The sequence below is a fragment of the Photorhabdus hainanensis genome (assembly GCF_018448965.1).
GTDB classification, from domain to species: Bacteria; Pseudomonadota; Gammaproteobacteria; order Enterobacterales; family Enterobacteriaceae; genus Photorhabdus; species Photorhabdus akhurstii.
Genome location: NZ_RCWD01000016.1, coordinates 1 through 57,671 on the forward strand (window position 1 = coordinate 1; position 57,671 = coordinate 57,671).

The following is a 57,671-nucleotide window of genomic DNA, read 5'->3' on the forward strand; positions in this document are numbered from 1 at the left end:
TTATATGACAAAGCAAAAAACAGGCCAATGTGATTATTTTGTAACAGCATTGTATAAAAAATAGATTAATATTAATCATTTAATAACCAGCATTAATAATTTCAAATTAATTTTATGGTTTTATTTTTAAAGTGTGATGCAAATCACATTTATGATGATTGATTTCAGCATTGAATGACTTGAACTGTGACAGTTATTTTTAATTTGTGATAAGTAATGACCTTTTCTGATTAGATTGGATGATGACTTTTAGCTCAGTTGGCAAAACAGGCGCTACGCTATTGCGGATTGGGAGATAACTATCAGACAGCAGGTATTGGTGGTGATTACACAGCTAATTTCTCTATTACCGGACTTGATGTCTAGTTGAGCTGCCCATATCGATTTTGGTTAAATAAACTCTATCAGGTAAAAATAAATCCCGTGCTACTGCTCCGTAATTAACTCACAGATTGGAAAAAATCATGAATCCTAATGAGACAAAGATCTCCAGTGAGGATGTATCCATGCCAATCTTACTTTTTATCGGCTGCTCGCTCTGCCAGAAGATCATTTAACCTAAAACCTCCATAATTATATTGGGATAAACAACATGATTTGTTAGCGTCATTCTCCGTAATTGGAGAGTTGAACGTATCGGCGATTGGGAAGGTAATACGATGCTTGGAGTTTGCAGAGCATGAACTAAATTAGAGTCGCAAATTTACTTTTCTCACCCTTATTCACCTTGGGAAAGGGGGACTAATGAAAACATCAATGAGTTAATCACCAAAGGGAACCAGTTTTAATGAAATATCTGAGCAGAAATTAAATTTTGTGGTAAACCGATTAAGTAATCGCCCCGAAAAACTCGGGGGTGGGAAGACACATAATGAATTATTTAGAGGAACACGGATGTGTTTACTTCCAGAGTAACAATGTTGCACTTACTATGTAAATATATTACATACTATTAATAAGGTTATTCAAACTTATCCACCTTAATAAAAACCCACTTTTTATTTTAAGGAAAATAACTTCCTCACCAAAGCGATTATAAATTAATTCTAAAATCACATTCAGCAATAATCAGTATAGATAGCCCAGTTACTCTCTAACAGAACAATGGACTAAGAAATAATAATAATATGAAATACCCAGTTATAGTTATACTGAGGAGGCAATTAACCAAAGAGGAGAATGATAATGAACATATCCCTTGAGTACTTTCAATCTGCAAAATTTGACGGTAATTTATATCTCAAATGTCACGGTGAAATTAGTAACAATACAGAAATAAAATACACCGTAACCAATTCAAATACAAAAGAGATATATGAATGTTATAGTGAAGATAATCAAATCGCCTGCTTGACTTCACTAAAACCCGCAAATTATACGATAGAAACCATCCTTGTTCAGGATGGTAAAACAGTTGCTAATCTTACACCAGAAAATATAGAAATAAAAGAATCAGATTTATTGTTTGATATCAATAAGAAAATCGATGAGATAGATAAAAACAAAACTGATAATATTGACATTAACCATATCCTCCCGAAACAAACACCTGCTAAAGGTAACACCGTCTCTTTAAAAGGAAATAATGATATCCCAAATAAGAATTTGAAATATAATCTTGAAATTCTGTTTTCCCCTGATGGATTAAAAAAATTTGAAATAGAAAAAGATAACTTATTACCTATTTTTAATTCATATAAAAGCGCAATAGAGATAAAACCTGTTTTTAATCAAGAAGATTTAGATAGGAAAACCTGGAAAACACCAGAATTCAGTAAATTAACTCATCTTTACAAGATAGATGCTGATATTAGTCATGCTGATTTAGTCAAGTTAGCCAATGAACTAGAGGAACTGGACTATGTCGAATTTTGCTCTCTTACGCCGATTTTGAAAGAGCTACCGCCACCGCCTTTACTTCTGTCTGAAGAGGAAACCATAATTCCTGAATTTGATACTACTCATATCGTTACACCTGATTTTTCACATCTACAGGGATATTTAGACGACCACAACGGTATGAATATTAGAAAGGCTTGGGATGAAGGTTATAAAGGCAAAGGCGTCACTGTACATCATCTTGATTTCGGCGTTTATAGAAACCATGAAGATTTAGTTGGTAATATTACGGTTATCAACAGCCGCCCAGAAACACAAGATTGTAATCATGGCACAGCAGCCACCGGCTGTATTTCTGCAAAAGATAATGAATTCGGTGTGACGGGTATTGCTCACGAATGTCAATTCCGTTTTTATGACGTCGATGATTTTGATAGAATAATATATAGCTTTTTACCAGGAGATATTATTAGTTTAAATATTCAAACTGTAGCCAATAATAGATATTATCCTTTTACCTACCTCAAATCTAATTGGCAAAGAATAAAGAGTTGTGCTGATGCAGGAGCTATCATTATTTTCGCTTCTGGTAATAGTGGTATTAATTTAGCCTATGACTTCACTTTCCCTAATTACGGTGATCCTGGTGGTATTATGATCGGTGCCTGTACATCAATTAATGGACACCGATTAGGCTTTTCCAATCATAATCTTCACACCAGTTTAAACTCCTGGGGTGAGAATGTCACAACTACTGGATATACAAACTTACAGTACCTACCAGGAAATAATAGAAATTATACTCGCGGTTATAATGGTACATCCAGTGCTACACCTTTAGTCGCAGGGGCATTAGCACTTATTCAGTCCTATGCCAAATCAAAATATCATAAATATCTTAACTGCACTCAAATAGCAACACTGGTTAGAAGTAGCGGTTTTACAATAGGAGAACTACAAGGAATCGGCTCGCGACCAAATGTCGCAAATGCTTTCAAATTAGTTGATCGTTTGCTTTCTTAATTAAGGTAAATGATTTCAGATTAAAGTAGTGGTGTTTTATCAGGGCCACCCGTTATTCTACGGGGGGCCTTATATTAATTAAGTCATTAATGCAGTTTCAATCGAGGGCGAATTACACGGTTTATACCGCCAACAAGCATCATCAAGCTAGTTTTGATATATCCATGTAAGGCTACCTGATGCATACGATATAAAGAGATATAGACAGCGCGAGCTACACGCCCTTCTATCATCATTGAACCACGCATCAAATTGCCCATCAAACTACCCACCGTACTGAATTTAGACAATGACACCAATGAGCCATGATCTTTGTAGGTATACTCTTTTAACGGTTTATCATGCAACAAGGCAATAATATTACTGTAACAGCAGCTAGCCATTTGATGAGCCGCCTGCGCCCTTGGTGGAACAAAACCGCCTTCCTTCTTCGAGCATGACGCACAATCACCAATGGCAAAAATATGATCATCAAGTGTCGTTTGCAGCGTTGGCTTCACCACTAGCTGGTTAATCCGGTTGGTTTCAAGACCCGCAATATCTTTCATAAAATCAGGTGCTTTGATACCGGCAGCCCATACCATGAGATCAGCTTTAATTAGCTCACCCTCTTTAGTATTCAACCCGCGTTCATCAGCACTGGTCACCATAGTTTTGGTTAATACATGAACGCCAAGTTTTGTGAGTTCCTGATGTGCCGCAGCAGAAATACGCGCCGGCAATGCAGGCAAAATCCGCTCCCCTGCTTCGACTAACGTCACGTTCAACGCTTCTGAATTCAACCCTTCAAAACCATAACTGTTAAGCTGTTTTACCGCATTGTGCAATTCCGCTGATAGCTCAACACCTGTCGCACCACCGCCAACGATAGCAATATTAACCTTATCTTGCTGCCCACAGTTTGCAGAATACTTAAGAAACAGATTCAACATTTCATTATGGAAACGGTGAGCCTGTTGTGGATTATCCAGGAAGATACAATGCTCTTTCACACCCTGTGTATTAAAATCATTGGATGTACTGCCCAAGGCCATAACCAGAATGTCGTAGCTCAATTCACGTTCAGGCACCAGCACTTCGTTATATTCATCCCTGATCTCAGCCAAAGTAATTTTTTTGCTATCACGGTGAATATCAGTCAACGTCCCTAATTGGAAACTGAAATAGTGATTACGGGCATGGGCCAGATAACTCAACGCATCAACCCCATCGTCAAGGGAGCCTGTTGCCACTTCATGTAATAACGGCTTCCATAAATGACTTTGGTTACGATCCACCAGCACAATTTCTGCTTTCTTCTTGCGACCCAACTTATGCCCCAGACTGGTTGCCAGTTCCAAACCACCGGCACCTCCACCAATGATAACAATTCTCTTCTTTGGTGTTGTCATGACTACTCCACTAAAATGTAAACCAAATGTTATTTAAGGGCAGTAAAATAATACCTTTAAATAACATTTAGCTTTATACAAATAACTGATGTGATAATTACAGAATATCATGACTGGTTAGTAGGTCATACCAAAATTGAACAACATCAAATTCTTTTGAATAAATAAACATCAATCACAAAACTTGTCAATTTATTTTCAGTTGGTTGGATTCAGCTCTTATTTTTCTCATGTTTTTATTGACGCAGGAAAGAAAATATGAATTAAGAAAGAGATCTTAAAAAAACCTGATATCAAAGAAATTTCAGGAATGCGACAATGCTATTTATACAAAAAAGCGGGATATTTTCCCGCACAATTAACGCTAAAGGTCATCTATTTGGCAATAAAACAAACATAAAAGATGACTTTACAATTACCGCACACAACCCTGCCATTGCTCATGTAAAGCCGTTAGTGCTTTATTAGCCTGCTGCCAACGTTTTGAATTCTTTAACTCATTCAAACTGTATTGATTACCTCGATGATACAATTCTGATAATTTCTCCACTTTGGTCAAAGGCAGATTATCAAGCACGCTAACCGCTCCATCACGGTTATTACATATCAAAATCATGTCACAACCTGCATTGAGGGCAGTCTGTCCGCGTTCAACGTAACTTCCCATCATCGCCGCCCCCGCCATAGAGAGATCATCGGAAAATATCACGCCATCAAAGCCCAATTGCTGACGAAGCACTGATTTTAACCAGTATGACGACCCGCTGGCTGGATGCTCATCTACCTGAGAATAGATCACATGAGCCGGCATAATCGCATCCAATAAATTGCGCTGAATAAAATCACGAAAAATAGACATATCATGATGACAAATAACTTCCAACGGGCGATCATCACAGGGAGTTTCTTTATGAGAATCAGCATCAACAGCACCATGCCCCGGAAAATGTTTACCCGTCGATTTCATACCAGCAGAATGCATGCCTTTAATAAAGTGCTCCGCCATCATCTTGGCCTGTTCGGGATCTTCATGGAATGAACGTTCACCAATAGCCACACATCGGTGACCTAAATCCAAAACCGGAGCAAAGCTGATATCAATATCCATAGCAATCATTTCAGACGCCATCAACCAACCCGCCTCTTCCGCCAATTGAATTCCATTGAGATTGTCACTCAATCCAGCAAAAGATTGAGCTGCCGGTAAACAAGTGAAACCTTCACGGAAACGCTGAACTCTGCCGCCTTCTTGATCAACAGCAATCACAAGACGATAACGGGAAGCCTTACGAATCTGACGTACTAATTCTCGTAATTGCTCAGGATCATGAAAATTACGGGTAAACAGAATTAATCCGCCCACTAATGGATGTTGCAAAATTTCCTTCTCTTCATTATCCAATTCATAACCAACAACATCTAACATGACCGGACCCATAACATTCCTCACTTGTATTCATGTACTGCAATTAATGCAGTGCGATATATTTAAAACGTTAGACCAAAAGAGAGACGTAACGGTTGTGCTAATTCTAAAAATTGTGGATCACCACTCTGTTTCCAACGCACTTCAAACCACATCAAAAACATATAATCAACCCAAAGTCGCCAACGTTTAATCTGGCGCTCTAATAGTGTGCGATTCAAGTATCCTGATGGCTGACAACAATAGTAGTTCAAAAAATCTTGCTGTTGCGATTCATTCCAGTGATTAGTGAGAAACAGTGTCGCTAGCGCAAACCCAATATCGGTATCAGTTGCATATTCCCAATCAATGAGTTTCAGCCCCTGAAAAGTATTAAGCAAATTACCGTAATGCACATCCATATGAGCGGGTGATAATTTGAGTATTGAAGGCATTGGAGATGACATAAAGTGTTTATGCAACCGCAACCAGCGGGGAGTAAGACGCGTTTTATCAATTTGCAACCAGTGGCTTTCTAGTTGATGCCGTAGTTGAAGCCGGTAGCCAAACAGCGGCTGGTGATGCAAAATCGCCAATAATGCCGCCAATTTTTGCAAAAAATCAGGCTGAGAAAACTCATTTTGCCCAATCACATGGCCGGGCAACCACGTCAACAACAGCCAATGAGGAACCATTGCTATGACTTGCGGAGCAATTTTTACCTGGCTGAGATGGCGCAAAATGGCGCTTTCACGCTGACGATTAACGCCAAGCTGTTTCCCTTGTTGCCACTGCTTACGGCCGACAACATGATATTTACCATTGGTGGCGTAATAGCTCCCATTTGTCAGACCGCTTAACGGTCTTATTTTCCAATCGCCTACTTCGGTATGCGGCCATTGCCTGCACAATGCCCGCAACAAACAATCATGATTATTTAACGTCACCGTGCCCTGACCAAAGAATCTCACCCGTCTGTACCAGCATCAGTTGCATGACGATATCGCGCTTATCACTGTTACCTGAAACTATAGAATAAAGGACATAATCGGCATTCAAATAACGCGCCAGACCAATCGCTTTGCTACGCAATCCCAAACTATCTTCCTCAGATAAGCCTAGAGATTGACGGGCACTTTGCACTTGATTTTGTGGTACTAACTCAAAAACCTGTTTGCTACTGACAGCTTGACGCAAAGCATCGGTTGCCTGCATGGTTTGTAATGCACCGTTGGTATTATTTTTTACTGTATCAACTAACAGTAGCTTCCCGTTTTCCAACCCATGAGCCTTAACTAATTGCTCAACTAATGGTTGCACAGTACTTTCCCAGTCAATCGCGAGCATTTTCGGGAGTTCTGGCACTTTTTCCGATGGCGTCGGTTTTTCCGATGGAGTCACTGGTACGACCGGAGTCGGAGGTTCGGGCTGCTCCGGTGGCAAGGATGGACATCCCGCCAAAAATATAACCGATAGTGCTACAAAAAGAATTCTTCTCATTAACCTATTCCAATTACAGAGTTCTAAAAAACAGATAAATTTCCGATGTGACATCAGCAATATGTTATCAGTTCAACTCCAATGATAAATTTGCAGCATTTATTAAAAAATCGAGATATTCGAGGCATCTTGGAATAAACATCCCCGAATATCTGCCTAATATCCATGAATTTCAATACTTCACATTGACTTCATCAACAATGGCCCTAAGTGGCGGCCGCCAACCAAATGCATATGAATATGATAAACCTCCTGTCCCGCATGGCGGTTACAGTTCATAATCAAACGATATCCATCTTCAGCAATGCCTTCTTGTTCAGCAATTTTTGCCGCAACCGTCATCATGCGCCCTAACGCTGCTTCATGCTCCGGTTTAACATCGTTCACTGTTGGGATCAGGACATTTGGAATAATCAGAATATGGGTCGGCGCCTGTGGAGAAATATCGCGGAATGCAGTGACCAGATCGTCCTGATAAACAATATCAGAAGGTATTTCACGGCGAATAATTTTACTGAAAATAGTTTCTTCTGCCATCATATTTTCCTTTTATTCAAAAAAACAACCGATATATGAGCGCTTACAAGCCAAAGATTCAAGTTGATAAATCAAATTTTGTCTACATCAACATGAAATAAATCGCAAAAATTCTGTGTAGTCACCTCTGCTATTGCCTCAACACTCACACCTTTGAGTACAGCCATATATTCCGCAACATCACGTACATAGGCTGGCTGGTTCTCTTTGCCACGATGAGGCACGGGTGCAAGGTAAGGCGAATCAGTTTCAATCAGAATACGATCTAATGGTACATATCTCGCCGCTTCACGGATCTGCTCTGCATTACGGAAAGTCACAATACCAGAGAATGAAATATAGAAACCTAAATCCAGTAATTCTCTAGCCGTATCTTTATCTTCCGTAAAACAGTGCAAAACACCGCCACATTCTCGTGCCTGTTCTTCACGCAATACCTTTAAAGTATCATCACGAGCACTACGGGTATGAACGATAACCGGCTTGTTGAGTTTGCGCCCGATACGAATATGTTCACGAAATGAGGTTCGCTGTAATTCAGCATTATCCTGTTGATAATAGTAATCCAACCCCGTTTCACCTAGTGCGACAACTTCATTCCCGGCCGCTAAACGCGCCAATTCATCAAAGTCATAACCTTCATCCAGATTAAGTGGATGAATACCACAGGAAAATACGATATTTTCCCGTTTACCAATTAGCGTTTTCATTTGCTGGAAACCGGGTAGCGTCGTCGCTACTGCCAGCATAAATTTAACCTCCCGATCTGCCGCTTTTGCAACAACATCATCTACATTTCTATGTAGGTTTTCATAATCGAGACAATCGAGATGACAATGCGAATCAACTAACAACATATTTAAACTCGTATACAAAAAAATTTCAGGGTTATGAAGTAAACTGTTTTTCCCAATTAAGCAACTGTTCTACCAACAACAATTCCCAATTTACGCCCACTACTGAAAGCAATTGATGACGACAAGACATCCAATCACCAACGCTTTGCAGCAAAACAGCCATAGTATGCATGGAACTCAATTGATAAATCAGCGTTTGTTGATCCTGATTGATGCAATAACGCTGTACCTGCTGTCGCCACTTTACCGCATCAAGTAACAAGCTAATAAGCCAATGAAGACGTTGTGGCGCATTTTCATGATTAAGCTGAGGTAAAAGTGACAAAGCATCACGTTTATCCAAAGCCTGTTTAACAGCCTGACAAAACTGTTCCCGTATCTGCCATTGTTCCGGTTGCAATAATTGCTCTGCTGCTACAGGAGCCCCCTGAGACAGTTTCAATGCTGTTATTGCATCGGCAGAAGAAATTAAAGGCAACTGTTTTTGCAACCAATAAAGACTACTTTCTGTTTCAGGCGCCGGCAAAAAATAGTAAAAACAGCGGCTGCGTAAAGTTGCCAAAAGGCTGGCTGGTTGCCGACATTCCAGAAGAAAATAGGTATGTTCCGGCGGCTCCTCCAACGTTTTCAATAATGCATTAGCCGCAGCATCTGTCAAACATTCGGTCAAAGGTAACCAGACAATTTTTACCCCACCTTGCTGAGAACGGCTATAAAGCTTTTCCGTAATCTGCCGTACCGCTTCCACACCAACGCTGGTTTTACCCTTCTCCGGTGACATAATGTACCAATCAGGATGAGTCTCTGCCATCATCAGATGACAGCTATGACACTTCCCACAACTTTTCATCCCCTGTCTATCCTGACACATCAACCATCGGCTTAATCCATAGATCAACACATCGGCCCCAGTACCTGCATTAGCATGAACCAATAAAGCGTGATGGCCTCGACCTTGCTGGTGAGATTCCACCAACTGACGATATGCCTGATTAAGCCACGGATACCAATTCATTAGCCATTTTCCTGCTGCTTTAGCCATTGCCCAAGTACCTGATAAATATCTGCTTGTACTTGCTCTATCGGTTGAGCCGCATCAACGGTCGCAATATTCTTATCCTGTGCCGCCAACTCCAGGTAACGACTGCGTGTACGATCAAAAAAATCCATCGACTCTTTTTCAATTCTGTCTAACTCTCCACGTTCACGAGCGCGCAGTAAACCAATCTGAGGAGGAAGATCGAGATAAATAGTCAGGTCAGGACGGAAATCACCAAGCACAGTATCACGTAGCGAACTCATCAAGTTTTTATCAATACCACGCCCTCCCCCTTGATATGCCTGGGAAGAGAGGTCGTGACGATCACCCACAACCCATGTACCGCGAGCCAAAGCAGGTTTAATCACATTTTCGACTAATTGAACTCTGGCTGCATATAACATTAACACCTCTGCTTTATCCGTCAGAGATTCACCTTCAACACCTTGTTTAATTAACCCACGTAATTTTTCTGCCAGTGGTGTTCCACCCGGCTCACGGGTAAAAATTAAATTCTGAATACCGTGCTGCTGCAATATTTCAACGACTGTTTTCATCGCTGACGTTTTTCCCGCGCCTTCCAGCCCTTCAATAACAATAAATTTGCTGTTCATTTGTCCTGTTTTAACCTCTGACGGTAAATATTTACCGCCTTGTTATGCGCAGCTAGATTGGTCGTAAAAGTATGGCCACCTTTACCATTCGCCACAAAATAGAGAAATTCGGTTTTTGCCGGGTGGGCAGCCGCTTTTATGGAAGCAAGACCAGGCATCGCAATCGGTGTGGGTGGCAGGCCATCAATCATATAAGTATTGTAGGGCGTCAATGTCGTTAAATCTTTACGAAAAATAGTGCCTGTGTATTTTTCACCTAAACCATAAATCACGGTCGGATCAGTTTGAAGCCGCATGTTCAACCGTAAACGATTAATAAATACAGAAGCGACTTTTGTCCGCTCAGCCTCAACACCGGTCTCTTTTTCAATAATCGACGCCATAATCAACATTTCATAAACATTCTTATAGGGTAGATTTTTGTCGCGCCCTTCCCATTCCTCTTCAAGCGTCATTTTCATCTGTCGATATGCTCGTTTCAGCAATGCTACATCGCTTGTACCTGCCGTATAGTGATAGGTATCAGGATAGAGCCACCCTTCCAAAGTATCGGTATCTTTTATATCGAGTATTTCCGCCAATTCATGAGCATTCTTATCATCCAATTCATGTTTAAGATACTCAGATTGCTGTAGTATTTTCCACCAGTCAGATAAACGGCTACCTTCAACGAAACGGACCGTGAATTGCGCTTCTTTACCACTAGAGAATAGCTGCAACATTTCTCGCAACGTCATTTCACGTGCTAGTTGGTAAGTCCCCGCTTTAAACTCGGCAAGTTTTGGTTCCAGCCTTAATAACCAAGGGAAAATATGACTATCTTCAATCAAATTATCCCGAACGAGTAACGCCTCCAAACCATGACGACCAATACCGGCAGGTAAGGTAAATATTCGATCCTGTTTAATTGTGAGTGTTTGATCCGCAAATTTTTCAACTTTTTTATAGCCAGCATAGAGTAATATTGCTGCCGTAATGACAATCAAAACCAATAGAGCAAAAAGACGTTTTTTCCGTTTCATCAATTAATTTAATCACTTAAACACATTATGCATTACAACTTTAGGCATTCAGGAAGCAAATATTCATATAGCTCCCTTGACTGATATTTCCACGTGGGCTGATTTTCATGAACTTGAATTTCTTTGACAGGTATCACTGGCATTAAAGAATTACAGACTATCACCTCATCTGCATCAGCCAATGTTTCGGGATAACAATTTACACAGGAAAAATCATAATCACTTTCCGATAATAACGCGATTATTCTTTTCCTCATCACCCCTTCAATACCACAGCCTCGTAAATCAGGAGTATACACATCTTTTCCTTTACGCCAGAAAATGTTTGCAGTACAGCATTCAACCAATAAACCATCCGTATCAAGTACCAGAGCTTCGTCAGCATTTGATTTTTCGATAAATGATTTAATCAATACCTGTTCTAATCGGTTAAGGTGTTTAATTCCAGCAAGATAAGGATTTATTCCCATCGGTATCGGACTGAGCACCAGAGAGAACCCTTTCTGACGCTGTTTCAAATACTTCTCGGGATAAGGACTAAGAGACAAAATCTGATTGGATTGCGTAAAACCCTCAGCACTATAACCACGCCCTCCGGTTCCACGGGAAATAATAACTTTAAGTACACCTTGTTCAGTTGTGGAAGCAATCTGTTTTATATGGTTTTCAAGCTGTTGCCAATCGGGTTGTGGAAGATATAGCCTTTCAACGCCTTTTTGTAATCTTTGGATATGCAATGGCAATAAAGCGACCTGCCCCTGTTCTATTTTTGCTGTTGTGAAACAACCATCACCGAATTGAACTGAACGATCATTCACTGGTAAATAGTCGCTCCGCTTCCCATTAATCCAATACATATAGCTTTATTCTTAATTACTCAAAAAAGGCATTTCAATCAATTTATCAACAGACGGTATGATAGTATATCGCTGACACGAGTGCAAAAATGCCCATGATTCTTGCCACAAAAAAAGCTCCAATAATGATTAACTATTGGAGCTATCTATTTTGTCGCCTCTCAATATTTACAAATTCATACCGAGGGGCCTTCAACAGCAATTTTCTGTAATATCAGACTTTACCTGTTAATCAGGTTTAATCTTACGGAAAATCAGTGAGCCGTTAGTACCACCGAAACCGAAAGAGTTACACAATGCATATTCCATTCCCTCTACCTTACGGGACTCATTTGGCACGAAATCCAGACGGCAGTTCTCATCCTGGTTTTCCAGGTTGATAGTTGGCGGAACAACCTGATCACGCAATGCCAGGATAGTGAAAATAGATTCAACCGCTCCCGCAGCACCCAACAAATGACCCGTCATTGATTTGGTTGAGCTCACTAAAACATCAGTGCCTTCACCAAAAACTGACTCAACCGCATGAGCTTCCGCTAAATCGCCAGCCGGTGTTGAAGTACCATGAGCATTAATATATCCCACTTGCTTGGTAGTGATACCGGCATCTTTCAGCGCATTTTCCATCGCCAGCGCAGCACCTGCGCCATTCTCTGGTGGTGACGTCATATGATAAGCATCACTGCTCATGCCAAAGCCAACGATTTCTGCGTAAATTTTCGCACCACGTCTCTTCGCATGCTCATACTCTTCCAGCACCAAAATACCTGCGCCATCCCCCAGAACAAAGCCATCGCGGTCTTTATCCCACGGACGACTTGCACTTTGTGGATTATCGTTACGGGTAGATAGAGCACGGGCAGCGCCAAAACCACCAACCCCTAGAGGAGTACTGGCTTTTTCCGCACCACCTGCCAGCATAATGTCAGCATCATTATAAGCAATAATACGGGCAGCATGACCAATGTTATGTACACCTGATGTACATGCTGTGGCGATAGAAATGCTTGGACCACGCAAGCCGTAAATAATACTCAAATGACCTGCTACCATGTTTACAATCGTAGAAGGTACAAAGAATGGGCTGATCTTACGAGGACCGCTCGCCACCAACGCCCCGTGATTTTCTTCAATCAGACCCAAACCACCAATACCAGAACCAATAGCAGCACCAAAACGACTAGCATTGGCTTCTGTTACTTCAATTCCGGAATCTTCAATGGCTTGCACACCTGCTGCAATACCATATTGAATGAAGTCATCCATTTTTCGTGCGTCCTTGCGCGAAATATTGAAATCTTCATGATTAAAATCTTTAACCAGACCTGCAAACTTAGTTGCATGGTGACTGGTGTCAAAATGGTCAATAAGGCTGATACCACTCTGTCCGGCACAAACAGCTTTCCAAGAAGATTCTGCTGTATTACCGACAGGAGATAACATGCCTAGTCCGGTCACAACTACTCGACGCTTAGACACGCTTATCCTCCAGGGAGGGAAATTATTTAGGGCAGAAACATAGGCGGTCGAATGACCGCCTAGGTGTGTTCACTTATTCGCTTTGGTTCTGGACGTAGTCAATAGCTGCCTGAACTGTAGTGATCTTTTCTGCTTCTTCATCTGGAATTTCGATATCGAACTCTTCTTCCAGAGCCATTACCAGTTCAACTGTGTCAAGAGAATCAGCGCCCAAGTCATCTACAAAAGAAGCTGAATTAACGACTTCTTCCTCTTTAACACCAAGTTGTTCAACGATGATTTTTTTAACGCGTTCTTCAATAGTGCTCATGCTATTAAATTTCCTATCAAAATTCGCTTTCGCGATGGTTTTCGTAGTTTATAAAATACAGGAAAAGATGCAACCCAATCCCGGCTGGTCGAACCACAAACGTGCACTATTTTGCGTTATTTGACACAAAAAATGCAACTGGTTCGCTCATTTTTTAGTTCATGTACATGCCGCCATTGACATGTAATGTTTCGCCTGTGATGTAAGCCGCTTCATCAGAAGCAAAGAAAGCCACAGCACTAGCAATTTCTTTCACATCCCCAAGCCGCTTAGCGGGGATATCTTTCGAAAAGTTCGCCAACTGTTCCTCTGGCAACGCTTTTAGCATATCAGTTTCAATAAGCCCTGGCGCAACAACGTTAACAGTAATACCACGAGAAATCACTTCACGAGCCAGTGTCTTACTGAAACCAACAAGACCTGCTTTCGCCGCTGCATAGCTTGCCTGCCCAGTGTTCCCCATCGATCCCACAACAGATCCAATAGAGATGATACGACCATAGCGTTTTTTTATCATGAAGCGCATTGCCGCTTTTGTCATACGGAAAACGGATGAAAGATTAGTGTCAATAACATGCTGCCACTCATCATCCTTTATGCGCATCACCAGGTTATCAGCCGTGATACCCGCATTATTCACTAAAATGTCAAGCCCACCCCACTCTGTTCGGATGGTAGACATAAGTTGTTCAATCGATTCCGGATCAGTGACATCCAGTACAAAACCTTTACCTTTTTCACCAAGGTAAGTACTGATGACTTCAGCACCTTTTTCGCTTGTTGCTGTACCAATGATATAGGCCCCACGCTCTGCTAATAGTTCAGCAGTTGCATGGCCGATCCCACGGCTAGCTCCTGTTACTAATGCAATCTTTCCGTCTAATCTCATATTGTTCCTCAATTATTTTCCAATGCAGTTACTAGTGAAGCTGTGTCATTAACTGCTGCTGCACTTAAGGTATTGACAATTCGTTTAGTTAAACCTGTCAAAACTCTACCTGGCCCTACTTCTAATAGCCGCCCGACACCCTGTCCAGCAATAAATTCAACTGTTTCTGTCCAACGGACAGGGTTATAGAGTTGTCGTACCAGTGCATCACGGATAGCTTCAGCAGATTGTTCTATTTCCACATCAACATTATTTACCACCGGGAACTGAGGATGGCTAAATTCAATCCCTTCCAAAACAACTGCCAGCTTATCTGCGGCGGGTTTCATCAGTGCACAATGCGACGGTACACTGACTGCCAAAGGCAGCGCACGTTTCGCACCTGCGGCTTTACATGCATCACCAGCACGCTCTACCGCCTCTTTCTCACCGGCAATAACAACCTGACCAGGTGAGTTAAAGTTAACAGGAGAAACAATTTGCCCCTGAGCTGCTTCTTTACAGGCGCGATCAATGGATTCATTATCTAAACCAATAATAACATACATCGCACCAACGCCTTCAGGTACAGCTTCTTGCATCAATTCGCCACGCAGTTCAACAAGTCTAATTGCTTGTTTGAAATCAATGACACCTGCGCAAACCAGTGCAGAATATTCACCAAGGCTATGTCCAGCCATCAGTGATGGTGCTTTTCCACCTTTTTCCTGCCAGACCCGCCAAATAGCAACCGATGCTGCCAACAACGCGGGTTGAGTTTGCCATGTTTTGTTCAGTTCTTCTTCTGGCCCCTGTTGAACCAGCGCCCAGAGATCATATCCCAGTACATCAGATGCTTCAGCAAAAGTTTGCTCGACAACCGGGAACGCTGTAGCCAAATCGGCCAACATGCCAAGGTCTTGAGAACCCTGACCAGGAAATACCATTGCAAATTCAGACATAGACATGTTCATCTTCCTGTCAAATTAAAAACGTATCAGTGCTGAACCCCAAGTAAGGCCACCACCAAAAGCCTCAATTAAGATTAACTGACCACGCTTAATCCGGCCATCACGCACTGCTTCATCAAATGCTGTGGGTACCGATGCCGCAGAAGTATTACCGTAACGATCTAGTGTTACCACTACTTTATCCATTGTCATGTTTAATTTTTTAGCTGTCGCTGCGATAATACGCAAATTAGCTTGATGAGGCACCAGCCAATCCAACTCACTATACGGTAAGTTATTTGCTTCTAAAGTCTCATCAACTATGTTAGCCAATTCACGAACTGCAATCTTAAATACTTCATTACCGATCATACTGGCATACGCTGGTTCTTTTAGATTCTGACGCTCCTGATAAGGCAATACCAACAATTCACCATAGCTGCCGTTTGCATGAAGGTGAGTTGAAAGAATTCCTGGCTCATTAGAAGCCCCTACCACCATAGCACCTGCGCCATCGCCAAACAGGACAAGTGTTCCGCGATCTTCTGGATCAAGTGTTCTGGTAATAGAATCAGAACCAATAACCAATGCATGTTTCGCCACACCGGTTCTAATAAACTTATCAGCAATACTCAGTGCATAAACAAAACCAGAACAAGCGGCGGAAATATCAAAAGCCGCTGAATTTTGGGTACCCAACATGTGCTGAATTTGGCATGCGGAACTAGGGAAAGCATGGGTGGCTGAAGCTGTTGCAACAATGATTAAATCAATCTGATCTTTGTCAATGCCCGACATTTCAATTGCTTTCTTGGCGGCCCGAAACCCCATAACCGCAACGGTTTCATCATCAGTAGCGATACGACGTTCGCGGACACCTGTACGGGTAACAATCCACTCATCAGACGTATCTACCATTTTTTCTAAATCAGCATTAGTACGCACTTGCGCAGGCAGATAACTACCTGTACCTAAAATTTTTGTATACATGTATGTTCAGTCACTCTTGGGTAATGCTGTTTCCAGGCGTGCAGCAATTCTATCAGGAACCTGCCTTTCAACGGCCTGAACAGCCTGTTCGATTGCGGCTTTAAACGCATGCTCATTAGCCGCCCCATGGCTTTTGATTACAATTCCATATAATCCTAACAGACATGCGCCATTATACTGGTCAGGGTTCAGGTGACCGAAGCGTTTTGTCATCCGTTTTTGCAACCACTTCTTGACTATTTTCAACAACCAGGAAAACTTTTTCTTTTGTCCATCCGATGATTTAAGCAGGGATAAGATAACTCTGATCGCCCCCTCCATCGTTTTTAACGTCACGTTACCTGCGAAGCCGTCACATACCAGTACATCACTCTTACCTGTCAGCAATTCATCACCTTCCAGATAACCAATGTAATTTATTGTCGGAATGCTCTTTAAAATAGTGGCGGCTTCGCGGATATTATCCAGCCCTTTACTCTCTTCTGTACCAATGTTAAGCAATGCTACCGCGGGATTAACCACGCCTACGACTTCTTCGGCCATTACTGAACCCATAATGGCGAATTGTACCAACATGCGGCTATCGCAATTAACATTGGCCCCTAAATCCAATACGACCGTTTCCCGCTGCTTCAAGTTTGGCAACACGGTCATCAAAGCAGGTCTTTCAATGCCTTCTATAGATTTTAGCATCAATTTAGATAACCCCATCAATACTCCGGTATTTCCTGCGCTGATACACGCCTGCGCTTCACCTGATTTCACTAAATCCAAGGCAATACGCATTGACGTTCCTCGGCTATTGCGAATCGCTTGTGATGGTTTCGCATCATTAGCCACAACCCGTTCAGCAGGAACCACTTGTAAACGACTGAGCAACTCAGCATCGCTATTTACAAGCATCGGAGAAATGATATCGGGGATCCCGACCAGCAATAATTTAAGTCTAGGGTTAGACGCCAGTGCCTGCAATGCAGCAGGCACCGTAACGCGAGGACCAAAGTCCCCGCTCATGGCATCTAACGCTAAAGTCAGATTAGTCAAGGTATTAACTTGCTAATGACTGGCGGAGATTATTTGTTGATGACTTTGCGGCCACGGTAGTAGCCATCAGCAGTCACATGGTGACGCAGGTGAGTTTCACCAGAAGTTTTATCTACAGACAGTAATGGTGCAGTCAGTGCATCATGAGAACGACGCATACCACGTTTAGAACGAGTTGGTTTATTCTGTTGTACGGCCATTGACCTTACTCCTTAAGTACTTTTCTTTAAGCTGGCTAATACGGCAAATGGGTTTGGTTTTTCAGCCTCTAGAGGTAATTCACCAAACACCATGTCCGCCTCGGACACTTCACAGTGTTCAGAATCATGTACCGGAACCACCGGCAGAGAAAGAATTATTTCATCTTCAATCATTGCCAGCAAATCTATTTCGCCAAATTCGTTAACGTCAATTGGCTCATACTCTTCCGGTAATGCTTCAGCCTGTTCATCATTGACGACCGGGCTAAAACAATATGTTATGTGAACGTGATGGCTGAAATTACCGCCACAACGCTGACATTCAAGCGTAACATCCACATCGGAATGCCCACGCACAACCGCCAGACGTTGGTTATCTATCTGAAACGATAAAACGCTGTCTACATCATTGTCCACGCTAACCACAGATTCCGCGATACGCAAAACTTGCTCAGGTGAATAACTACCTGCGTAGTCTAATCGTTTCTGAGCTGCGCGAAGCGCATCAATGGTTAGGGGTAATTTTACCTTTTGCATAAGGCGCGCATATTATCTTTGTAATGAGATATAGTCAAAGAAAAAGGCCACACATCTGCACCTTTCCGCCAAATATTCGCTTATTAAGCTGTGTCTAGTTTAAAATGCCTGCAATTATTTCGCCATGTCTTTTGGAAAAATTATGACACAAATCATTTTAGCTTCCACCTCTGCTTACCGCCGCATGTTACTGGAAAAACTTCGTTTACCCTTTATATGCGCGGCTCCTGATACTGATGAAACACCTCGAATGAATGAAAATGCAGAACAACTCGTTATGCGTTTGGCACAAGCCAAAGCACAGGCATTACAAGCTAAATATTCTCAGCATTTGATTATTGGTTCCGATCAGGTTTGCGTTATTAATGGCGAAATTACCGGCAAACCTCACAGTTTTGAAAATGCATTTAAACAATTACGGCAAGCCAGTGGTCATTGCGTCACTTTTTATACCGGCATTTCTCTCTTTAACAGCAAAACAGGAATAGCGGATACCCGTTGCGAATTATTCAATGTTTATTTTAGAGAACTCACTGATGATGAAATCTGGGCTTATTTAACCGCGGAAAACCCCCTTAATTGTGCCGGAAGCTTTAAAAGCGAAGGGTTAGGAATTACTTTATTTGAACGACTTGAAGGGAAAGATCCGAATACGCTAATCGGTTTACCATTAATTACATTGACTGAATTATTAATCCGCCAGGGGGTAAACCCTCTGACGGAGATAGGTTAATTATTGTGATACTGACGTAGCGTTTTTATACAATAGCGCAACTGCTCATCCATCGGCGCTTCAAGACGTAATGTCTCCCCCGTCGAAGGATGAGTAAATTTTAGCGCGCTGGCATGCAAAAATAGGCGGTTAAGACCCGTATCTGACAGTTGCGAATCAAAAACTTTATCGCCATAACGATCATCAAAAGCGATCGGATGCCCAGCATATTGTGTATGAACACGGATTTGATGAGTCCGACCTGTTACAGGGCTGGCTTTCACTAACGTTGCATTGGTAAAACGCTCTTCTACTTTAAAACGTGTTTCAGAAGGCTTACCTTCACTGTTTACCTTAACAATTCGCTCACCACTTTGCAGGATGTTTTTTAGCAATGGAGCCTGAACAACTTTACAATGTGATTGCCATTGTCCTCGAACTAAAGCCAGATAATCTTTCTGCATCTGTTTAAGCCGTAATTGCTCGTGCAAGGCCCGTAAAGTTGAGCGTTTTTTAGCAATTAACAGAATTCCAGAGGTATCACGATCCAAACGATGCACCAATTCGAGGAATTTGGCTTCCGGACGTAAAACCCGTAGCCCCTCAATAACGCCAAAACTTAAGCCACTACCGCCATGAACCGCCGTACCGGAAGGTTTATTGAGCACCAGAATATGGTCATCTTCGTATAAGATACAATCGCCTAATGCAGCGACTTTATCCAGTTTAGCTGAAACCGGCGCCTCTTGCCGTTCTGCAACCCGAACCGGCGGAATTCTGACAACATCCCCCGCAGACAATTTATACTCAGGTTTTACCCTGCCTTTGTTTACCCGAACTTCTCCTTTACGCACAATCCGGTAAATCATGCTCTTAGGAACCCCTTTCAAACGCGCTAATAAAAAGTTATCAACACGCTGTCCGGCCTCATCGTCATCAATAGTGACAAATTGTACAATTTGATTATTCGTTTTCATGATAGCAATTTTAATTATCACTCAAGCAGAGTGCTACTCATTTTTAAATATGTGTAAAAATCACGCATACTTTCTGGCTGTTACCTTCCCTACTTTAAGATAAAGATTAAATATTAACTATTTCTTCCTATTTCATCAGAAAAACCGCTTAAAGACATAAAGTCACCTTGCTATCACCCCAACAGCAATGGAATAATACGTAGTCACCATCAGTTTTTTAATCCTGAATGGCGAAGTTAAACGTTTGTTCTTTATTTGATTGCACAAAAACGCAGCAATGGCGTAAGACGTACTGGGAAATCAAATAATTAGCGGGCTACGGGTAGCAGATTACTGGAACTGGATCAAATCCGCTTCATTTATATTTGCAGATTATTCCTAGAAAAAGGTACTGTTTTCTAAGTGAAAATTCAGACCTGCCGAAAATATGCGTCTCTATACAAACGACAACCGGGAGGTTGGCGGATTTGTAAAAGACACGAGACCATCGGTTACCAGTCGCTCATCTATATTTGCCCGTGGCTCTATAACTAATGTAAAAAATAATGAGTAAGTTACAATGAAAAGAATGCTAATCAACGCAACTCAGCAAGAAGAGTTGCGTGTTGCTCTGGTTGACGGGCAACGTCTTTATGATTTGGATATCGAAAGCCCAGGACACGAGCAAAAAAAAGCAAATATCTACAAAGGTAAAATCACCCGAATTGAACCTAGTTTGGAAGCCGCTTTTGTTGACTATGGTGCTGAACGGCATGGTTTCCTTCCTATTAAAGAAATAGCCCGCGAATACTTCCCCAATAACTACCATCCTCATGGTCGCCCTAATATCAAAGATGTTCTCAGGGAAGGCCAAGAAGTTATCGTTCAAGTCGATAAAGAAGAACGTGGTAATAAAGGGGCTGCTTTAACTACTTTTATCAGCCTGGCGGGCAGTTATCTGGTATTAATGCCTAATAACCCTCGCGCCGGCGGTATTTCCCGCCGTATCGAAGGAGATGACCGAACAGAACTGAAAGAGGCGTTGGCATCGCTAGAAGTGCCGGAAGGAATGGGACTGATCGTCCGCACCGCGGGCGTCGGTAAATCCGCAGAAGCACTACAATGGGATTTGTCATTCCGCCTTAAACACTGGGAGGCGATCAAAAAAGCCGCCGAAAACCGCTCTGCGCCATTCTTAATCCATCAAGAAAGCAATGTTATCGTCCGTGCTTTCCGCGACTACTTGCGCCCAGACATCGGTGAGATTTTAATCGACAATCCCAAGATTCTCGAGCTGGCACGGCAGCATATCACTGCACTTGGCCGCCCTGATTTCACCAGTAAAATCAAGCTATATAGTGGTGAAGTTCCCCTGTTCAGCCATTATCAAATTGAATCGCAGATTGAATCTGCATTTCAGCGTGAAGTTCGCCTGCCGTCAGGCGGTGCTGTGGTTATCGATACCACAGAAGCATTAACCGCGATCGATATTAACTCTTCTCGCGCAACACGCGGAGGGGATATCGAAGAGACCGCTTTTAATACCAATCTTGAAGCAGCGGATGAAATTGCCCGTCAGTTACGCCTGCGTGACCTTGGTGGTTTGATTGTTATCGATTTTATCGATATGACACCCGTACGCCATCAACGTGAAGTGGAAAACCGCCTACGTGATGCTGTTCGTCAGGATCGTGCTCGTATTCAAATTGGTCGTATTTCCCGCTTCGGTCTACTGGAAATGTCCCGTCAGCGCCTGAGTCCATCGCTAGGTGAATCCAGCCACCACGTTTGCCCGCGCTGTAGCGGCACAGGGACTATTCGTGATAACGAATCCCTGTCGCTATCCATTTTACGTCTGATTGAAGAAGAGGCACTGAAAGAGAACACGCATCAAGTACATGCTATTGTTCCGGTACAAATCGCCTCATATCTACTAAATGAAAAACGCCAGGCAGTCAGCGCAATTGAGCGCCGTCAAGGAGACGTTGGCGTGGTGATCGTGCCTAACGATCAAATGCAGACTCCCCACTTCTCTGTCTTACGCGTGCGTAAGGGTGAGGAAATTTCTACACTGAGTTATCTGCTTCCTCAATTTCATGAAGCTGGAACGACAAATCCTCAAGATGATGTCCAACCTGAACGTAAGCGTCCTGAACAGCCCGCTATTTCTGCCTTTGCTTTACCAGCCGATACACCAGCACAGCAGCCATCACATAAAGCAAAAGAGAAAAAGCCTAATCGCCCTGCTCAGACTATAACGGAACAACCTGGTCTCTTTAGCCGCTTCTTAACTGCTTTGAAAAAAATGTTCAGCACAGAAGAAGAAAAACCGGCCCAGAAAAAAGAGAATAAATTATCCGGTCATGATAGCCGTCGCTCTTCTGAACGACGTAACCAACGCCGTCAAAATTCACGTAAAGATCGTGATGATAATAATCTGCGTGATGAGCAACGTAATAACCGTGATCGCGACGAGCAACGGAAAAATCGTAATACTCAACAGAAAAATGGCGCTCAAGATAACAACATGACGATAGATACGGCTGCTCGTGAAGCTCAACAGCAGCAACGTCGCGAGCAACGTGCCGAACGTCAACGCCGTCGTCAGGAAGAAAAACGTCAGCAGCAACTTGAAATCCAGAAGCCAGAAGTCGTTGAAAATGAGGTTGAAGAGCGTCTGCCAGTCGCACCACGTCGCCAACGTCGTCAGCTTGAACAAAAAATCCGCATCATAGATGAAGTGAAAGAAGTTACAACTGCCGCTTCACTGCCGGTTCCTGTTGTTACAGAAGAGCAATTACCAGCACCGGTTGAAATACCTGTAGAAACAGTTCAGCCACAACAACTGGCTGAAAATAAAGAGCAACAAGATAATGTTATGCCACGCCGCTCTCGTCGCTCACCTCGTCATTTGCGCGTTAGTGGTCAGCGCCGCCGCCGTTACCGTGATGAAAGAAATCTACTTCAATCACCGGCGCCATTATCTATGGCTGTTGCATCACCAGAAATGGCTTCCGGTAAAGTTTGGGTTCGCTATCCGGTGGTTCCGATTTCCATAGAAATTCCTGAGGAAATTGCCATGATCGAACAGCAAGAACAGCAAAATGAGGTATTGCCAACAATAGCAGCAGAGACAGATTCTGCAATCACCGTTATTGCAGAATCTGAGCAAACCATCACTGAATCGCCTAAGGTAACGGAGACGCTGGAAGTTCGCCAGGACGGAATCAGACCTGAAACAGGCATTACGGAACAAAATGACATTGTTCTACAACAAACCGAATTAATGCAGGAAGAGCCGTCAGTTATTGAACTTGTTGCAATAACGCCGATTGCCCTTGAATTTGAACAGCAACCTGAAACAGAAGAAGACATTGTTGTTTCTAAAGAAATTGCAGCAGTGATGACTGTCGAAGAGAGTAAAGATGAAATGGTTAAACAGCCTCTTGCCGTTATAGCAAAAATTCATCATGCTTATGCGCCGATGACAAAAGCTCCAGCCCCTAAGATGATTGAAAAATCCATTATTATTAACGAATGGCAACGACCTTTTTCTCATTTTGAAGGGAAAGGAGGAGCTGGGGGCCATTCAGCCACTAACGCGGCCGCTTCACCAATGGCTAAACCACAGTCTTTCGAATAAATAACATTATTTAATGTTAGCAGAATGGCTCTTTTTGGGGAGCCATTTTTTTTGCCACTAACCCCACAAAAATAGTTACCATTAATTTTATTCTATCTACATAAGAGTTAGTTTAAACGATTGTCACAGTTATTCTGTTCAATTAATTATCATTCGATTTCTTATTTAACCAGGAGAATAATCTATGAAGCCGTGGCTTATTTTTGGTGCCGGTAGTGGCGTTGGACGTCATCTCGTGACTGTAGCAGTGCAACAAAAACGTCCCGTAATTGCTCTTATCCGCAATTCTCAGCAAGCTACTGAGCTAAGTGCTTTAGGTGTCAAAGTGATACAAGGTGATGCCTGTAATGCGGAAGATGTTGAAAAAGCAGTACAACATGTAAGTTCAGAGGCAATCGTCTTTTCTACTATTGGTGGAATTGATTCAGATCTCTCTGGCAATATGACTATTATTGATACTATTGAGAAAACTGGAATAACACGTATGTTACTCGTTACCTCAATAGGCTGTGGCGAAGGCTGGAAAACCTTGTCACCTAGAGCTAAATCATTGTTTGGTCAATCTGTCAGGCGTAAATCAATGGCAGAAAGCTACCTCCAGACAAGTTCCTTGAATTACACAATTATTCGCCCAGGCGGATTAACAAATAAACCAGGAACAGGCCATTGCCAAAGATATCAGAGTGAAATTCATGGTGCAGTGAGTCGCCAAGATGTCGCACATCAACTCGCAATTATGGCAGAAGAAGAAACTTCATATCAGCAGATTTATGCCTTAGCTGATCCAGAACTTGAACCTGATTGGGCGGTTGCATAGTCGGTAAGAATAACCACGCATCAATGCGTGGTTATCTAACGATACTATTTGAGCTCGCCCATTGCTTTAAGCTTCTTAGACAATTCACGACGCTCTTTAGAAAGATCCGCATTTTTAATTATGTGATCATCTATGCGGTCTTCATAATCACTTCTCATATTCATAATGATGCTCTGAATATCTTCAATTGACATACCGGGCTTGATGTATTCACTCAAGTTGTCAAGCAATAAAACTCGTTTCTGGTTATCACGTATTTTCTTTTCATTGTCTGCGATTTCACGCTGCAACTTATTCTTACGACGAAACATACGTACAAACTCCAGCACATTGTGGAATGATGGTTTATTTGCATTGTCCATTTTCATACCTTTCTTTTACTCAAACGTACAGATTATCCAATTTAACTACACAATAAGACCAAAATCATTAATAGACAAGTTAGTTTCCGTTATTTATTGATTCTCATTAATTACATAAACCTGTTAACTTCTTGCTAAAAGTTCAACATATTGACTCAATCGAAAACAATCGGCCATTGCGAATGAATAATAAATCGCCAATCCTCCACTGACAGAAGCACAATTTTTCCCTATCGCTCATCTTCCATCTCTTACTCTATAATTTTTTCAGGTTTCAAGTGTACTATTATTAATCACTATTATCTCCATGATTATCTAACAAACGTAATTACATATTTGTCAGAGACAAAATTTATATATTTTCATATGATAAAAATTCAATTATTTTCTCATGAAAAATTAATAAAAAACTATAAATTTAATTCCATTCAGAAATTAAACAAAATATTAATAAACAAACCAAATAAAGACAATTAATTATATAGAGCACGATAAAATATTGAATAAAACGTTAACATTATCTAATATTATATACATCTTAAACTGTATTCATTCTTTTATTTTACAACTCTTTGTAAGATAAGATTTTCAGGTAACTATTTTTAATAAAATTTATATCCAATGGAAAAGCATTTAGTTTATTAGTTTATTAGTTTATTAGTTTATTAGTTTATTAGTTTATTAGTTTATTAGTTTATTAGTTTATTAGTTTATTAGTTTATTAGTTTATTAGTTTATTAGTTTATTAGTTTATTAGTTTATTATTTAAATACATGTTCAAAATGGCTATATTTGTGATACCCATCTTAATAATAAAATAAAAATTTCCTTATTGCTGAAACATAATTAAAATTGACGAAAAATATAACGATAATTAGGTTAGGTGATGAAAAAAATTCCTTTTGATTTGAATGGTTACGAAATCTCTTTTGGCCATGCACGTAGGACAAGAATTCCAATTATAAAAATAACCCACCCCAAAAATGGGATTTCTATTAAACCATTTTATAGCGTCAATAGAACAAATTTACTTGAGAGAATTCAATATGAAACTGGTTTAAGTGAACAATATATTGAATCTATCAATGAACATTTTCAAGAAATTAATTATCCTTAATAAAGATAAATATATTCTAATTATTATATACCCTGTTTGCTGGTAAAATTGCCTAAACAATTCATCAGCAAACTAGTAAAAGGTATTTATAGACTTCCTGTGATAATACCATTGATAATAAGAAAAGCCCTTCCTGAAAAATGTACTTATTAGTCGAATCCACCTTGGTAAAGAATAACTATTCTATTTACTAATTATAACCTATTGGAATAATATGTATTTTTCTTTTATTTTTTCCGTTATATAGTAAAAAAACGCAGAAAGCACCAAACATATACCTGAAACTATCGCATACTGATATCGGTTTTCTAATGTTGACATCAGTGTAAAATAGATTAATCCACCCACTGAAAGTGTACCAATACTAACAGCTACCCCCTGTATTAGATGCATCACGATCTTCATCAATATACTTATTATCGTCATTATCATTTATTCAGTCCTGCGGAAAATTCATTAAATAAACCACGATCTTCTTCATACGCCTTTAATGCTCTGATATACAGCTCCATTTTACTCTCAACTAAAAAATAGAGTAAATCCAAGTTACCTTCTCGCAGTAAATGTTATAGATCCCCTAAGCTTAGTGAACCATTTTTCATAATCTAATGAAATAACCCACATTTTTCTTTTATTTTTTCTGTAATGTAGTAAAAAAAATAGAAAACGCCAAGCATGTACCTGCAACTATCGCATACTGATATCGATTTTCCAATGTTGACATCAGTGTAAAGTAGACTAAACCCATGACTGAAAATACACATAGAGTACCAATTACTGCCTGTACTATATGCACCACGGTGTTCATCAATATACTTACTATCTTCATTGATCTAGCCCTACAGAGAATTCATCAAATATTTCATTAAATAAATCTCGATTTTCATCATACGCTTCCAATGCTCTGACATATGGCTCCATTTTACTCTCAACTAAAAAATAGAGTAAATCCAAGTTACCCTCTCTCCTTAACTGCATATATAAGGTTGGGTTTGTTTGAGCTAACTCCCTAGAAGTGTAAATCGCTCTAGAAACTGAAGCACCAATTCCCAACGTCCCAATAAACGTTATTGATCCGCCGAATTTTGTGAACCATTTTGTACCAAAAAAAGCACCAAGGCTCCCTCTGAATATGGCATATTTCGAAATCATACCCCCAAACATTTTCCCAGCTTTCGTTTCGATTAATCGTTGCTTTTGTTCTTCACTCAGCTTACCTAAGTAATCTTCAAAAATAATCTGAATCACCCTTTCAAGATTATTAAGCGTAATTGCTTCTGATTTTACCAATCCAACAAAACGATATTTGTCATTTTCATTATCCCATCGATGATCAGTATCAAGATAATCATAACCAAGATAATAAAAATCCACCGGAATATCTAATATTCCCTCAGCAAACCCAGTAAGCCAGCTACTATCATCGTTAATAGCCGAAACCATTTTTTCAGCAATTTCTTTAGCTCCATCCATTAAAAAACCCTTTCATCCCAAATGCTATACGTACTCGTTGAACACGCCACATTATTCCAGGTAATATTGGCATATACTATTGAAAGAATTTCCTGTGGCATCATATGATTACTGGTTAATGAATGCGGGTGGTCTGATTTTAAACTAACAATATACGCTTGCCCAAGACGAATTGTATAGTAAAGCTCAAGTCCACCGTTTTCGCTGGTACGGTAAGATTCAAGAAAACACTCTAACCTTTCGTTATCATCCAAGCTTTTTGCTAATAAAGGAGAAGCTTTATCAATAGGTTTAGTGATAATTACCGGATGATGTGAAACATTTTGTTTGCGAGTCATAAGATGTTGCAGACTATAGACGAAGATCTTATCTTCGTGCCCATTTTGCGCTTTGATACCTATTGAGTCTCTTCTACCACAACCAGCAGAAATTAACCCTTGGTTTTGACCTTTAACTGTTAAATAAATTAAATTTGACATATTCACCTCGTTTATTTTTTCAATACTTCGATGCATGCTGCGGTTGGCAGGTCAATATTGTCAAGGGTAAATGGTCTTAAAACACACAATTTCTTATTCCAAGTACTCAAAATGTTAATAACCAACTTCCGATCATGGAGCAAAAAGTAAGAAAATATGTACACAATAGTACTATGATAAATACCAAAATGTTTTGCAGTCAGTTTAACGCCAAAAGTACCTGACATGAAATCCTCAGCAACCTGAATCCTAGAGGCAACGGGATATTTTTCTTCATAGAACTGCCCCCTTAAGTCAGTAATCTGGCGTCCAACTTTTAGGATACAACTCAATAGGACAAGGAACAGTCACATATACCTGCTTCACATTAGCAAAGCATTGCAAAAATATAACAATTTTGTTATTTTTGGTTCATGAAATATACTATCGATTACTATAGCACCGAGGTGGAGAACGAGATCCTTGCTCTCCCTGACACACTTCAAGCCCGTTACATCAGGTATTCCGAAAGAATGCGAGAACATGGCGCCAACCTCGGAGAACCACACACAGAAGCGTTTGGTAATGGGTTGTTTGAACTCAGACTCAAAGGGGCTGAAGGGATTGCTCGCGTGTTCTATTGCACAATGATTAGGCACCGTATAGTGATGCTGCACAGCTTCGTGAAGAAAACGCAAAAGACCCCACTTAAAGAACGCAGGAAAGCCGAAATCAGAATGAAAGAGGTAAAAAATGACTAGTAAATATACCCCTCCAACTATGACACACGATGAAATGGTTGCAAAAATGCTGTCAAATCCGGCTGTAAAAGCTGAATACGAGAAACTGGAACAAGAATTTGCATTGCTTGATGAACTGCTAGCTGCACGCAAAAAAGCCGGGCTAACACAAGCGCAAGTAGCTGAACGCATGGGAACCAAAGCAACGGCCATCACACGGCTTGAAAGTGGGCTAGCTTCTGGTACACAAGGGCCTTCGTATAATACATTGAAAAAATATGCAGCAGCTGTCGGTAAAAAATTACAGATACGCCTAGTATGACTTTGTAATCTGATAGACACCTGTGTAAATAACCAACCACTATCAGACCTGAATTAACACTAAATAATAAATTACCATTTTATTTGGACATTAAAGCTGATTAAAACCAAACTACGCGGTAAAAGAATAATTAATCAACAACCTTGGACAGTGAACAACAGTGAAAAATAGCAGCGAACAACCCACTTTCTACATCCACGACTACGAAACTTTTGGTCAACATCCGGCCTTGGACAGACCGGCTCAATTTGCTGGTGTTCGTACTGATATGGATTTCAATATTATTGAAGAGCCATTAGTTATTTACTGTTCACCCGCTGATGATTATCTTCCACAACCAGAAGCTGTCATGATTACCGGCATTACTCCGCAAATTGCCTTAGAAAAAGGGGTCAATGAAGCGGAATTTGCCCGCCGGATTCATAATGTATTCAGCGTACCGAACAGTTGTATCCTCGGTTATAACAATATTCGGTTTGATGATGAAGTCAGCCGGAATATCTTTTACCGTAATTTTTATGATCCATACGCTTATAGTTGGCAAAAAGGCAATTCCCGTTGGGATTTGCTTGATGTATTGCGTGCCTGTTATGCCTTGCGCCCCGAAGGTATTGTCTGGCCAGAGAATGAAGATGGTCTACCTAGCTTTAAGTTAGAACATCTGACTAAGGCAAATGGCGTTGAACATTCACATGCTCACGATGCTATGTCCGATGTCTACGCCACGATCGCAATGGCAAAATTACTCAAAGAAGTACAGCCAAAGATGTTCAATTATTTCTTTCAGTTAAGAAATAAGCAGAAAATTAGCGCCCTCATCGATATCCCTCAAATGAAACCACTGGTTCATGTTTCCGGGATGTTTGGCGCTGCCCGCAGCAACCTCAGTTTAGTTGCGCCTCTTGCCTGGCATCCAGTAAACCAGAATGCGGTTATTATGTGCGATTTAGCTGGAGATATTTCACCATTACTGGAATTGGATGCAGATACGTTACGTGAACGTCTATATACTCGCCATGATGAATTGCAGCCAGATCAATTGCCAGTCCCTATAAAATTGGTTCATATTAATAAGTGCCCGATAATCGCCCCCGATAATACTTTGCGAGCAGAAGACGCTGAACGTATTGGATTAGATCGTAATCACTGCGAAAAAAATCTGGCTATTCTACAGAATAATCCACAAATCAGAGAAAAAGTTGTAGAGCTGTTTGCAGAGACCGAACCTTTCCCTGAATCCGATAATGTTGACGCTAAACTGTATGACGGTTTCTTTAGTAATGCCGACAAAGCAGCAATGAATATTATCCGTGAGACTCTGCCTCAAAATTTACCGGCACTCGATCTGACTTTTCAGGACCCACGTATTAAAACGCTGTTATTCCGCTACCGTGCCAGAAACTATCCCGCTACTCTAACTTACGATGAACAACAGCGTTGGTTACGTCATCGTCAAGATGTCTTAACTCAGGATAAACTGAATGAATATTTCTTTATAATTGAACAACTCTTCATTGAACACCAAAGCAATGAAGAAAAATGCCGTCAGCTCAAAGCACTCATGGAGTATGCAGTGCAACTGGCTGGATAATTAAACGGGTCGAGAACAAATATAAAACGGCGAGTCATATATACTCGCCTTTCTTTCTAACAGAATGATTGTCATCAACTTTTACAGATTTGAACTTTTTTAGTACCAGCATATCGTTATAACTACTGAGAATATTGACATTAAGATCTTTCGCCCCAATTTTTCAGCTTGGATGTTTTTCCAATTCCTGGATTGAGAGTGTTAGTGGGATCAGTCATCCGATAAAAAGCCTTAAGTTGGGGTTTAGCTTGATATACATGCCCCACATTATGCTCAGCCGGGTATTCCGCCCCTCTTTTATCAAGCAGTTCTATCATTCTTTCTTTCAATGCCTTTACATCTACCCCCTTTTTCACAATGTAATCCTGATGGAACACATAGCACATAAAATGCCCACAATAAAGTCTGTGTACCAACACATCATCAAACTCTGGGGGTAATTGTTCAAACCATTCACGATCATTACGGCGCAGAGCGATATCCAGTGAAAGGATATTCTCTACTGTGTTGCTATGCACCGCCTGATAACGGATCGCTGAACCACCAGCGGAAAAACGATGCAGGAACGCTTTAGCCCCCTCCTCTGGTGTACAAGCAAAGAAATCCCCTTCTACCTGGCTAAAATATTTTTCCAACCAGCTTCTGGCCTCTTCAACCCCATCGCCGGACATCTTTAATATCAAATGGTGTTCAAAACGATTACGATATTCTTTTAAACGCTTAGGCAAATGGGAAGGAAGTAAGCGACTTAACCCCTGCATAATGCGATCGATAAGATTGACAGGCAAAAATGGGATACGATTGAAGATAGCGTCCATTCTCCCTTTTAAAGTAAAATAAGCCGGCATTTTATCAGTACCAAGCTTATCAATCATGATAAAAGTATCCTTACCATAAGTTTCCGCAATATCGAAAATATCCCGGTGCATATATTCACCTGCCACCGGTAAATTATGAAAATTTGCTAATATATGGCGACGCAATTCCGTCAATACGCCAGTTTGGTTGGTACCGATATAAAACACTTGAGACAAAGGTTCTGCCGGAAAAGTATCGAGCCGGACTGCAAACACAACCAGCTTACCCGCACAACCTGAAGCTTCAAACAAACGACGCTCGTCAGAATTGAAACGAGATGGAGTATCAGCATCTACGTCACGCACTCGTTGGGAATATTCATGATCAGATGCTTTACGCTGCCCCTGTTCTACATCCTGATTACTATAACGCTGTTCTTCCAGACAAGAGAGGATCTCTTCCGGCGTTTCTCCCAAATAGATCCCCAGATGATTAATCAATTCCGGCTTACCGCGCTCATTAACTCGTCCATACAATGCCATTTCGGTATAAGCCGGCCCACGATGAATTAAAGAACCCCCTGAGTTATTGCAGATGCCCCCAACCACAGAAGCGCCGATGCAGGAAGAACCAATAACTGAATGAGGTTCACGCCCCAGTGGCTTGAGAGCACGTTCAAGTTGCCATAATGTACTGCCCGGTAGCGCAACTACCTGATTACACGATTTTAAAATCTGAATCTTATTCATGCGTAGTGTGCTAATGATCACGATGTCACGATCGTAATCCTTGCCATTCGGAGTAGAACCTTCGGTTACCCCCGTGTTGGCCGCTTGCATTAAGATGATTTTATCTGCTTCAACACAGACCTTAAACACACGCCACTGTTCCACCAGTGAACCGGGAAATACGACAGCTAAAGCATCTCCCTGGCCGGAGCGAAAGCCTTTACGATAACGTTCAGTTTTATGGGGGGCAGTCAGGATATGAGATTTACCGACAATATTGGTCAGGGTAGTAATGAATTGTTGATTTTGAGAGGTTTTTGTACCATTCATAGTCTCTTCCTTAATAATAATCACCTCTCAGAGCATAGATTGTTTTTCTCCGTTTACCGTTGAAATTTTTCTTATCTGTAAGCTACCTCGCTGTTTTTTTTCCTAAGCTCCCTTTTCTTCACTATTACGATAAATTGACAACATAGGAAAAATAATGGCGCCAAACTCGGCGCCATTATTCTTTTGCTAGATATTAAACCATTTCAGAGCATTGCGGCATCGGCTGCCGGAAGCGACGGGTCAGAAATACCATATAAATCAGACCAATTGCTCCCCAAGTTAGCCCCAATTCCATAGAACTTTGTTCCAGATTCATCCACAGTACACTAACAGTACAAGCACCTATCACAGGTAATACCAAGAAATTAATTGTATCTTTTAATGTACGGTTACGACGTTCACGGATATAGAATTGAGAAATGACTGACAAGTTCACAAAGGTAAACGCTATCAACGCACCAAAGTTAATCAGAGCTGTTGCAGTCACCAGATCAAAGGTAATCGCAGATAATCCTATAATGCCTACCAACGACACGTTGATTACCGGAGTCCGCCATTTTGGATGAACATAGCCAAATACTTTCTCAGGAAATACACCATCACGCCCCATAACATAGAGCAGACGGGAAACCCCTGCGTGAGCCGCCATACCAGAAGCTAAAACGGTGACACAAGAGAACACCAAGATAATGGCTTGGAACAGAGTACCCGCTACATACAGCATAATTTCTGGCTGAGATTCATCCGGGTTCTTGAACCGAGAGATATCCGGAAAATAGAGCTGCAAGAAATAAGAAACCGCAATAAAAATGACACCACCGATTAATACCGTCAGGAAAATCGCTTTCGGGATCACCTTACCAGCATTCGGCGTCTCTTCGGACAACGAGCTAATGCCATCAAACCCCAGGAATGAAAAGCACAAAATCGTAGCCCCAGTGATCATTGGGATTAAATTGGCATCTTCAGAAACGAATGGTTTCGCACTCCATAAAGTTCCCGCGCCTTCCCCGTTGTACACACCGTGGATCAGTAAGCCCACAAATACAACCATAATGGCAACCTGAACAATCACAATACCTGTGTTGAGATTAGCAACAACGTTAATGCCACGCAGGTTAAAAGCTGTCATCAGTAATGCAAAACCCACGACGAAGATCCACGGATCTACGCTAGGAAAAATGGCCTGAAGATAAATTTTCGCTAACAAGACATTAATCATCGGCATGAACATATAGTCCAATAGCGATGACCAACCCACCATAAAGCCAACATGCGGACTAATGGATTTTTGTGCATAAGTATATGCAGAGCCGGCAGATGGGAAACGTTTTACCAATTTCCCGTAGCTCAAGGCGGTAAACAGAATTGCAATCAAAGCAATAGCGTAGGATGTCGGTACGTGACCGTCAGTCAAACCAGAAACAATGCCGAAAGTATCAAAGATGGTCATAGGTTGCAGATAAGCAAGACCCATCATCACCACCTGAACTAAAGTCAGTGTTTTTCTGAGTTGAACTCGATTGTTCGCACCAGTCTGGTTGGTGCCTAGTGGAATTACAGTATTACGCGACATGAGCGAAACCTCCCATAACTTCGATTCGTGTTATGACACTACTTAATCGACAGTTACTGGGAAGACTTCGCTTCTGCCTATAGGCAGGAGAGTTAGAGGCTGGATTATATGCAGAGCGCAATGCTCCGTAGTCATCGATGCAGCAGCATGTACCGATTGGTACAAGTGCGAAAGAGAATAATTGCTCCATATTAGCGTTCCTCATTACGGCAACCGATCCTCGTTGCGGTTGCTCGTGGGCCAATTATCTATCCGGCTCAGAGTCCGGCCTCTGGTATAGTAAAAAATAAGTCAAAGCAAAAAAAATAACCGACACATATAAACGCATCAGTTATTCTCTAGTGGGCGAATTCTGCACTCGAAGACCTGAAATAGCAATACTCGCCGCACTAAAAGTTCATTATTTTTTACCACACTCATTGATGGCGCTATGGAATTCAACGGTGTCATACACATTTTTTTGACATGAACTAAGTTTTAGCACAACACAAAACGGATTGCTATTCAGTTTTTACCGGCATAAGTAAAAAACAAAAATCCCCTCTGTCAGCAACAAACAAAGAGGATTATGGCACTGTTAGTTAGAACGCGTTATTAAAAGTCGTAATTGATACCAATGTTATAGCGACGACCATCCAGTTGCGCCCCATAATTCTCACTGTTCACTCGTTTGTCAAATACGTTATACACACCGCCCAACACGCGTAAATCTTTGGTCAGATTATAAACAGCGCCTATATCCACAAAGGCATAAGACGGTGTTCCTTCACTCATTCTTTCACCACGATCTAAATAATCTGAAGTTTTGCCACGGAAGTTAACTCGAGTCCAAGTTTGTATTTCTGGTAAGGCTTGCCAGTTCAGAGTCGCATTCACCATATGCTTAGGCATTTTGTTCAAAGGTTTTCCTTTGTTTTTCCCACTCTTCTGTTCTGAATCGGTGTAAGTGTAGTTTGCAGCCAATGACCAGTCTTCAACGATATCCCAGTTCATTGTCGCTTCTACACCACGAATATTAGCTTTTTGTACGTTTATACGTTCACTGATAAATGTATATCTATGCGGGTCCGTTCCGACAGTGCAAGGTTTTGAACTCCCCCTACTACAAGCTGTGATTTCTGTGATTTTATCTTTAAAATCAGTATTAAATACAGTCAGCCCAACATTAAAATTATCTCGATTGTTCCAGATAACACTAATTTCTTCATTTACACTTTTCTCTGGTTTCAAATTCGGGTTACCGAGAATAATACCATTTCCGCCACCTCGGCCACCTGTTTGCTGCCCCCAATCCGCCGAAATATAACGCAAATCCGGAGAACGATAACCAGTAGATACACCACCTTTAATTATCCATTGTTCATCTACATGCCACACACCATATAAGCGTGGAGTCCAATGGCTACCAAAATTCTCGTCTTTATCCATACGGATACCACCAGTCAAGGAAAAATCATTGGTCATTTGCCACTCATCCTCAGCAAACAATGCCCAACTCCAACGAGTCAATTTATCCAAGCCATTAGTATAAGCTAGTCTATTATCACCACCATGTAAGTTCTCATAACGATATTGCCCCCCTATACTCACAGTATGATCATCTAATAACTGGAGGACGGTTTGATTGTTAAACACAGTATCCCGATACCTCATATCACGACCAGGATTACGTGAATCATCATGTTGAATATATGAAGTCATGGTACCGAAATCATAAATACCATTATGCGTAATAGAGTAGTTATTACGATCATAATCACTTTTCGAGTCATAACGAGACGATTTTCCTTTAATAGCATTACGCTTCTGCTCATAACGACCCGCTTCAAAATCAAAAGTATTCTTATCATCAGGTGTCAGAGAAAGAGTAGCTGAACCGTTACGCATTTCTTGCTCGCTAAAACCATTAATAAATTTATCTTCGTTGCGGTGAGAATATAGACCATTGACTTTCAAACCTAGCAAGCCATCAACGACTGGCCCTGCTGTATAAACACTGCTCTGATAACTATTACCTGAATCTTTACTTTCAGTTAATGTCGTATCGGTACGGAAATTGGTTCTCCACTCTTTCTGAACTTTACGGGTGATCACGTTAATTACCCCACCCATCGCATCAGAACCATAAAGGGAAGACATAGGACCACGCACCACCTCGATACGTTCTATCGCGGCCAACGGCGGCAACCAACCCTGCTCAATACCCGAATTATCACTGTTTGGACGAGTACCACGGGTATCAACACGCTTACCATCGATCAGAATCATAGTATATTGAGATGTCATACCACGAATGCTGATATCACTGTAACTGCCACCCCCTGTAACAACAACCCCCGGCACATCTTTCAATGCATCAGTCACATCACGATAAGCCTTAGTTTCCAATTGTTCACGGCTCACCACAGAAATAGACGCTGGCGCATCTTCAATTTTCTGTTGAAAGCCTGCTGCTGTAGTCACAATAATAGTGTCATTATTGCTAGCCGCAAAAACTGAGCTAGATGAGATTGCAGCAATAACGCCTAACGCGATTTTTCTTTTATTAAAAACACCCATTCCCGATTCTCCAAAAGATATAATTTCACTTTATTCATCTATAAAAATGGATAATCAACATGTGCTCAAATAACGAGGATAAAATATTTACCTCTGTGTAGTTTTATTATTTTATTAGTTTACTTATATCTTATTACCATAAGACATAAGACAATATTCTCTATTAATTCCAATAATCCATCTTATTAACCTATTCCATTTACTATCCTTTGCAGTTAAAGAGTAAATACCAGCATTAGCCAGAAAAAACTGTAGTTTTAAAATACAGTTAGCTTTTAAACACACAGTAATATAAGGTAAATAAACCACTCCCCATGTACGATGATGCACATTCTTATCTTTGTGCGTATTCCACGCCTATGCTTTATTAAAAACATAATTTAAACAACAAGTTAAATTTAACCCTCAATCTTTATTTTTGAAATCAATATCTGCAAAATACCCCTCTGATAACTGTGTTTAATTCCTTACCATGTCACAAAACCGTATTAATATCATAAACTACCCAAGGTAATAATATTACGACAATATGTTTCTCGTGATACCAACACCATTACGTAATATTGATCACTGAAATTCAGCTTACTAAGTAGTTCATTTAATAAAAATGAATAATCAGCATATGCTAAGATAACGTGAATAAAATATTTATCCCTGTGTAGTTCTATTCGTTTACTGACATCTTATTACCATAAAGTATAAGGTTATATTTTTATTGACTTTAATAGTCTATCTTATTAACTCATTCTCTTTATTACCCTTTTCAGTAAAGAGAGGCTTTCGGCATCAGTCAGACAAAAAATGTCGCTTTTAGCACACCGTAGTATAAGAAAAATAAATCATTCCCCACGTACAGTTATGTACATTCCATTTTTGTGCGTAATTTATGCCATATTTCGTAAAAAATATAATTTAAATAACAAATTAAAATGAATTCTCACTCGCTAGCTTTGAAACCAATCCATCAACTAATACCTGGGGAATGCCCTGAGAACAACGTTCAATTCTGCCTTTGACGCCATAAACCTGTGCCAGACTCTCTGACGTAATAACTTGCTCTGGAGTTCCTTCTGCAATTAAATGGCCTTTTTGCAACATTAATACATGGTCGCCATGACGTAACGCGATATTAATGTCATGTACAACGACCACAGTAATAATATTCCGCCGATACGTTTCTTGCGCCACCAGCGCCATTACGTGATATTGATAATTTAAATCCAACGCACTAAGCGGTTCATCTAACAATAATAACGTTGGCTTACGGATTAACGATTGCGCCAATCCGACCAACTGTTTTTGGCCGCCAGATAATTGATCTAAATAACATAATGCCAGGTGTTCAATCCCCAACTGACGTAATAACGACATCACCTCTTCTTCACTGGTTTCAGAATGACGCCATCCGGACGCTCGTTGAGCAACGATAATCGATTCCAGTACATGTAAATGAACACCAGCAGGTAAACTCTGTGGTAAATAAACCACATTTTCCGATCGCTGGGCGAAACTCATATTCATCAAATCTTGACCATCAAGCCAAAGTTGACCTGTTGCACGATTTAAACCAGCCAAAGAACGCAGAAGTGTTGATTTACCGCTACCATTCGGCCCCAACAGTACTGTAATTTTCCCACGCGGCAACGGAGCAACATTCAGGTTTTCAATAACCGAATGTTTCGGATAACCGGCAAAAAAATTGCTAATAGCTAATCCCTGGCTCATATATTCCCCCTATGACGTAAAATTATGCTAAGGAAGAATGGAACCCCAACTAACGCAGTAACGATCCCAACAGGAATAACAACACCTGGGATAAGGTTCTTCGAAGCAATGGACGCCATAGAGAGCACCAATGCGCCAATTAGGGCACTGGCTGGCAAATAGAAACGATGATCTTCACCAAACATCATACGGGCAATATGTGGCGCAATTAAACCGACAAAGGCAATTGGCCCAACGAAGGCAACGGCTAAAGCGGCGAGAATACTGATACGCAATAATGTCCCCAAGCGCAGACGATGAACATTGATACCAAAACTGATTGCACGATCTTCACCCAAGCGCAGCGCTGTCAGTCTCCAGGAATTCATCATTGAAATAGGAAAAACAGCGGTAAACACCAACAACATAACACCCAGTTTTATCCAGGTTGCTCTGGCAAGACTACCCATTGTCCAGAGTACTAACCCCTGAAGGGTATCTTCCGTCGCAATAAATTGCATCATGGAAACCAATGCTTCAAAGGTAAAGACCAGCGCGATACCAAACAATACTACCCCAGACGTAGCAACGCGTGTCAAACGAGTAATCGTATCCAGCACCAATGCGGCCAACAAAGCGAAAATGAAAGCATTCGCAGAGATGAACCATTGATCAGGCACGCCAGGAATACCAATACCAGATACAATCGCCAACGCAGCACCAAATGCAGCCGCCTGAGCAACCCCTAAAGTAGAGGGACTGGCTAATGGGTTATTTAAGATCGTCTGCATTTCCGCGCCAGCCAGCCCAAGAGACAGGCCAATCACTACCGCCATCAGGGCGTATGGTAAACGGATATCCCAAACAATTACCCGTGTACCCGCATCCACACTCTCTGGCGACACTAAAGTCTGCCAGAGAGATGACAAAGATAAACCTGATGGCCCTATCGTAAAATCTAATACCAATGACACACCAATAATCAGCACGATGAATACCATCATCACAATACGGCGACGTAAAATATATTGGTAATGGACTTTTACACTGCTGTCATCTAATTGTTGTTTCACCATTGGCTCAGTAGTGGCGCTCATTATTCCCGTTACCTGACTTACCGATTACTTCTCACTGATCCAGTAGACCCCTGATGGATCAACCGCCAGGAATTTACTGTGTAATTCATTCAGAGTCTTTTGCGGATCTAAATCTGCAAATTGCTTAGGATAGAACCACTTAGCAAATACTTGAGTTGCTACCACATTATATGGAGAGTTGTAGTAGTTATGCCAAATCGCATAATCTCTGCCCTCTTTGACCGCAGTCAACGAGCTAATACCTTTACGTTCAGTCATTTGTTTCAGACTGGCTTTTGCTAATTCAGGCGTAGATTGCGCACCCAGTTTTACACCAGGTTCATTACTGTCTGGCGCTTTTGCACCGCTAGCAATGTAAATATAAGGGTCAACTGCAATAATTTTTTCGAGGTTCATGTTACCAAGTACGCCTGGCAGAACACCTTTAGCAATGTTTTTACCACCAGCCAAATCGATAAAGTTACCCATATTACCGTCACCGGCAGTTGCACAGCAGTCTTCAAAAGCACCCGCTCTCAAATCGATAAATACTGTTGGTTTTTTCTCTTCCGGGATTTTATTAGTGATGTCAGTCACCAGTTTTACATTTTTTTCGTAAAAATCGGCATATTCCGCCGCCTGTTTCTCACGATTTAGTACTTTACCTAGCATACGAATGCTCGGCAGCGTATTCTTTAACGGCTCAGTACGAAAATCGACAAATACAACCGGAACACCTGCCTTTTCAAGTTGAGCAACCAATTCGCTGTCTTTACCAGGACCATGACCAGACAAGCCAAAAATAGCGATATCCGGGTTAAGAGTTAATACTTTTTCAGAACTGACACTATCAGCACTGGTATTACCAATCAAAGGAACCTTGTCAATTTCAGGGAATTTAGCTTTATAGACAGCATAAGACTGTGGGTCCAATTTGCGGAAATCACCTTGCCAACCTGCGATACGGGCCAGTGGTTTATCGCCTTCAAGTAAAGCGATAGCGTGGAACAAACGGCCCTCGCCCAACAAAACACGATTTACATTCTCAGGAACTTCAACGGTGCGACCAACTATGTCGGTGACCGTTTCAGCCCATGATGCGAAGCTTGCCACGACTGCCGAACCCGCTAACAGGCCGACACTGATACTCTTTGCTACAGATCGAGATATAAATTTCATTTTGCTAGCCCTTTGATATTAATAATTATGGCGTTAACAATAGGCCAAATGAGAATACTTATCAATATGATCTACACAAATTTTGGTAAATTACGTGATTAATTGTATGATTAACTCTATGAAAAATAAAAAACACCCATCTGATCACAAAATGGGGGTTTTCTTTTAATTTCCTATCAATAACGGCTGATCTACTCAGATAAATAAAACATTAAGATAATAATAAATTAACCGCGAATCGAATTAAAAAACCATAAAAACCAGACGGACAGGAATTTTTTCAAAGATCCCTGCCCGTCTGCTAATCACGATTTAACATATTCACATTCACTGGTTTGCGATATCAGGAAATTTCATCTCGCTATATTTAATAAAGTGAGTTTTCTTCACTAACTTGTAACCAAACCAAATCAACAGGAATAATGGAATACCAATATAAGTTGCAGTGACACCATACCAGTCAATTTTATCTTGTAGAAATGCTTGATAATTCTGTCCTAGTGTGATCGTCAGACACAAAACAAACGCAAAAATTGGGCCAACCGGGAAAAATCCCGAACGATAAGGCAACCTACTTAAATCCAATCCCTGAGCTATATAGCCACGGCGGAAACGATAATGGCTGATAGCAATCCCCAACCATGCAATAAAACCGGTCATCCCAGAGGTATTCAACAACCACAGATAGACGGTCTGATTACCGTACATTGAACTGAGGAAACACAACGCAGCAACCACTGTTGTCGCATACAAAGCATTACGTGGAACACCGCCTTTGGATAATTTGCCAAAAATTTTTGGTGCTTTACCCTCTTTTGCCAATGTGAATAACATACGAGTTGATGCATACATACCTGAATTACCCGCAGACAACACAGCCGTCAAAATAACCGCATTCATCATAGCTGCGGCGGATAACAAACCGGCGTTTTCAAATACCAACGTAAACGGGCTAACACTGATATCACCGACCTCATTACGCAGTAGGCTTGGATCAGTATAAGGAATAATCAGACTGATAATCAGGATTGCAAAAATATAGAACAACAGAATACGCCAGAATACCTTACGTACAGCACTAGGAACATTTTTCGCCGGATCTTTTGATTCACCCGCTGCAATGCCAATCAGCTCGGTTCCCTGGAAAGAAAACCCAACTATCATCGCCACGCCAATCATGGCTGAGAAACCACCGGCAAAAGGCGCATCATCCACAGTCCAGTTATGCCATCCAGCTCCTTCGGCTCCTTTCATGATACCGGCTATCATCAGCAATCCGACCGCAATAAAAACAATAACCGTGCTGACTTTAATTAAAGAGAACCAGTACTCAGCTTCACCGAATCCTTTCACTGAAATAAAATTCAATAGGAAAATCAGCGCGAGAAATAGCGCACTCCAGATCCAACCCGGCATATCCGGCAACCAATACCCCATAACCAATTGAGCAGCGACTAAATCCACCGCGATAGTCACCGCCCAGTTGTACCAATAGTTCCAACCCAAGGCAAAACCAAACCCTTCTTCAACATATTTGGAACCGTACGTTGAGAAAGAGCCGGAAACCGGCATATAAGCGGCCAATTCACCCAAACTGGTCATCAGGAAATAAACCATCAAACCAATTAATGCATAGGAAAGTAATGCTCCGCCAGGCCCTGCCTGTGAAACTGTCGCGCCTGAAGCCACGAATAACCCGGTGCCTATTGATCCGCCAACGGCAATCATCGCCAGATGCCGAGCTTTCAATTCACGTCGCAAATGTTGCGCTACTGGTTTCCCGGAAACACTTTTTTGTTGTTGAGACATTCTGTTCCTGTTAGCTGCGAATAAATCTGATGGCGGATTGTAACAAATCCTCACTATCAAAATAGCGAGGACGCGCTGTTATAAGATACCTTCATAATTTAGAGAAAATTATAAGTAACACAGCTAATTCTGGATTTTAGACAGAACGTAAACCTTACCGGCAATAACTGAGCAATTTTTGCAATGCGTTAGACATGTGCTTTTGCCGATGATGAATTAGGTACAATGTTCTGAAAAGCCTTAATCCAGGCACTTTTAACTCCAATAAAGTGCGATTTTGCAATTGTTCCGCAACGACTCGTCTGGATAAGCAACTGATACCCATACCAAATTTGACCGCATGTTTTATCGCTTCAGAGTTTCCCAATTCCATCAAAATCTTGAACCCAGGTAAACGGGCAAACAACAGATGATCCAGCACTTCTCGTGTACCCGATCCGCTCTCCCTTAATATCCATGATGCCTTAACTAAATCATCCAATTTTAAATCCCGCTTAGCTAGCGGATTTTCGGGAGAAGAAAAAACAACCAATTCATCCTCCATCCACAGCTGAGTTATCAACTCAGGGCTATGACAGGGACCTTCAATCAAACCAAGATCAACACGGAATTCCAGCACAGAATTGATCACATCCTGCGTATTATTGATATTTAACTCTAACGGCGTATCAGGAAAATCGTGACGATAATTTGCCAGCATTTCCGGCAACATATAATTACCAATAGTACTACTGGCAGCGATACGTAACGCTCCCAACTCCTGTTTGAATAACTGCTGAATTTCCCCTGCCTGCTCTAGCAACGCCAAAGCCTTGGGATAAAGGAGGCGGCCATGTTCATTAGTCACCAACCGCTTTCCTACCCGATCAAAAAGCTGTACGCCAAGCTGGTTTTCCAGATCCGTTAATGAGGCGCTCACTGCGGACTGAGATAACGCCAATTGCTGAGAAGCTTGCGTTGTTGAACCGCTTTTTAATACCTCAGTAAAAACTTCCAACTGCCTCAATGTGATGTGCATATCGCCCCGCAAAATATGGTGTCAGTCAAAGTTAGCTTGTTTTAATTTTATACAGTAATAAACAACTTAACAAAAATCCTCTTTTTTACCACTTTTTTAGATTACATATAAAAAAATTATCAATTTTAATGATAATATCATCTGCTATATGCTTATGTTTAAAACATATAAGCAAAGTGAGAAACATCTATGTCTGATATCCGTGCTGAAAGATTCAACAAACAATCATCTATCCCCGGTATCAAATTAATACCAGGGTTAATATTGGCGGCAATACTTACTGCAATTTCAATATATGCCGGAAATATCCCGTGGTTTATTAATATGGGACTGAGCGCATTAACGCTGGCGATCCTCGCGGGGATGATTGCCGGTAATACTGTCTACCCTCTACTCAAACCTTATTGCGATAAGGGTATCCATTTCTCAAAACATTATCTCTTGCGAGCCGGTATTATTCTTTACGGTTTTCGTTTGACATTTCAACAAATTGCCGATGTTGGCATTACCGGCCTTCTGATTGATGCAGTGATATTATCTTCCACTTTCTTTATTACAATCTGGCTAGGCAAATCACTGTTTGGATTAGATCAGCAAACGGTAATACTAATTGGCGCCGGTAGCAGCATCTGCGGCGCAGCAGCTATTATGGCAACAGAGCCGGTAGTAAACGCCCCTGCCAGTAAAGTTGCTGTTGCGGTATCGACAGTTGTCATCTTTGGCACTATCGCTATTTTCATTTATCCGTGGTTTTATCAACTCAATGAGTATTATCAGTGGTTACCACTTACTCAGGAAACTTTCGGTATCTTTACTGGCTCTACCATTCACGAAGTCGCTCAAGTTGTTGCTGTTGGACATGCGATTAGTGATCAAACGGAAAACGCAGCCGTTATCAGTAAAATGCTCAGGGTTATGATGTTGGCGCCATTCCTGTTGTTATTATCCCGTTACATTAGCCGAGCCAGCACTAAAAATGGAAAAAACCGTCAGGAAAAAACACCAATGACTATCCCCTGGTTTGCAGTGATGTTTATTGCAATAGCGGGTTTTAATTCTTTCAATTTACTACCTGCCGCAATAGTTCATTTTCTGATTAATATCGATACTATTATGCTTACTATGGCAATGGGGGCGTTGGGTTTAACGACTCATGCGAGCGCCATCCGTCAGGCCGGATTTAAACCCATTTTATTAGCTCTAATTTTATTTGTCTGGCTGATGGCGGGTGGTTTTTTGATAAATCTGGGCATTCAACATTTGTTTGGTTAATCAAAGTCCACACGGAAAAATTTCAGCAACATATAACCTTTCCATTCTTAAGGTTCATTGAGTGATTGAACAATGTCATAATGACGTAAAGTAGGAAGGAGAAAAATATGAAATTTGTTGGAGCACATGTCAGCGCTGCCGGCGGAGTTGATCAAGCGGTTATCCGGGCGCACGAATTAAAAGCCACCGCCTTTGCCCTATTTACAAAAAATCAGCGCCAGTGGAATGCTCCACCTTTAGCCGCTGATGTTATCGATAAATTTAAAGAAAATTGTGAACGTTATGGATATGGCCGTCGGCAAATTCTCCCTCACGACAGTTATCTGATTAATCTCGGCCATCCAGAAAGTGAAGCTCTGGAAAAATCCCGGCTAGCTTTTATTGATGAGATGCAACGTTGCGAACAATTAGGGATCGATCTATTAAATTTTCATCCTGGCAGCCATCTCAATAAAATAGATGTGGATAAATGCCTCGCACGTATTGCAGAATCTATCAATATTGCTCTCAATAAAACCCAGGGAGTCACTGCTGTTATCGAAAATACGGCAGGTCAAGGCACTAATCTGGGTTTCAAATTTGAACATCTGGCGGCAATTATTGACGGAGTTGAAGATAAAAGCCGAGTGGGTGTCTGTATTGATACCTGTCACGCCTTTGCTGCTGGCTATGATTTACGTACGGATGATGTTTGTAAACAAACTTTTCAACAGTTTGAAAAAGTTGTTGGTTTTCAATATCTATGCGGAATGCATTTAAATGATGCCAAAAGTGAATTCGCCAGCCGTGTTGACCGACATCATAGCCTTGGAGAAGGAAATATTGGCAAAACACCTTTCAGTTATATTATGAAAGATGCTCGTTTTGATGGTATTCCACTCATCCTTGAAACGATAAACCCAGATATTTGGCCGCAAGAAATTGCCTGGCTGAAGTTACAACAACATTAATTATTCTTTAATTAAAGCATCATTCAACGGGTATCAGTTCAACGTCAGCCATCATGGCCGCTAATTCGGGGCGATTACTGATACCTACATTAGGCTGGCTAACGGCAAGCGCGGATACAGCCGTCGCCAATCGCAAAGTATGTTCACTGGATTCTCGCATCAGCAAACCATAAACCAAACCACCAACCATTGAATCACCAGCCCCAACAGTGCTGACGACTTTACAATGCGGTGGTTTTGCCAACCATGCTCCAGAAGCATTAACCCATAATGCCCCCTGCTCGCCCAAGGATATGACAACATGAGCGATTCCTTGATCCCTAAGTTGATGCGCAGCCATGATGATATCGGATAACTCAGGTAACAATCGCCCTGCCCATATTTCAAGCTCATGGCGATTCGGCTTAACTAACCAAGGGGATGCTTTTAATCCTGCGACCAATGCTTCACGGCTGCTATCGAAAATAATACAAGGGCAAAGCTGACGCAGGCAGGTCATCCAGTCGGTAAACGATTCAGCAGAGACACCAGCAGGTAAGCTTCCACTCACAACCACCATATCAAACTGCCCAAGCCATGAAAGCGAATCATTAACAAATCCTGACCATTCAGCTTCACCGACATAAAAACCAGAGAAGTTAAAATCTGTCACTTCGCCGCTTTCCTCTGTCAATTTGACATTAATCCGTGTTCTGCCCGGCACTAAATGAAAACGATTGACCATACCATTTTCATTGAAGAATTGTTGAAATCCTTCCTGATTTTCCTTACCCAAAAAACCACTCACCGTGACATCAATACCTAAATCACGCAAAACTTTAGCAACATTATTGCCTTTTCCCGCAGCATGTAGTCCGGCGGTTTGCACGCGATTGATCGCCCCCTTGACGATTTCCGGGCACAACCCCACTAAATCATAAGCAGGGTTTAGGGTGATAGTGGCAACTCTACGGCTCATATTCGCCCAATGTCTCCTAAGTAGATAATCATCATTACTACGAATTCTCAGTTCTATTTATATCACTTTATATCACTAAAATTGAATCGTTTCAGTTAAATTCCGTACTTTATTGATCGTTGCCTTAAATTGATTTACGGATAAGAATAGCATTGAGTTTTTCTCAAAAATAAGATGCAAATTTGCTGAAATTTAGACGAAGGAATGAACCAAATGTCTGTCATTGTGGGTGTTGGCGTTGTTATTGTAAATGAACATGGTCAAGTATTACTTGGAAAACGCAACAGTAAACATGCACCATACTGGTCAATCTTTGGCGGTCATGTTGATGCCGGAGAAACTTTTGAGCAATGTGCAATCCGTGAAATCGCAGAAGAAACAGGCCTGACAATTCAGTCACCAAAAGTCTACGGGATTTGCAATAACCTTCAAACTTATCAACAGGAAGGAAAACACACTATTTCGGTGTGTTTACTGGCAAAACATGCAGGAGATGAACCGAAATTGATGGAACCAGAAAAATGTGAACAACTTATGTGGTGCAATCCCGATAATCTTCCTGAACCTCATTTTGAAGCCAGTCGGAATGCAATAAAAATGTGGCAAGAAAATAAATTTTATCTGGCCGAATAAACTAACTTATGTTAGTTCAATTTCAAATAATCCTTTATGACATCTATTTACACTCTATAGACAAAAATGTATCTTTAAGCTAGTACAAAGAAACAATATACCAGCAGGAGTTAAATATGTCCATTGAGACAACCCAGAGTTTAAAACGCCCTCCCATACTGGGAGGTGCAATGATAATTGCCGGAACTGCTGTCGGTGCAGGAATGTTTTCTACTCCTGTGGTAACTTCTGGAGTCTGGTTTACTGGCTCAATTATTCTGCTGGTTTACACATGGGTGTGTATGTATTTTTCCGGCTTGATGATACTAGAAACCAACCTGAACTATCCATCAGGCGCCAGCTTCCATACCATGACTAAAGATTTACTCGGTAAAGGATGGAATGCCATCAATGGTATCTCTATTGCATTCGTGCTTTATATATTGACCTATGCCTATATTTCAGCGGGCGGCTCAATTATTGTCCACAATTTTAAAAATATTATTCCGATATCACAGGCAAATGCTGGCCTTATTTTCGCCTTTATCGTCGCACTTATTGTCTGGTTATCGACTCAAGCTGTGGATCGTCTGAGCACAATTTTGATCGGCGGTATGGTGATTACTTTTTTTATGTCCGCTGGCGGTATGTTTACCGAAGTTAAATATGTCATCCTGTTTAATCAGACGGATGCTATATCAAACAACACATCAACAAGTTATATGCCTTATGCTTTAGCCGCTCTGCCCTATTTACTCGTCTCATTCGGATATCACGGTAACATTCCAAGTTTAGTAAAATATTATCATAAAGATAGCAAAGCCGTTATTCGCAGCCTGTTATTCGGTACGTTAATCGCATTAGCTATTTACATCTTGTGGCAATATGTCATTCAGGGAAATATTCCCCGCGAAGTATTCAAACAGATTATTGCTGATGGCGGGAATATCGATGCTTTATTAAAGCACATGGATAATACAACAAACAGCGAAACCGTTCACCAGCTTCTAAATGCCTTTTCTTATATGGCATTAGCAAGTTCATTTCTTGGTGTCTCTTTAGGGCTATTTGATTACATAGCTGATTTCTTTGGTTTTAAAGATAATAACACCGGCCGGTTAAAATCTGCATTAGTGACATTTATTCCACCAACAGCGCTAGCTTTACTGTTCCCCAATGGTTTTCTATATGCTATTGGTTTCGCTGGATTCGCTGCCACTATCTGGGCTGTCATTATTCCAGCACTTATGGCTCGAGCAAGTCGCCAACGCTTCCCTGAAGCCAGCTATCGAGCGCCAGGAGGAAAATTCCTTATTGGATTCGTCATCCTGTTTGGTCTGATAAATGCCATAGCTCATATTTTATCCTCTCTTGATTTATTGCCTGTGTATCGTTGATATAAAACATTATTACTACAACCCCAATGTAAAAAAACAGCGGGGTTTTTTAATCCCTACTTGCCTAATGCCTTGACTGCGAGTAATTTTGTCGCCGATTATTCTCTTGCAGTTTTATGGAAGGTTACATATGGCTAAAGCCAACGAAATTAAACGCGGTAGTGCCGTCAGTTATAATGGTAAATTACTGCTAGTCAAAGACATTGATATTCAAGCACCAAGCGCCCGGGGAGCTAGCACATTATATAAAATGCGCTTTACTGATATCCGCACCGGTCAGAAAGTGGAAGAACGTTTCAAAGGCGATGATATCCTTGATACGATAAGCCTGACTCGCCGTAGCGTTAACTTTTCCTATATTGATGGTGATGAATATGTTTTCATGGATGATGAGGATTTCACACCTTATCACTTTAAAAAGGAACAAATCGAAGAAGAGTTATTATTTATTCCCGAAGGTGGCCTGCCGGGTATGCAAGTTCTGACAATAGAGGGACAAGTCATTGCCCTTGAACTGCCACAGACAGTCGATATGGTTATTGAAGAAACGGCTCCTGGAATTAAAGGCGCTTCAGCCAGCGCACGGACAAAACCTGCCAAAATGAGCACCGGACTCACCGTACAAGTACCTGAATATATCAGTAGCGGGGAAAAAATCCGTATTCATATTGCAGAACGTCGCTATATGGGACGTTGCGATTAACAATATTATCTAATTCTGAGTTGCCCGGTATAAAACAGGGTAACTCACTTTACCTATTCCATTCATTAAATCAATCACCTACTTTCCCTTTAGCATTTAGAGATAATTTAAATTCTCAAATAAAATACAACATAAATTTGTCCCTCATTCATTTTAGCAATGATAAATAAAATCCTTACTCCTCTTCTAAAATTTTTCTTAACATCAATTATAGAAAATTGTAACAACACCGATTTTATCTTTTCCTTTTATCCATTTAATCTCTGTTACCCCCATTTGGTGTGGTAAATAAAAATAAATATCATTTTGCAAATCGAGCTTTCGTCGTTGGGTAATTTTATGTCCCTTTCGCCAACAAGTAGTGTCAGCCCAGTTATCACGCCAGTCAAAACGACACGGTGATTCAACGATCGCACCTGAAAAGCGAATAATCCCTGTATTTGATGTTGTTTCTGATCCGCTATTGACAAAACCAGGAATCATCAGAAAAAAGCAACCTATCATAACCCGGAACATAGACATAAAACCCTCACCATAAAACAACATCATTCGCTGCGATTTCCAAAAATGAAATCAACCTAGAAATCGTAAAAATTTATGAGTCTATGTATTGGTAACGGCTATTTTCGTTGTTTATTTATGATTTTTAGCGATTAAAGCTGATTAAGATATTTATATCTTCCAATATTAGAATTATCAGAGATAATTATCAATAAATTAAGAATTTACAACCTTAAACACCACAACATCACTCAATAAAAACCCGCAGAATTGGACAGATATAGTTGCCAAAGTAAATAAAAAATGAAGGAAAAAGCACAAAGTAGATAAAAAAACAACAAATTAACTTATGATTAAGAATTGTGACATTATTACTCAATATTTGTTATATTAACCGACATAATTGTAAGTTCAGTTACCACTTATTTTATTTTTAACAAATAGGTCTCCCATGACACGCAGTCACTCATTTACCATATTTATATTGAACCTGTTGGGGATTACTCTGTTTCTCTCTTGGTATTTACCAGAACAGCACGGTTTTTGGTTCAAAATCGACTCTGCAATCTTCTACTTCTTTAATGAGAAATTAATCCCAGGTTCAATATTCACAGAATTTGTAGCATTTGTGAATATCAGGGCTTTCGATGCCATTTCGCTTTTATGTATGGGATTACTATATTACAACGCTTTTCGTAAACAGAATTACGATGGCAAACGCAGATTATTCATGATTGGTTTGGTCATGATAATAAGCGCAGTTATACTTAACCAAATCGGTCATCTACTCCCGGTTATCCGTCCAAGTCCAACATTAACCTTTGATCATATCAATCGTATTAGCGAAATGACCAATCTGGCAACAAAAGATGCATCAGGCGATAGCTTTCCAGGCGATCACGGATTAATGCTCCTGATTTTTAGCTGCTTTATCCTTCGCTATATCTCAGGTGGAGCATTCTGTACCGCATTATTGATCATGGTAATCTTTGCATTACCTCGTATCATGGCAGGAGCGCATTGGTTTACTGATATTGCCGTCGGCTCTTTATCACTGGTGCTAATCGGAACAAGTTGGCTACTATTAACACCATTAAGTGATATCATGATTAACTGGCTGGATAAGAATCTGCCACAAATTGGTCGCCCAATTTAAGATCTTTCCCTTAAACTCTTTTTACCGAATAATATTGGGGAGATATTTAACCTTCCCAATAGCTCATAAAACCCACATAAATAACATAAATTAGCAACATCCCTGATCTCTCCTACTTAGAAATCTAATTTTTTGTAAATTATGTCATTAAATACTCGCCTTTTCCTGATTGTTTCTGTACTCTCGGTCTGAATGACATTTATTGTAAATATCGTTATAAAACGTGGCATCAGGCGCGTTTTTCCACCAAGCGCGTTGTTTACTCATTGTTTTTTCTAACACCAGGCTTCGAAGCGTTTGATATTTTTCAATAATAGCGACCAACTAAGGTAAGGATAGCAAGGGAAAACAAAAATAATGGTCAAGTCTCAACCGGCTCTGAGATACATTACGCGGCTGATACCCGCGCTGTTCGTAGCGATCACTTTATCCGCGTGCAGCTCGCCAGATTCATCAAGGTTTCGTAACACACAAACTGATACGCATGCAGTAAACGGTAAGAACGGCTTCTTACTTCAAGCGTCTCAGGATGAATTCGAAGCGCTTGTTCGTAATCTGGACATAAAATCTAAAATTCTTAGCCAATACAATGGCTGGAAGGGCGTTGCCTATCGACTCGGTGGCGATACAAAACGCGGTATAGATTGTTCTGCCTTTGTTCAACGTACTTTCCGTGATCAGTTTGGTATGGAACTGCCACGTTCAACATTTGAACAACAAAATATTGGCAAAAAAATCGACCGCTCAAAGCTGCGCCCTGGCGATTTAGTTTTATTTAAGACAGGTACCCGTACCAGGCATATTGGCATCTATGTTGGCAATGACCAATTCGTCCATGCTTCTACCAGCAATGGTGTCGTCGTTTCCAAGTTAAGCAGCACATACTGGAGCAAACGTTATTACGGCGGTCGCCGAGTCATCAGTAATAACCTAGTGCCTAACGGCTAAAAATTTTTCCCTTGCCTACAAAAAAGCGCTTCCATCAAAGGAAGCGCTTTTCGCGTTTATATCAGAATGGATAAAGCGCAGTTATCTTTTCAGCAATGGCAGCGCCAAGTGTCTTCAAACGACACATAACCGCACTTTCATCTTCACTATTAATAAATAAGCACGGTTGACCTTCCAACTCAATCACAGTGCTTCCAATTTGCATATCAACAAGTGATTGCTGCAATTTTTGCATAACGTTCCACGCAGCCCCGTCCTCGTGGCTGAGTAATTTCAACCCCATCAGGCTGCTCTCTGCATTCACTTCATCAACCGGAAGCGGCTCAACTTTGATACCCACAAAACCGGGTGACCACCTGTAACTTTGCGGCAGCCGATGTACTACCGAAAGCTGAATATTATTCACGAATCATTCCTACCTGAAAGAACATAGATACAAAAGTTAAAGTTAGCGGCTATCTTCAGGTGTTCTACTCGCCAAAACCGAATAACTAACCCCCAAAAAAGGTAAACGAAAAGTTAAATTTGTGTTTATAGTATTACATTAATTCCAAATTTCACCTTAGAAAAAGTGAGATCAATCTCTCATTTCTCATATATTTATACTTTTTTTAAAGAAAACTCAACTAATTTTTATGCAAAAACCCAACTTTATGTTTAATGATTGTTTACATATTTTATTTTTTCAACTCAACACTTTAACATAAAAATCAAATAAGAACTGTAAAAACAAATAGATAACAATGTGTTTTATAAGGTATAATTAACGACAACCTAATAATAACGCCATTTAATATTTGTTAATTTAACAAAAATACAACAAAGACTTATAATTACCATCAATGCATCAACAACAACTTATTCTCATGGCAGAACATTTCGGAATTTCCTTACAGTCAAAAGTTAGCCTGTTAGCCCAACGGGAATACAAAAATCAACAAAACACAACAGCAATAATAAAAAAACAATGAAACAACAATAGTTTCGCCTCGCCATAAATAGATCAGCACCACTATTTATAGCTATTAAGCACAACCAATTTTCAATTCCCCGAAATATTCAGGAAAAATACTCTCTTTAATAAAATTATCGTTTTTAATGATAATTCCAGTGATACAGAAAATGCTACTGATACCACAAACTTATTATAGTCTCATTGCCTAATGGTAAATATTAAAATAACAAAAATATCATAACAATATAATTTAATTTATCATCTTCAATAAATTAAACCTTACTCCTATCAATCAAGAATATATCAATGAAAGAAGATATACATTTTAGAATAAAATGGTTACTCAATAATCTCTCATAAAATTATAACCGTAAAATATCATCAAAAATATTTTTCGCTTACAATAATTTTCTTTTTAAAGAAAAGGCTGCACATGAAAACAGCCTTCTGTTTTTATTTACCGACTCTTTTTTGTATACATAATAAACAGCACAGCTAAAATAACAGATAAAACCATAGAGCCAACCATTGGCCAAGCATTTTGGGCTGGCAACATGGCAAGTAATGCACCAACCAAGGCACTAATACCATAACGAATTGTACCCGCAAATGAAGACACCGTTCCGGCCATATGTGGGTAATCATCTAAAACCACCGCCATGACATTAGATGTAATCATAGAAATACCACATATATAAGCTGCAACACCGATGACCAAAGCAATAAAGCCAAAATCGAGTGTGGTAGACAGTAACAACCAGATCCCCATCACAAACTGCACACTCAAACCAAAATACATCATCTTCAACGCACCAAAACGTCGGACATAGCGACTATTTATTGTCGTCATTACAAACATAAATGCAATATTAAGCGCAAAGTAATAACCAAAGTGCTGAGGAGAAACACCATTTAACTCAATATAAACAAACGGCCCTGCACTGAGAAAAGAAAACATTCCCGCAAATGAAAAACTGCTGGCAAGAATATAGCAAAATACACGGCGCTGGCGAAATAACATAATAAACTGATTTACAGTTGTACGAAGATGAAATTTTTGTCTTTTCTCTCTTGGCAAAGTCTCTCTGATAAAGAAAGCAACGAGGAATACGGTAATAACAGCAGTTACCGCAATACTCCAGAAAATAGCATGCCATGTGAACCAAATCATTATCATGCCACCAAGAATTGGAGCAATTAATGGAGCAACAGTCATTACCAATATTACAAAAGACATGCTGCGCGAGAATTCATCTTTGGTGAACAAATCTCGCATTAGCGCATTAATGACAACCCCTGCGGCGGCGGCGGAGAAGCCATGTAAAAAGCGCATATAAATAAAATCATCGATATTCTGAACCATTGCGCATGCAGCCGAAGCTAGAGCAAATACAGCAACCCCACCCAGAATAACCGGCTTACGCCCCAAACTGTCAGCCATTGGACCATATACCATCTGACCGATAGCAAAACCAAGAATATAACTGCTCAGCGTCATCTGAACCTGCCCGCTATCTACACCGAAATCTTCGGCGACAGTCGGTAAACTCGGTAAATACATATCAATGGCAAGAGGCATTAACATAGAAAGCAGACCAAGAATTAAAATCAGTCCTAAATAGGACGATCGTTGTTGTCGCACGTATATTGCTCCAATAATTTAAAATAATTAACTAAAACTAGAATTAAGGAACATTGACACTAACAATTTCTTGCTTAGTCAATGGCCGATATTCTCCTGGCTCCAATTCAGGATCTAAAATGATTTCGCCGATTCGCTCACGATGAAGCGCTATTACCCGATTACCTACCGCTGCAAACATACGTTTTACCTGATGATAACGCCCTTCACTAATCGTCAAACGGACAACTTGAGGTTCCAGAATTTCCAGTTGGGCGGGTTTTGTCAGTGTCTTTTCACCATTAAGTTGAACACCTGCAAGAAATTTATCTGCCGTCTCTGCTGCAACCGGGCATTCAAGTGTAACTAGATATGTTTTTTCACAATGATGTTTCGGGGAAGTAATGCGATGAGACCATTGACCATCATCGGTTAGCAAAACCAAACCGGTGGTATCCATATCCAGCCTACCAGCCGTATGTAATTTATGCGCAGCCGATTCATCAATAAAATAGAGAACCGTCGGATTTATCGGATCATCAGTGGAACAGACATACCCTTGTGGTTTATTTAGCATAAAATAACGAAGCCCTTGCTGCTGTTCCAATAACGAACCATCAAACATGACCTGTTGCTCTGGAGTTAATTTATAAGCTCCGGTTTTTATAATCTCATCATCAACAGTGATACGCCCTGCACGCAGCTCCCGTCCTACGTCATTCCGACTGATACCAAGCTGTTGTGACAAAAATTTATCCAATCGCATGGATGAAGACACCTGTATTAATTAATTTAAAAATGAACATGATTCACTACTATTTTGGCACTACCTCGGCACTACAACACAATGCTACCAAACAATGCCGCCAAACAGCGCCGCCAAAAAGAAGATGTGAAATTAACCCAAAAGATTTGAAAGCTAATCATAACCATGTTTACTATAAACAACAATTATCTATTTGTTATAACCAGTTATAGTTTCTCTCAATCAGATAATTATCTTACCTTGACTTCCGCCCACAGCAAATTAATAAGAAAAATGTTACTCTTTTACGAATATTTTTCTGTTACGGAACGATCATGACTTTTACTTTACGTCCCTATCAGCAAGAAGCCGTGGATGCCACTGTTAATCACTTCCGGCGCCAGCATGAACCCGCAGTCATTGTATTACCAACGGGAGCAGGTAAAAGCCTGGTTATTGCTGAACTGGCAAAATTAGCGCGTGGGAAAGTATTAGTATTAGCTCATGTAAAAGAATTAGTTGCACAGAACTACAGCAAATATTGCGCATACGGTTTACCCGCAGATATTTTTTCCGCCGGATTGCAGCAAAAACAAAGCGCAGGAAAAGTGGTGTTTGGTAGTGTTCAATCTGTCGCCCGTAATCTTGAGCATTTTGATAATCAATTCTCGTTGCTGATAATTGATGAATGTCACCGCATTAGCGATGATGAAAACAGCCAGTATCAACAAATTATTCTTCACCTTCGGCAAAATAACCCTCAACTACGTATTCTTGGCTTAACAGCAACACCTTACAGACTGGCTATCGGCTGGATATATCAATATCACTATCACGGAATGATCCGTGGTGATGAAAACTGTTTTTTCCGTGATTGTATATATGAATTGCCCCTGCGTTATATGATTAAACACGGTTTCCTGGTCCCCCCAAAGCGGCTAGATATGCCGGTTATGCAATATGATTTCAGCCAAGTTCGCTCCAGTCAGCAAGGTATTTTCAATGAAACTGATTTAAATCACGAAATCAAACGACAAAAACGCATCACACCTCATATTATAAAACAAATCATTGAATATTCCGCTGATCGCAAAGGCGTTATGCTTTTTGCGGCAACTGTCGAACATGCCAAAGAGATTTTTCAATTACTCCCTTCCGGCCAGGCCGCATTAGTCAGTGCCGATACATCAGCCGCTGATCGCGATCTGTTCATCGAAGCCTTTAAAACTCAGCAATTGCGCTATATGGTTAACGTCGCCGTATTGACAACCGGATTTGATGCTCCCCATGTTGATCTGATAGCCATTCTGCGTCCTACTGAATCCGTCAGTCTATATCAGCAAATTATCGGTCGTGGTTTACGATTATTCCCCGGCAAAAAAGATTGCCTGATTCTCGATTACGCAGGAAATCCTCACGATCTCTACACACCAGAAGTTGGCGGCAATAAACCGGATAAACAGAGCCAACCGGTTCAAGTATTCTGCCCTATCTGCAACTTCGCCAATATATTTTGGGGAAAATGCACCTCCGACGGTGAAATTATTGAACACTTCGGCCGCCGCTGTCAGGGTTGGGAACAGGATCAATACGGCAAACGCCGTCAATGTGAGTTCCGTTTTCGTTTTAAACTTTGCCCTCATTGCGGTGCAGAAAATGATATCGCCGCACGGCATTGCCACAGTTGCCAAGAAGTGCTGGTTGATCCCGACGATATGCTGAAAGCCGCATTGAAACTCAAAGACGCACTAGTGCTGCGTTGTGGTGGTATGCAGCTCATCCCTGAAATTGACAGTAAAGGAGAATGGCTGAAAATCATCTATTACGATGAAGATGGTGCTGACGTTGCCGAACGTTTTCGGTTGACAACCCCTGCCCAACGACGGCTCTTTGAGTACCAATTTCTTCGTCAACATCAGCGTGCTCCGGCTATACCTTTTAACTGGAAAACCGCCTCAGATATCGTTCACCAGCAACCTCTATTGCGTCATCCAGATTTTGTTGTCGCTCGTAAAAAAGGTCGATTCTGGCAGATTCGTGAAAAAATCTTTGATTACCAAGGGCGTTTTCGACGGGCAGACGAATTATATTAATAGGTTCCGATTGACCTATTCTATTTGCTGTAACCGCCATTTTTCGCTAGAATGCCGCCCGCTTGACACTTTGCTACTATATTAAATGTTAAGCCAAATCTCGAACCTGCTGCTGGGTCGCCTGTAGCAGGATTTATTTTCTTCTTAAAGAGAAAAAACAATGTTTACTATTAATGCAGAAGTACGTAAAGAGCAGGGCAAAGGTGCGAGCCGCCGCCTGCGTAGAGCTAACAAGTTTCCAGCTATCGTATACGGTGGCAACCAAGAGCCAATTTCTATTGAACTGGATCACGATCAGGTTATCAATATGGAACACAAAGCTGAATTTTA

The 57,671-nt window shown here is 40.9% G+C and carries 52 protein-coding genes and 1 pseudogene (1 of these 53 running past the window's edge); 18 read left to right on the forward strand and 35 right to left on the reverse strand.

Annotated features, from left to right (window positions below; all coding sequences use genetic code 11):
* Nucleotides 1-686: 686 nt before the first annotated feature.
* Together EAE92_RS11500 and EAE92_RS11505 are read left to right on the forward strand one after the other, a co-directional pair.
* Nucleotides 687-915 (forward strand): annotated as a pseudogene (locus EAE92_RS11500) (IS30 family transposase); the annotation flags it as partial.
* A 270-nt stretch (nt 916-1,185) separates the two neighbouring features.
* Entirely contained in the window at nt 1,186-2,862 is a 1,677-nt protein-coding gene (locus EAE92_RS11505) for a S8 family peptidase (RefSeq protein ID WP_214068182.1), read from the forward strand.
* 86 nt (nt 2,863-2,948) lie between these two features.
* Here EAE92_RS11505 and EAE92_RS11510 read toward each other — a convergent pair whose 3' ends face one another.
* The 18 genes from EAE92_RS11510 to yceD form a co-directional block, all read right to left on the reverse strand.
* Nucleotides 2,949-4,253, reverse strand: coding sequence for an NAD(P)/FAD-dependent oxidoreductase (locus EAE92_RS11510; protein ID WP_036782186.1), 1,305 nt, complete (start codon nt 4,251-4,253; stop codon nt 2,949-2,951).
* 415 nt (nt 4,254-4,668) lie between these two features.
* Nucleotides 4,669-5,691: a beta-N-acetylhexosaminidase gene (nagZ, locus tag EAE92_RS11515; RefSeq protein ID WP_214068183.1), complete on the reverse strand. Its 1,023-nt coding sequence runs from the start codon at nt 5,689-5,691 to the stop codon at nt 4,669-4,671.
* 50 nt (nt 5,692-5,741) lie between these two features.
* A complete protein-coding gene (gene thiK / locus EAE92_RS11520; protein ID WP_214068184.1) occupies nt 5,742-6,605 on the reverse strand; it encodes a thiamine kinase in 864 nt (287 codons plus the stop codon).
* Nucleotides 6,592-7,158 (reverse strand): penicillin-binding protein activator LpoB, encoded by a 567-nt coding sequence (lpoB, locus tag EAE92_RS11525; RefSeq protein ID WP_214068185.1) that lies wholly within the window; start codon nt 7,156-7,158, stop codon nt 6,592-6,594. The genes thiK and lpoB overlap by 14 nt, the downstream gene beginning before the upstream one ends.
* 180 nt (nt 7,159-7,338) lie before the next feature.
* On the reverse strand, nt 7,339-7,695 hold the full coding sequence (gene hinT / locus EAE92_RS11530) for a purine nucleoside phosphoramidase (protein WP_036815020.1): 357 nt from the start codon (nt 7,693-7,695) through the stop codon (nt 7,339-7,341).
* Between the two features lie 71 nt (nt 7,696-7,766).
* Nucleotides 7,767-8,552, reverse strand: a complete 786-nt coding sequence (locus EAE92_RS11535) for a metal-dependent hydrolase (protein WP_214068186.1) — start codon at nt 8,550-8,552, stop codon at nt 7,767-7,769.
* A gap of 31 nt (nt 8,553-8,583) precedes the next feature.
* On the reverse strand, nt 8,584-9,567 hold the full coding sequence (gene holB / locus EAE92_RS11540; protein ID WP_214068254.1) for a DNA polymerase III subunit delta': 984 nt from the start codon (nt 9,565-9,567) through the stop codon (nt 8,584-8,586).
* A complete protein-coding gene (gene tmk, locus EAE92_RS11545) occupies nt 9,567-10,205 on the reverse strand; it encodes a dTMP kinase (protein ID WP_214068187.1) in 639 nt (212 codons plus the stop codon). The genes holB and tmk overlap by 1 nt, the downstream gene beginning before the upstream one ends.
* The gene (gene mltG, locus EAE92_RS11550) at nt 10,202-11,227 is read right to left on the reverse strand and encodes an endolytic transglycosylase MltG (protein ID WP_214068188.1); all 1,026 of its coding nucleotides are present in this window, start codon (nt 11,225-11,227) and stop codon (nt 10,202-10,204) included. Before mltG ends, tmk begins: the two co-directional genes overlap by 4 nt.
* A gap of 32 nt (nt 11,228-11,259) precedes the next feature.
* Nucleotides 11,260-12,084 (reverse strand): aminodeoxychorismate lyase, encoded by an 825-nt coding sequence (gene pabC, locus EAE92_RS11555; RefSeq protein ID WP_214068189.1) that lies wholly within the window; start codon nt 12,082-12,084, stop codon nt 11,260-11,262.
* A gap of 228 nt (nt 12,085-12,312) precedes the next feature.
* A complete protein-coding gene (gene fabF / locus EAE92_RS11560) occupies nt 12,313-13,563 on the reverse strand; it encodes a beta-ketoacyl-ACP synthase II (protein WP_046395080.1) in 1,251 nt (416 codons plus the stop codon).
* Between the two features lie 73 nt (nt 13,564-13,636).
* Nucleotides 13,637-13,873 (reverse strand): acyl carrier protein, encoded by a 237-nt coding sequence (gene acpP, locus EAE92_RS11565; RefSeq protein WP_011147052.1) that lies wholly within the window; start codon nt 13,871-13,873, stop codon nt 13,637-13,639.
* A gap of 154 nt (nt 13,874-14,027) precedes the next feature.
* Nucleotides 14,028-14,762: a 3-oxoacyl-ACP reductase FabG gene (gene fabG, locus EAE92_RS11570; protein WP_214068190.1), complete on the reverse strand. Its 735-nt coding sequence runs from the start codon at nt 14,760-14,762 to the stop codon at nt 14,028-14,030.
* 8 nt (nt 14,763-14,770) lie between these two features.
* Entirely contained in the window at nt 14,771-15,703 is a 933-nt protein-coding gene (gene fabD / locus EAE92_RS11575) for an ACP S-malonyltransferase (protein WP_214068255.1), read from the reverse strand.
* A 24-nt stretch (nt 15,704-15,727) separates the two neighbouring features.
* Nucleotides 15,728-16,681, reverse strand: a complete 954-nt coding sequence (locus EAE92_RS11580; RefSeq protein WP_214068191.1) for a beta-ketoacyl-ACP synthase III — start codon at nt 16,679-16,681, stop codon at nt 15,728-15,730.
* A 6-nt stretch (nt 16,682-16,687) separates the two neighbouring features.
* The gene (gene plsX / locus EAE92_RS11585) at nt 16,688-17,725 is read right to left on the reverse strand and encodes a phosphate acyltransferase PlsX (protein ID WP_072165629.1); all 1,038 of its coding nucleotides are present in this window, start codon (nt 17,723-17,725) and stop codon (nt 16,688-16,690) included.
* Nucleotides 17,726-17,754: 29 nt separating this feature from the next.
* Entirely contained in the window at nt 17,755-17,925 is a 171-nt protein-coding gene (gene rpmF, locus EAE92_RS11590; RefSeq protein ID WP_011147057.1) for a 50S ribosomal protein L32, read from the reverse strand.
* A 12-nt stretch (nt 17,926-17,937) separates the two neighbouring features.
* Entirely contained in the window at nt 17,938-18,462 is a 525-nt protein-coding gene (gene yceD / locus EAE92_RS11595; RefSeq protein ID WP_036782159.1) for a 23S rRNA accumulation protein YceD, read from the reverse strand.
* A 142-nt stretch (nt 18,463-18,604) separates the two neighbouring features.
* On the opposite strand from yceD, the gene EAE92_RS11600 reads away from it, so the two are divergent.
* Nucleotides 18,605-19,195, forward strand: a complete 591-nt coding sequence (locus EAE92_RS11600; RefSeq protein WP_214068192.1) for a Maf family protein — start codon at nt 18,605-18,607, stop codon at nt 19,193-19,195.
* Here the strand turns inward: EAE92_RS11600 and rluC are convergent.
* Entirely contained in the window at nt 19,192-20,151 is a 960-nt protein-coding gene (gene rluC, locus EAE92_RS11605; RefSeq protein WP_214068193.1) for a 23S rRNA pseudouridine(955/2504/2580) synthase RluC, read from the reverse strand. The two genes, EAE92_RS11600 and rluC, sit on opposite strands and share 4 nt — an antisense overlap.
* Nucleotides 20,152-20,710: 559 nt before the next feature.
* On the opposite strand from rluC, the gene rne reads away from it, so the two are divergent.
* Both rne and EAE92_RS11615 read left to right on the forward strand, forming a co-directional pair.
* Nucleotides 20,711-23,773 (forward strand): ribonuclease E, encoded by a 3,063-nt coding sequence (gene rne, locus EAE92_RS11610; protein WP_214068194.1) that lies wholly within the window; start codon nt 20,711-20,713, stop codon nt 23,771-23,773.
* 184 nt (nt 23,774-23,957) lie between these two features.
* Nucleotides 23,958-24,590 (forward strand): SDR family oxidoreductase, encoded by a 633-nt coding sequence (locus tag EAE92_RS11615; RefSeq protein WP_214068195.1) that lies wholly within the window; start codon nt 23,958-23,960, stop codon nt 24,588-24,590.
* 44 nt (nt 24,591-24,634) lie between these two features.
* On the opposite strand, the gene tmaR is transcribed toward EAE92_RS11615, so the two are convergent.
* A complete protein-coding gene (gene tmaR / locus EAE92_RS11620) occupies nt 24,635-24,952 on the reverse strand; it encodes a PTS system regulator TmaR (protein ID WP_046396789.1) in 318 nt (105 codons plus the stop codon).
* Between the two features lie 886 nt (nt 24,953-25,838).
* On the opposite strand from tmaR, the gene EAE92_RS11625 reads away from it, so the two are divergent.
* Nucleotides 25,839-26,069, forward strand: a complete 231-nt coding sequence (locus EAE92_RS11625; RefSeq protein WP_214068196.1) for a hypothetical protein — start codon at nt 25,839-25,841, stop codon at nt 26,067-26,069.
* Between the two features lie 825 nt (nt 26,070-26,894).
* Here the strand turns inward: EAE92_RS11625 and EAE92_RS11630 are convergent.
* Complete coding sequence (locus EAE92_RS11630) at nt 26,895-27,542, reverse strand: hypothetical protein (RefSeq protein WP_214068197.1); 648 nt, start codon at nt 27,540-27,542, stop codon at nt 26,895-26,897.
* Nucleotides 27,542-28,021 carry an Hcp family type VI secretion system effector gene (locus EAE92_RS11635; RefSeq protein WP_036777266.1) on the reverse strand — a complete coding sequence of 160 codons (480 nt, stop codon included), beginning with the start codon at nt 28,019-28,021 and terminating at the stop codon, nt 27,542-27,544. Before EAE92_RS11635 ends, EAE92_RS11630 begins: the two co-directional genes overlap by 1 nt.
* A 413-nt stretch (nt 28,022-28,434) precedes the next feature.
* On the opposite strand from EAE92_RS11635, the gene EAE92_RS11640 reads away from it, so the two are divergent.
* The 3 genes from EAE92_RS11640 (at nt 28,435) to sbcB (ending at nt 30,653) form a co-directional block, all read left to right on the forward strand.
* Nucleotides 28,435-28,761 carry a type II toxin-antitoxin system RelE/ParE family toxin gene (locus EAE92_RS11640; protein WP_214068198.1) on the forward strand — a complete coding sequence of 109 codons (327 nt, stop codon included), beginning with the start codon at nt 28,435-28,437 and terminating at the stop codon, nt 28,759-28,761.
* Nucleotides 28,754-29,062: a helix-turn-helix domain-containing protein gene (locus EAE92_RS11645; RefSeq protein ID WP_214068199.1), complete on the forward strand. Its 309-nt coding sequence runs from the start codon at nt 28,754-28,756 to the stop codon at nt 29,060-29,062. Before EAE92_RS11640 ends, EAE92_RS11645 begins: the two co-directional genes overlap by 8 nt.
* Nucleotides 29,063-29,222: 160 nt before the next feature.
* Complete coding sequence (gene sbcB, locus EAE92_RS11650) at nt 29,223-30,653, forward strand: exodeoxyribonuclease I (protein ID WP_214068200.1); 1,431 nt, start codon at nt 29,223-29,225, stop codon at nt 30,651-30,653.
* 140 nt (nt 30,654-30,793) lie between these two features.
* Here the strand turns inward: sbcB and dld are convergent, their stop codons facing one another.
* From dld to yieE, 8 genes are all read right to left on the reverse strand, one after another.
* A complete protein-coding gene (dld, locus tag EAE92_RS11655) occupies nt 30,794-32,509 on the reverse strand; it encodes a D-lactate dehydrogenase (protein WP_214068201.1) in 1,716 nt (571 codons plus the stop codon).
* Nucleotides 32,510-32,702: 193 nt separating this feature from the next.
* Nucleotides 32,703-34,085: an APC family permease gene (locus EAE92_RS11660; RefSeq protein WP_214068202.1), complete on the reverse strand. Its 1,383-nt coding sequence runs from the start codon at nt 34,083-34,085 to the stop codon at nt 32,703-32,705.
* A 594-nt stretch (nt 34,086-34,679) separates the two neighbouring features.
* On the reverse strand, nt 34,680-36,644 hold the full coding sequence (locus EAE92_RS11665) for a ligand-gated channel protein (protein WP_214068203.1): 1,965 nt from the start codon (nt 36,642-36,644) through the stop codon (nt 34,680-34,682).
* A gap of 924 nt (nt 36,645-37,568) precedes the next feature.
* On the reverse strand, nt 37,569-38,369 hold the full coding sequence (locus EAE92_RS11670) for an ABC transporter ATP-binding protein (protein ID WP_214068204.1): 801 nt from the start codon (nt 38,367-38,369) through the stop codon (nt 37,569-37,571).
* The gene (locus EAE92_RS11675) at nt 38,366-39,445 is read right to left on the reverse strand and encodes a FecCD family ABC transporter permease (protein WP_214068205.1); all 1,080 of its coding nucleotides are present in this window, start codon (nt 39,443-39,445) and stop codon (nt 38,366-38,368) included. Before EAE92_RS11675 ends, EAE92_RS11670 begins: the two co-directional genes overlap by 4 nt.
* A gap of 24 nt (nt 39,446-39,469) precedes the next feature.
* Nucleotides 39,470-40,603, reverse strand: coding sequence for an ABC transporter substrate-binding protein (locus EAE92_RS11680; RefSeq protein ID WP_214068206.1), 1,134 nt, complete (start codon nt 40,601-40,603; stop codon nt 39,470-39,472).
* Between the two features lie 327 nt (nt 40,604-40,930).
* Complete coding sequence (locus EAE92_RS11685) at nt 40,931-42,412, reverse strand: amino acid permease (RefSeq protein ID WP_214068207.1); 1,482 nt, start codon at nt 42,410-42,412, stop codon at nt 40,931-40,933.
* 154 nt (nt 42,413-42,566) lie between these two features.
* Nucleotides 42,567-43,430, reverse strand: coding sequence for a DNA-binding transcriptional regulator YeiE (gene yieE, locus EAE92_RS11690; RefSeq protein WP_214068208.1), 864 nt, complete (start codon nt 43,428-43,430; stop codon nt 42,567-42,569).
* A gap of 189 nt (nt 43,431-43,619) precedes the next feature.
* Between yieE and EAE92_RS11695 the strand changes: the two genes are divergently transcribed.
* Nucleotides 43,620-44,702: a YeiH family protein gene (locus EAE92_RS11695; protein ID WP_214068209.1), complete on the forward strand. Its 1,083-nt coding sequence runs from the start codon at nt 43,620-43,622 to the stop codon at nt 44,700-44,702.
* 107 nt (nt 44,703-44,809) lie between these two features.
* The gene (nfo, locus tag EAE92_RS11700; RefSeq protein ID WP_036777292.1) at nt 44,810-45,652 is read left to right on the forward strand and encodes a deoxyribonuclease IV; all 843 of its coding nucleotides are present in this window, start codon (nt 44,810-44,812) and stop codon (nt 45,650-45,652) included.
* 19 nt (nt 45,653-45,671) lie between these two features.
* Here the strand turns inward: nfo and fruK are convergent, their stop codons facing one another.
* A complete protein-coding gene (fruK, locus tag EAE92_RS11705; protein ID WP_214068210.1) occupies nt 45,672-46,610 on the reverse strand; it encodes a 1-phosphofructokinase in 939 nt (312 codons plus the stop codon).
* 213 nt (nt 46,611-46,823) lie between these two features.
* Here fruK and EAE92_RS11710 point away from each other — a divergent pair, with 213 nt between their 5' ends.
* The 3 genes from EAE92_RS11710 to yeiP all read left to right on the forward strand — a co-directional run bounded on the left by EAE92_RS11710 (nt 46,824) and on the right by yeiP (nt 49,322).
* On the forward strand, nt 46,824-47,243 hold the full coding sequence (locus tag EAE92_RS11710) for a nucleotide triphosphate diphosphatase NUDT15 (protein WP_214068211.1): 420 nt from the start codon (nt 46,824-46,826) through the stop codon (nt 47,241-47,243).
* 116 nt (nt 47,244-47,359) lie between these two features.
* Nucleotides 47,360-48,619: a tryptophan permease gene (gene mtr, locus EAE92_RS11715; protein WP_214068212.1), complete on the forward strand. Its 1,260-nt coding sequence runs from the start codon at nt 47,360-47,362 to the stop codon at nt 48,617-48,619.
* Between the two features lie 130 nt (nt 48,620-48,749).
* Nucleotides 48,750-49,322: an elongation factor P-like protein YeiP gene (gene yeiP, locus EAE92_RS11720; protein WP_036777297.1), complete on the forward strand. Its 573-nt coding sequence runs from the start codon at nt 48,750-48,752 to the stop codon at nt 49,320-49,322.
* A 204-nt stretch (nt 49,323-49,526) separates the two neighbouring features.
* Here the strand turns inward: yeiP and EAE92_RS11725 are convergent, their stop codons facing one another.
* Nucleotides 49,527-49,871 (reverse strand): hypothetical protein, encoded by a 345-nt coding sequence (locus tag EAE92_RS11725; protein ID WP_246545148.1) that lies wholly within the window; start codon nt 49,869-49,871, stop codon nt 49,527-49,529.
* 403 nt (nt 49,872-50,274) lie between these two features.
* On the opposite strand from EAE92_RS11725, the gene EAE92_RS11730 reads away from it, so the two are divergent.
* Nucleotides 50,275-50,979 (forward strand): phosphatase PAP2 family protein, encoded by a 705-nt coding sequence (locus EAE92_RS11730; RefSeq protein WP_214068213.1) that lies wholly within the window; start codon nt 50,275-50,277, stop codon nt 50,977-50,979.
* Nucleotides 50,980-51,336: 357 nt separating this feature from the next.
* A complete protein-coding gene (gene mepS / locus EAE92_RS11735; RefSeq protein WP_046394931.1) occupies nt 51,337-51,927 on the forward strand; it encodes a bifunctional murein DD-endopeptidase/murein LD-carboxypeptidase in 591 nt (196 codons plus the stop codon).
* 61 nt (nt 51,928-51,988) lie between these two features.
* Here mepS and EAE92_RS11740 read toward each other — a convergent pair whose 3' ends face one another.
* The 3 genes from EAE92_RS11740 to rsuA all read right to left on the reverse strand — a co-directional run bounded on the left by EAE92_RS11740 (nt 51,989) and on the right by rsuA (nt 55,269).
* Nucleotides 51,989-52,333 (reverse strand): YejG family protein, encoded by a 345-nt coding sequence (locus tag EAE92_RS11740; RefSeq protein WP_046394932.1) that lies wholly within the window; start codon nt 52,331-52,333, stop codon nt 51,989-51,991.
* A 1,006-nt stretch (nt 52,334-53,339) separates the two neighbouring features.
* Nucleotides 53,340-54,524: a Bcr/CflA family multidrug efflux MFS transporter gene (locus EAE92_RS11745; RefSeq protein WP_214068214.1), complete on the reverse strand. Its 1,185-nt coding sequence runs from the start codon at nt 54,522-54,524 to the stop codon at nt 53,340-53,342.
* Between the two features lie 43 nt (nt 54,525-54,567).
* Entirely contained in the window at nt 54,568-55,269 is a 702-nt protein-coding gene (rsuA, locus tag EAE92_RS11750) for a 16S rRNA pseudouridine(516) synthase RsuA (RefSeq protein WP_214068215.1), read from the reverse strand.
* A gap of 314 nt (nt 55,270-55,583) precedes the next feature.
* On the opposite strand from rsuA, the gene radD reads away from it, so the two are divergent.
* The gene (radD, locus tag EAE92_RS11755) at nt 55,584-57,341 is read left to right on the forward strand and encodes a DNA repair helicase RadD (RefSeq protein ID WP_214068216.1); all 1,758 of its coding nucleotides are present in this window, start codon (nt 55,584-55,586) and stop codon (nt 57,339-57,341) included.
* Nucleotides 57,342-57,501: 160 nt separating this feature from the next.
* Nucleotides 57,502-57,671, forward strand: the 5' portion of a protein-coding gene (gene rplY, locus EAE92_RS11760; RefSeq protein ID WP_105398219.1) for a 50S ribosomal protein L25. The gene runs 115 nt beyond the window's last position; only the first 170 of its 285 coding nucleotides appear in the window; it begins with the start codon at nt 57,502-57,504; the stop codon falls past the right edge of the window.

What these genes read in the sequence shown, in the direction of transcription:
- EAE92_RS11505 (WP_214068182.1), top strand. Translation starts at nt 1,186, where the DNA reads ATGAACATATCCCTTGAGTACTTTCAATCTGCAAAATTTGACGGTAAT.
- EAE92_RS11510 (WP_036782186.1), bottom strand. Translation starts at nt 4,253, where the DNA reads ATGACAACACCAAAGAAGAGAATTGTTATCATTGGTGGAGGTGCCGGT.
- nagZ (WP_214068183.1), bottom strand. Translation starts at nt 5,691, where the DNA reads ATGGGTCCGGTCATGTTAGATGTTGTTGGTTATGAATTGGATAATGAA.
- lpoB (WP_214068185.1), bottom strand. Translation starts at nt 7,158, where the DNA reads ATGAGAAGAATTCTTTTTGTAGCACTATCGGTTATATTTTTGGCGGGA.
- hinT (WP_036815020.1), bottom strand. Translation starts at nt 7,695, where the DNA reads ATGGCAGAAGAAACTATTTTCAGTAAAATTATTCGCCGTGAAATACCT.
- EAE92_RS11535 (WP_214068186.1), bottom strand. Translation starts at nt 8,552, where the DNA reads ATGTTGTTAGTTGATTCGCATTGTCATCTCGATTGTCTCGATTATGAA.
- holB (WP_214068254.1), bottom strand. Translation starts at nt 9,567, where the DNA reads ATGAATTGGTATCCGTGGCTTAATCAGGCATATCGTCAGTTGGTGGAA.
- tmk (WP_214068187.1), bottom strand. Translation starts at nt 10,205, where the DNA reads ATGAACAGCAAATTTATTGTTATTGAAGGGCTGGAAGGCGCGGGAAAA.
- mltG (WP_214068188.1), bottom strand. Translation starts at nt 11,227, where the DNA reads ATGAAACGGAAAAAACGTCTTTTTGCTCTATTGGTTTTGATTGTCATT.
- pabC (WP_214068189.1), bottom strand. Translation starts at nt 12,084, where the DNA reads ATGTATTGGATTAATGGGAAGCGGAGCGACTATTTACCAGTGAATGAT.
- acpP (WP_011147052.1), bottom strand. Translation starts at nt 13,873, where the DNA reads ATGAGCACTATTGAAGAACGCGTTAAAAAAATCATCGTTGAACAACTT.
- fabG (WP_214068190.1), bottom strand. Translation starts at nt 14,762, where the DNA reads ATGAGATTAGACGGAAAGATTGCATTAGTAACAGGAGCTAGCCGTGGG.
- fabD (WP_214068255.1), bottom strand. Translation starts at nt 15,703, where the DNA reads ATGTCTGAATTTGCAATGGTATTTCCTGGTCAGGGTTCTCAAGACCTT.
- EAE92_RS11580 (WP_214068191.1), bottom strand. Translation starts at nt 16,681, where the DNA reads ATGTATACAAAAATTTTAGGTACAGGTAGTTATCTGCCTGCGCAAGTG.
- rpmF (WP_011147057.1), bottom strand. Translation starts at nt 17,925, where the DNA reads ATGGCCGTACAACAGAATAAACCAACTCGTTCTAAACGTGGTATGCGT.
- yceD (WP_036782159.1), bottom strand. Translation starts at nt 18,462, where the DNA reads ATGCAAAAGGTAAAATTACCCCTAACCATTGATGCGCTTCGCGCAGCT.
- EAE92_RS11600 (WP_214068192.1), top strand. Translation starts at nt 18,605, where the DNA reads ATGACACAAATCATTTTAGCTTCCACCTCTGCTTACCGCCGCATGTTA.
- rluC (WP_214068193.1), bottom strand. Translation starts at nt 20,151, where the DNA reads ATGAAAACGAATAATCAAATTGTACAATTTGTCACTATTGATGACGAT.
- rne (WP_214068194.1), top strand. Translation starts at nt 20,711, where the DNA reads ATGAAAAGAATGCTAATCAACGCAACTCAGCAAGAAGAGTTGCGTGTT.
- EAE92_RS11615 (WP_214068195.1), top strand. Translation starts at nt 23,958, where the DNA reads ATGAAGCCGTGGCTTATTTTTGGTGCCGGTAGTGGCGTTGGACGTCAT.
- tmaR (WP_046396789.1), bottom strand. Translation starts at nt 24,952, where the DNA reads ATGGACAATGCAAATAAACCATCATTCCACAATGTGCTGGAGTTTGTA.
- EAE92_RS11625 (WP_214068196.1), top strand. Translation starts at nt 25,839, where the DNA reads ATGAAAAAAATTCCTTTTGATTTGAATGGTTACGAAATCTCTTTTGGC.
- EAE92_RS11630 (WP_214068197.1), bottom strand. Translation starts at nt 27,542, where the DNA reads ATGGATGGAGCTAAAGAAATTGCTGAAAAAATGGTTTCGGCTATTAAC.
- EAE92_RS11635 (WP_036777266.1), bottom strand. Translation starts at nt 28,021, where the DNA reads ATGTCAAATTTAATTTATTTAACAGTTAAAGGTCAAAACCAAGGGTTA.
- EAE92_RS11640 (WP_214068198.1), top strand. Translation starts at nt 28,435, where the DNA reads ATGAAATATACTATCGATTACTATAGCACCGAGGTGGAGAACGAGATC.
- EAE92_RS11645 (WP_214068199.1), top strand. Translation starts at nt 28,754, where the DNA reads ATGACTAGTAAATATACCCCTCCAACTATGACACACGATGAAATGGTT.
- dld (WP_214068201.1), bottom strand. Translation starts at nt 32,509, where the DNA reads ATGAATGGTACAAAAACCTCTCAAAATCAACAATTCATTACTACCCTG.
- EAE92_RS11660 (WP_214068202.1), bottom strand. Translation starts at nt 34,085, where the DNA reads ATGTCGCGTAATACTGTAATTCCACTAGGCACCAACCAGACTGGTGCG.
- EAE92_RS11665 (WP_214068203.1), bottom strand. Translation starts at nt 36,644, where the DNA reads ATGGGTGTTTTTAATAAAAGAAAAATCGCGTTAGGCGTTATTGCTGCA.
- EAE92_RS11670 (WP_214068204.1), bottom strand. Translation starts at nt 38,369, where the DNA reads ATGAGCCAGGGATTAGCTATTAGCAATTTTTTTGCCGGTTATCCGAAA.
- EAE92_RS11675 (WP_214068205.1), bottom strand. Translation starts at nt 39,445, where the DNA reads ATGAGCGCCACTACTGAGCCAATGGTGAAACAACAATTAGATGACAGC.
- EAE92_RS11680 (WP_214068206.1), bottom strand. Translation starts at nt 40,603, where the DNA reads ATGAAATTTATATCTCGATCTGTAGCAAAGAGTATCAGTGTCGGCCTG.
- EAE92_RS11685 (WP_214068207.1), bottom strand. Translation starts at nt 42,412, where the DNA reads ATGTCTCAACAACAAAAAAGTGTTTCCGGGAAACCAGTAGCGCAACAT.
- yieE (WP_214068208.1), bottom strand. Translation starts at nt 43,430, where the DNA reads ATGCACATCACATTGAGGCAGTTGGAAGTTTTTACTGAGGTATTAAAA.
- EAE92_RS11695 (WP_214068209.1), top strand. Translation starts at nt 43,620, where the DNA reads ATGTCTGATATCCGTGCTGAAAGATTCAACAAACAATCATCTATCCCC.
- nfo (WP_036777292.1), top strand. Translation starts at nt 44,810, where the DNA reads ATGAAATTTGTTGGAGCACATGTCAGCGCTGCCGGCGGAGTTGATCAA.
- fruK (WP_214068210.1), bottom strand. Translation starts at nt 46,610, where the DNA reads ATGAGCCGTAGAGTTGCCACTATCACCCTAAACCCTGCTTATGATTTA.
- EAE92_RS11710 (WP_214068211.1), top strand. Translation starts at nt 46,824, where the DNA reads ATGTCTGTCATTGTGGGTGTTGGCGTTGTTATTGTAAATGAACATGGT.
- mtr (WP_214068212.1), top strand. Translation starts at nt 47,360, where the DNA reads ATGTCCATTGAGACAACCCAGAGTTTAAAACGCCCTCCCATACTGGGA.
- yeiP (WP_036777297.1), top strand. Translation starts at nt 48,750, where the DNA reads ATGGCTAAAGCCAACGAAATTAAACGCGGTAGTGCCGTCAGTTATAAT.
- EAE92_RS11725 (WP_246545148.1), bottom strand. Translation starts at nt 49,871, where the DNA reads ATGATGTTGTTTTATGGTGAGGGTTTTATGTCTATGTTCCGGGTTATG.
- EAE92_RS11730 (WP_214068213.1), top strand. Translation starts at nt 50,275, where the DNA reads ATGACACGCAGTCACTCATTTACCATATTTATATTGAACCTGTTGGGG.
- mepS (WP_046394931.1), top strand. Translation starts at nt 51,337, where the DNA reads ATGGTCAAGTCTCAACCGGCTCTGAGATACATTACGCGGCTGATACCC.
- rsuA (WP_214068215.1), bottom strand. Translation starts at nt 55,269, where the DNA reads ATGCGATTGGATAAATTTTTGTCACAACAGCTTGGTATCAGTCGGAAT.
- radD (WP_214068216.1), top strand. Translation starts at nt 55,584, where the DNA reads ATGACTTTTACTTTACGTCCCTATCAGCAAGAAGCCGTGGATGCCACT.